Origin of the sequence: Caballeronia sp. dw_276, assembly GCF_018449635.1 — a bacterium.
In the GTDB taxonomy this organism is placed as follows: Bacteria; Pseudomonadota; Gammaproteobacteria; order Burkholderiales; family Burkholderiaceae; genus Caballeronia.
This window is the reverse complement of the sequence record NZ_JAAVUV010000007.1, coordinates 342,446-400,116: the sequence shown is the minus strand read 5'-3', so window position 1 is coordinate 400,116 and position 57,671 is coordinate 342,446. Positions and strand designations below refer to the sequence as shown.

Annotated in this window: 45 protein-coding genes (2 of these 45 running past the window's edge); 30 read left to right on the top strand and 15 right to left on the bottom strand. The window is 61.4% G+C overall.

Annotation, left to right across the window (positions count from 1 at the left end):
- Positions 1 to 1,271: the 5' portion of a sigma-54-dependent Fis family transcriptional regulator gene (locus tag HB633_RS17800; RefSeq protein WP_213779524.1), read on the bottom strand. 841 nt of this gene lie to the left of the window's left edge; 1,271 of the gene's 2,112 nt are visible here — the first part of the coding sequence; the start codon lies at positions 1,269 to 1,271; its stop codon lies beyond the left edge, outside the window.
- A 295-nt stretch (positions 1,272 to 1,566) separates the two neighbouring features.
- Here HB633_RS17800 and HB633_RS17795 point away from each other — a divergent pair, with 295 nt between their 5' ends.
- Entirely contained in the window at positions 1,567 to 2,025 is a 459-nt protein-coding gene (locus tag HB633_RS17795; protein WP_213779481.1) for a dihydroneopterin aldolase, read from the top strand.
- Positions 2,026 to 2,082: 57 nt separating this feature from the next.
- On the opposite strand, the gene HB633_RS17790 is transcribed toward HB633_RS17795, so the two are convergent.
- The 9 genes from HB633_RS17790 to HB633_RS17750 all read right to left on the bottom strand — a co-directional run bounded on the left by HB633_RS17790 (position 2,083) and on the right by HB633_RS17750 (position 9,798).
- The gene (locus HB633_RS17790) at positions 2,083 to 2,472 is read right to left on the bottom strand and encodes a hypothetical protein (protein ID WP_213779480.1); all 390 of its coding nucleotides are present in this window, start codon (positions 2,470 to 2,472) and stop codon (positions 2,083 to 2,085) included.
- 121 nt (positions 2,473 to 2,593) lie between these two features.
- Positions 2,594 to 3,103 carry a formaldehyde-activating enzyme gene (fae, locus tag HB633_RS17785; RefSeq protein ID WP_213779479.1) on the bottom strand — a complete coding sequence of 170 codons (510 nt, stop codon included), beginning with the start codon at positions 3,101 to 3,103 and terminating at the stop codon, positions 2,594 to 2,596.
- A 143-nt stretch (positions 3,104 to 3,246) separates the two neighbouring features.
- A complete protein-coding gene (locus HB633_RS17780) occupies positions 3,247 to 4,101 on the bottom strand; it encodes a triphosphoribosyl-dephospho-CoA synthase (RefSeq protein WP_213779478.1) in 855 nt (284 codons plus the stop codon).
- Positions 4,085 to 5,047, bottom strand: coding sequence for a RimK family alpha-L-glutamate ligase (locus HB633_RS17775; RefSeq protein WP_213779477.1), 963 nt, complete (start codon positions 5,045 to 5,047; stop codon positions 4,085 to 4,087). The genes HB633_RS17780 and HB633_RS17775 overlap by 17 nt, the downstream gene beginning before the upstream one ends.
- Positions 5,044 to 6,075, bottom strand: coding sequence for a methenyltetrahydromethanopterin cyclohydrolase (mch, locus tag HB633_RS17770; RefSeq protein ID WP_213779476.1), 1,032 nt, complete (start codon positions 6,073 to 6,075; stop codon positions 5,044 to 5,046). The genes HB633_RS17775 and mch overlap by 4 nt, the downstream gene beginning before the upstream one ends.
- Entirely contained in the window at positions 6,050 to 7,243 is a 1,194-nt protein-coding gene (locus tag HB633_RS17765) for an ATP-grasp domain-containing protein (protein WP_213779475.1), read from the bottom strand. The genes mch and HB633_RS17765 overlap by 26 nt, the downstream gene beginning before the upstream one ends.
- Positions 7,244 to 7,257: 14 nt before the next feature.
- Positions 7,258 to 8,190 (bottom strand): NAD(P)-dependent methylenetetrahydromethanopterin dehydrogenase, encoded by a 933-nt coding sequence (locus tag HB633_RS17760; RefSeq protein ID WP_213779474.1) that lies wholly within the window; start codon positions 8,188 to 8,190, stop codon positions 7,258 to 7,260.
- A 70-nt stretch (positions 8,191 to 8,260) separates the two neighbouring features.
- The gene (locus tag HB633_RS17755) at positions 8,261 to 9,301 is read right to left on the bottom strand and encodes a beta-ribofuranosylaminobenzene 5'-phosphate synthase family protein (protein WP_213779473.1); all 1,041 of its coding nucleotides are present in this window, start codon (positions 9,299 to 9,301) and stop codon (positions 8,261 to 8,263) included.
- A gap of 113 nt (positions 9,302 to 9,414) precedes the next feature.
- Positions 9,415 to 9,798 carry a 4a-hydroxytetrahydrobiopterin dehydratase gene (locus HB633_RS17750; protein WP_213779472.1) on the bottom strand — a complete coding sequence of 128 codons (384 nt, stop codon included), beginning with the start codon at positions 9,796 to 9,798 and terminating at the stop codon, positions 9,415 to 9,417.
- A 434-nt stretch (positions 9,799 to 10,232) separates the two neighbouring features.
- Here HB633_RS17750 and HB633_RS17745 point away from each other — a divergent pair, with 434 nt between their 5' ends.
- The 6 genes from HB633_RS17745 (at position 10,233) to HB633_RS17720 (ending at position 16,320) form a co-directional block, all read left to right on the top strand.
- Positions 10,233 to 12,041: a methanol/ethanol family PQQ-dependent dehydrogenase gene (locus HB633_RS17745; protein WP_213779471.1), complete on the top strand. Its 1,809-nt coding sequence runs from the start codon at positions 10,233 to 10,235 to the stop codon at positions 12,039 to 12,041.
- 188 nt (positions 12,042 to 12,229) lie between these two features.
- A complete protein-coding gene (locus tag HB633_RS17740) occupies positions 12,230 to 12,643 on the top strand; it encodes a c-type cytochrome (RefSeq protein ID WP_056363346.1) in 414 nt (137 codons plus the stop codon).
- A gap of 87 nt (positions 12,644 to 12,730) precedes the next feature.
- Complete coding sequence (locus tag HB633_RS17735) at positions 12,731 to 13,570, top strand: substrate-binding domain-containing protein (protein WP_255580974.1); 840 nt, start codon at positions 12,731 to 12,733, stop codon at positions 13,568 to 13,570.
- 56 nt (positions 13,571 to 13,626) lie between these two features.
- Positions 13,627 to 14,343, top strand: coding sequence for a hypothetical protein (locus tag HB633_RS17730; RefSeq protein ID WP_255580973.1), 717 nt, complete (start codon positions 13,627 to 13,629; stop codon positions 14,341 to 14,343).
- 64 nt (positions 14,344 to 14,407) lie between these two features.
- A complete protein-coding gene (locus tag HB633_RS17725; RefSeq protein WP_213779468.1) occupies positions 14,408 to 15,364 on the top strand; it encodes a LysR substrate-binding domain-containing protein in 957 nt (318 codons plus the stop codon).
- Positions 15,365 to 15,444: 80 nt separating this feature from the next.
- Positions 15,445 to 16,320, top strand: a complete 876-nt coding sequence (locus tag HB633_RS17720) for a DUF72 domain-containing protein (protein ID WP_213779467.1) — start codon at positions 15,445 to 15,447, stop codon at positions 16,318 to 16,320.
- Between the two features lie 12 nt (positions 16,321 to 16,332).
- On the opposite strand, the gene HB633_RS17715 is transcribed toward HB633_RS17720, so the two are convergent.
- Positions 16,333 to 17,145 (bottom strand): FCD domain-containing protein, encoded by an 813-nt coding sequence (locus HB633_RS17715; RefSeq protein ID WP_213779466.1) that lies wholly within the window; start codon positions 17,143 to 17,145, stop codon positions 16,333 to 16,335.
- A gap of 264 nt (positions 17,146 to 17,409) precedes the next feature.
- On the opposite strand from HB633_RS17715, the gene HB633_RS17710 reads away from it, so the two are divergent.
- The 8 genes from HB633_RS17710 to HB633_RS17675 all read left to right on the top strand — a co-directional run bounded on the left by HB633_RS17710 (position 17,410) and on the right by HB633_RS17675 (position 39,225).
- The gene (locus HB633_RS17710; protein ID WP_213779465.1) at positions 17,410 to 18,618 is read left to right on the top strand and encodes an ABC transporter substrate-binding protein; all 1,209 of its coding nucleotides are present in this window, start codon (positions 17,410 to 17,412) and stop codon (positions 18,616 to 18,618) included.
- A gap of 61 nt (positions 18,619 to 18,679) precedes the next feature.
- Entirely contained in the window at positions 18,680 to 19,540 is an 861-nt protein-coding gene (locus tag HB633_RS17705; protein ID WP_213779464.1) for a branched-chain amino acid ABC transporter permease, read from the top strand.
- Positions 19,537 to 20,559, top strand: coding sequence for a branched-chain amino acid ABC transporter permease (locus HB633_RS17700; RefSeq protein WP_213779463.1), 1,023 nt, complete (start codon positions 19,537 to 19,539; stop codon positions 20,557 to 20,559). The genes HB633_RS17705 and HB633_RS17700 overlap by 4 nt, the downstream gene beginning before the upstream one ends.
- On the top strand, positions 20,556 to 21,323 hold the full coding sequence (locus HB633_RS17695; RefSeq protein WP_213779462.1) for an ATP-binding cassette domain-containing protein: 768 nt from the start codon (positions 20,556 to 20,558) through the stop codon (positions 21,321 to 21,323). Before HB633_RS17700 ends, HB633_RS17695 begins: the two co-directional genes overlap by 4 nt.
- A 2-nt stretch (positions 21,324 to 21,325) precedes the next feature.
- Complete coding sequence (locus HB633_RS17690; protein ID WP_213779523.1) at positions 21,326 to 22,027, top strand: ABC transporter ATP-binding protein; 702 nt, start codon at positions 21,326 to 21,328, stop codon at positions 22,025 to 22,027.
- A gap of 37 nt (positions 22,028 to 22,064) precedes the next feature.
- The gene (locus tag HB633_RS17685) at positions 22,065 to 23,543 is read left to right on the top strand and encodes a M81 family metallopeptidase (protein ID WP_213779461.1); all 1,479 of its coding nucleotides are present in this window, start codon (positions 22,065 to 22,067) and stop codon (positions 23,541 to 23,543) included.
- A 750-nt stretch (positions 23,544 to 24,293) separates the two neighbouring features.
- On the top strand, positions 24,294 to 36,512 hold the full coding sequence (locus tag HB633_RS17680; protein ID WP_213779460.1) for an autotransporter-associated beta strand repeat-containing protein: 12,219 nt from the start codon (positions 24,294 to 24,296) through the stop codon (positions 36,510 to 36,512).
- A gap of 907 nt (positions 36,513 to 37,419) precedes the next feature.
- Positions 37,420 to 39,225: a DUF3857 and transglutaminase domain-containing protein gene (locus tag HB633_RS17675; RefSeq protein WP_255580972.1), complete on the top strand. Its 1,806-nt coding sequence runs from the start codon at positions 37,420 to 37,422 to the stop codon at positions 39,223 to 39,225.
- Between the two features lie 6 nt (positions 39,226 to 39,231).
- Here HB633_RS17675 and HB633_RS17670 read toward each other — a convergent pair whose 3' ends face one another.
- Positions 39,232 to 40,146, bottom strand: a complete 915-nt coding sequence (locus HB633_RS17670) for a recombination-associated protein RdgC (RefSeq protein WP_213779458.1) — start codon at positions 40,144 to 40,146, stop codon at positions 39,232 to 39,234.
- A gap of 55 nt (positions 40,147 to 40,201) precedes the next feature.
- On the opposite strand from HB633_RS17670, the gene HB633_RS17665 reads away from it, so the two are divergent.
- The gene (locus tag HB633_RS17665; RefSeq protein ID WP_255580971.1) at positions 40,202 to 40,642 is read left to right on the top strand and encodes a GNAT family N-acetyltransferase; all 441 of its coding nucleotides are present in this window, start codon (positions 40,202 to 40,204) and stop codon (positions 40,640 to 40,642) included.
- A 25-nt stretch (positions 40,643 to 40,667) separates the two neighbouring features.
- Here the strand turns inward: HB633_RS17665 and HB633_RS17660 are convergent, their stop codons facing one another.
- A complete protein-coding gene (locus HB633_RS17660; RefSeq protein WP_056363392.1) occupies positions 40,668 to 40,856 on the bottom strand; it encodes a hypothetical protein in 189 nt (62 codons plus the stop codon).
- 440 nt (positions 40,857 to 41,296) lie between these two features.
- On the bottom strand, positions 41,297 to 42,139 hold the full coding sequence (locus HB633_RS17655) for an alpha/beta hydrolase (RefSeq protein WP_255580970.1): 843 nt from the start codon (positions 42,137 to 42,139) through the stop codon (positions 41,297 to 41,299).
- Positions 42,140 to 42,580: 441 nt separating this feature from the next.
- On the opposite strand from HB633_RS17655, the gene HB633_RS31110 reads away from it, so the two are divergent.
- From HB633_RS31110 to denD, 11 genes are all read left to right on the top strand, one after another.
- Positions 42,581 to 44,179, top strand: a complete 1,599-nt coding sequence (locus HB633_RS31110) for a methyl-accepting chemotaxis protein (protein WP_213779457.1) — start codon at positions 42,581 to 42,583, stop codon at positions 44,177 to 44,179.
- Between the two features lie 166 nt (positions 44,180 to 44,345).
- Positions 44,346 to 44,627, top strand: coding sequence for a DUF4148 domain-containing protein (locus HB633_RS17645; RefSeq protein WP_213779456.1), 282 nt, complete (start codon positions 44,346 to 44,348; stop codon positions 44,625 to 44,627).
- 503 nt (positions 44,628 to 45,130) lie between these two features.
- Positions 45,131 to 45,793, top strand: coding sequence for a response regulator transcription factor (locus HB633_RS17640; protein WP_213779520.1), 663 nt, complete (start codon positions 45,131 to 45,133; stop codon positions 45,791 to 45,793).
- Entirely contained in the window at positions 45,769 to 47,145 is a 1,377-nt protein-coding gene (locus tag HB633_RS17635) for an ATP-binding protein (protein ID WP_213779455.1), read from the top strand. Before HB633_RS17640 ends, HB633_RS17635 begins: the two co-directional genes overlap by 25 nt.
- 91 nt (positions 47,146 to 47,236) lie before the next feature.
- Positions 47,237 to 47,941, top strand: a complete 705-nt coding sequence (locus HB633_RS17630) for a FadR/GntR family transcriptional regulator (protein ID WP_213779454.1) — start codon at positions 47,237 to 47,239, stop codon at positions 47,939 to 47,941.
- A 23-nt stretch (positions 47,942 to 47,964) separates the two neighbouring features.
- Entirely contained in the window at positions 47,965 to 48,867 is a 903-nt protein-coding gene (gene ltnD, locus HB633_RS17625; RefSeq protein ID WP_213779453.1) for an L-threonate dehydrogenase, read from the top strand.
- Complete coding sequence (otnK, locus tag HB633_RS17620) at positions 48,867 to 50,141, top strand: 3-oxo-tetronate kinase (RefSeq protein ID WP_213779452.1); 1,275 nt, start codon at positions 48,867 to 48,869, stop codon at positions 50,139 to 50,141. The genes ltnD and otnK overlap by 1 nt, the downstream gene beginning before the upstream one ends.
- A gap of 2 nt (positions 50,142 to 50,143) precedes the next feature.
- The gene (locus tag HB633_RS17615) at positions 50,144 to 50,797 is read left to right on the top strand and encodes an aldolase (RefSeq protein WP_213779451.1); all 654 of its coding nucleotides are present in this window, start codon (positions 50,144 to 50,146) and stop codon (positions 50,795 to 50,797) included.
- Positions 50,798 to 50,839: 42 nt separating this feature from the next.
- Positions 50,840 to 52,180, top strand: coding sequence for an MFS transporter (locus HB633_RS17610; protein WP_213779450.1), 1,341 nt, complete (start codon positions 50,840 to 50,842; stop codon positions 52,178 to 52,180).
- Positions 52,181 to 52,200: 20 nt separating this feature from the next.
- The gene (gene otnI, locus HB633_RS17605; RefSeq protein WP_213779449.1) at positions 52,201 to 52,998 is read left to right on the top strand and encodes a 2-oxo-tetronate isomerase; all 798 of its coding nucleotides are present in this window, start codon (positions 52,201 to 52,203) and stop codon (positions 52,996 to 52,998) included.
- An 8-nt stretch (positions 52,999 to 53,006) separates the two neighbouring features.
- The gene (gene denD / locus HB633_RS17600; RefSeq protein WP_213779448.1) at positions 53,007 to 53,954 is read left to right on the top strand and encodes a D-erythronate dehydrogenase; all 948 of its coding nucleotides are present in this window, start codon (positions 53,007 to 53,009) and stop codon (positions 53,952 to 53,954) included.
- A 51-nt stretch (positions 53,955 to 54,005) separates the two neighbouring features.
- Here denD and HB633_RS17595 read toward each other — a convergent pair whose 3' ends face one another.
- On the bottom strand, positions 54,006 to 54,899 hold the full coding sequence (locus tag HB633_RS17595; RefSeq protein ID WP_213779447.1) for an NAD(P)-dependent oxidoreductase: 894 nt from the start codon (positions 54,897 to 54,899) through the stop codon (positions 54,006 to 54,008).
- 210 nt (positions 54,900 to 55,109) lie between these two features.
- Between HB633_RS17595 and HB633_RS17590 the strand changes: the two genes are divergently transcribed.
- The 3 genes in view from HB633_RS17590 to HB633_RS17580 are tightly spaced (at most 58 nt apart) and all read left to right on the top strand, a layout consistent with a single transcriptional unit that may run on beyond the window.
- Positions 55,110 to 56,111, top strand: coding sequence for an ABC transporter permease (locus HB633_RS17590; protein ID WP_213779446.1), 1,002 nt, complete (start codon positions 55,110 to 55,112; stop codon positions 56,109 to 56,111).
- Between the two features lie 58 nt (positions 56,112 to 56,169).
- Positions 56,170 to 57,114, top strand: a complete 945-nt coding sequence (locus HB633_RS17585; protein ID WP_213779445.1) for a sugar-binding protein — start codon at positions 56,170 to 56,172, stop codon at positions 57,112 to 57,114.
- Positions 57,115 to 57,138: 24 nt separating this feature from the next.
- On the top strand, positions 57,139 to 57,671 hold the 5' portion of the coding sequence (locus tag HB633_RS17580; protein ID WP_213779444.1) for a sugar ABC transporter ATP-binding protein. 976 nt of this gene lie beyond the right edge of the window; only the first 533 of its 1,509 coding nucleotides appear in the window; the start codon lies at positions 57,139 to 57,141; its stop codon lies beyond the right edge, outside the window.

Sequence of the window (57,671 nt, the reverse complement as noted above, 5' to 3'; positions counted from 1 at the left end):
GGCAACGATGCGCAATTGACTGCAACGAAGCTGCCAGCGCTGTTCGGGCTGATGCTATGAAGCGCGTTCGCGAACACTTCCTTGCCGGTGCCGGTCTGGCCTCTCAGGATGATCGGGATCTTGCGCTGGATCACGCGCACGGCGAGCTGGATTTGCGACGCCATGCGCGGATCGCCGAATTCCAGATGCGCGAGTTTTTCCAGCTTGCCGTCCTGCACGGCGAGATCGCGTGTTGGCCGGACACCTTTGGCGCGCCCGATCCCAGACGGCGCAGCGGACGACGGCGCGGATACCGCGCGGCTCGACGGATCCGTCATCAGGATGCGGGTTGCGCTGGTCGCGGCGTCGCGCGGTGTTTGAGCGATCAGGAAAAAGCGGTTGTTGGCGTTCGCGCTGTAGACGGTCACCGGATGGAACGAACCGCGAATGCTGCGCGCGATCATGTCTTCCAGCGGCACGTTGAACGCTTCCTCGATGCGTTTGCCGCACAGCTCCGCATGCGAGCGGAAGTCGAGCTGAAAGAGCGCGCTGCGGCTGGCTGCGAGGACGACGCCGTCGTCGCTTACCGCGAGCTTGCCGGCGTGCAGCGTACCCACGAATTCCGGGCGGCTGTGAAAGTGGATCATGTTCGCGTGCCTGTACCGCGCATCGAGCAAACGATTTTCGATCATCTGCCGCGACATCCCGACCAGCACCAGCGAATGCTGCTGCAGCAGCTTCGAGCGGCTCGTGACATCGAGTACGCCTGCGACTTCGCCGCGATCGTTGAAGATCGGCGCCGCTGAACATGTCAGCGATGTATATCGCGGATAAAAATGTTCGTGCTGGTAAACCGCAATGCATTCGCGCTCAGCGAGGCACGTACCCATGCCGTTCGTCCCCGCTTCGCGTTCGCTCCAGAGCGCGCCCACGCGCAGGCCGTCTGCCGCAATCGCTTCGCCGAAGGGGACGGATGCGACCTGGTGGACGATCACGCCGTCTGCATCGACCAGCACGACCGCCAGTTCCGGGTCGGCGAGCTGCTGGTAGAGCGTGGTCATCTCGAGCTTCGAGCACGCGATAAGATCGCTCGCCGCTTCGCGCCGTGCAGTGAGTTCCTGCTGTGTCAGCACAGGCGGCATGACAAAGCGCGCGGGGTCGAGCCGGAATTCCTTGAGGCATCGCATCCACGACTGCGCGACGGAGTCGCTCGTGGGGCGCGTCGGCAACTGGTTGTTGACGATGTTCAGTACGTCTCGTACGTGCACGTTGTTGTCAGCAAGCGACGACATGGACATGGGGCCTGTCTCCGGGGCGTCCGCTGGTTCTTGCGACGGTTCGCAAGCGCCGCGGCGCCGTATCTAATGGTATTCCCCTGCGCGTGCGTGTCTTTGGTACGGCCCTCTGCACGCTTTCGCACCAACCGGTTAATTCTGAAGTGCTTATGAACCGGCGTCATGCGCAAAACTTTACATCCGATGACGTTACTGTTCAATAAGTAGTCGCGTCAGGGTTGGTCACTGAGCCCGGAATTTGCTTTATTGCCTCGCGGTCTTGTCCCTTCTGCTTTCCGGTGATGGAGTCTCCATGGAGCTTTTCGATGCAATCCGACCCACGCACGGTTCAGCCGGTTCGCCGGGGCCGACGCGCCGCGTCATTCCCGTCGTCCTCCCGCAAACCGTGAGCGACACGCCGATGGACATCGTCTATATCAACGGTTTCACCGCGCAAACGGTGATTGGTATAGACGCGAGCGAGTTGCACGATCCACAGCCGGTCAGGCTGGATCTCGCGATCGGCATGCCGTCCATACGCGCGTGTTTGACGGACCGGATCGAGGACACGGTCAATTATGCGGCGGTGCACGATGCGCTCGGATTGCTGATGGCTTCGCACGGAGTCCAGCTGCTTGAGCGGCTCGCCGAGAAAGTCGCACAATTGTTGATCGAGGATTTCGGCGCACGCTGGGTGCGGGTCTCTCTCGCCAAGCCCGCCAAATTCGATGACGTGGATTCGGTGGGCGTGGTGATCGAGAGAAGAGGCTAGAAAAAGCCGTTCGGCGTCGGGTCCTGCCCTGTCAGTGATCCGGTCGTGAACCGGCTTTCACTTCGCCGCGGCCTTGGTCACGCCGCATGCGCGAAACGCTTCGGTTTGTATCGAGCGGAAGTTCTTGGTCTGCGCCTTTGCCCGATCCACCCGGAATTCGTTGCCGCCTTCGCCGCCGAGCGTCGAATACTTCGAGAACGTCATCTGCTCGACGTAGTCATCGTAGGGAAGAGCCTGCGCAATGTGATCGATCGCGCACGAGCACTTGTACACGTTCGCAAAGTCGTGACCGTTGTCGTCCATGCAGCCAAGCACGTATTCCACACGTCCCTGAGTCGGATAGTCGTAGCTGTGCGTCGCGGCTTGGCCGGAATCCGCCGCAAGCGCAATCGCCGGCGCCACCGCGAGACCGGCGAGCAACAGCCGCACGCAGTATCGATAAGTCATTACAGTGCCTCTGCCAAAGCTTTATTCATACGGTTGAGTGCGCGCGCGACAGGCCGCGAATCAACTTCATTCAAGTTGAATTCGCAGCCGGTCCTTCCACTTTTGAACCCTTGATTAGGATTCAGGCCGCCGCAAACGGATGCGCAGCCGCCGCTTTCTTCGACACCACTTCTGCCGCGCTCGGCGATCCGGAAACCGCACGCTGGATTGCTTCGCGCGTCGCCTTGTAGTTGTACTCCTGGATCTTCTTGTCGTCGTCGGCTTCCCAATGGATGAACACGCCGACGCAAACAAACACGTCATCGGCTTCATCCGCCGGGATGGTGCCGTCTTCCACGCTGTCGGCAACGGCGAGCGCTACAGCGTGCTGCGCCGGGCCGAACATCTGCACAGCCTGTTTCGCGCCCTTGATCGTGACCTTGTTGAACATCACCGTGTTCGGCCGGGTGATGAGGTTCGGAGCGACAACCGCCAGCAACGACGTGAAGCCGTCCTTGTTGTTGACGAGGGCATTGCAGAACGCGGTTTCGACAGCCGAACCGCGCGGTCCAATCAGCAGGTCGATATGTGCGACCTCGTTGCCGTCGCCAATGAGCGACTCGCCTACCATGACGCGGTTGATTTTGGCCATGCTGTTCCTCCAGTGATTTTGGATACGAATGTCCCGCTTGCGGTCAGCCCGGGACACGCCGTACGGACGCCGTCACGAACTGTTTGAGAATCACCGCTGTTCCTATCATGTTCCGTGCCAATCGAAATGCTTGCGGATTGGGGTCAACGCTCACAGGCTCGTGCGACGCCCGCAACGAACAGCGTCGCAACGGTCAGATCAGCGCTTGTGCCGGGATTGATGCAGCGTGCCTTGAGTTCGGCGTCCCATGTCAGTAGGCCTTGCCACACGCGTTCATGCCCTTCACGGCGCAGTGCGTCCTGGCGGCGGCGCGCTTCGTCCGTGACACTCTGCGCCACCGCCATGCCGTGCTTGCGCACAATGTGTGAATCGGGCCAGCTGCTTAAAAAGCGCAGGAACAGATCGAGGGTTGAGGCTGCATCGATTGCCTGAACATTGCGCGCCGAATCGAATACGTCGGCGAAACCGTTCGCGTACTGCCGTGCGATGCTGTCGCGTTGCGCCGCCAGCGTCATCGCGCTGCGGAGGTCGATGGTGGGGGCGTCGTGGACGGATTGCTCCGGAGCGTCGCCCAGGCCGCCGGGATTCGCCAGCGCGATTGCAAGATATGCGTCGCGGGCATCGTCGATATTCAGCCGTGCAAGGGTCTTCTCCGTTGCGCTGCGCCATGTATCGAGCGTGAGGACGGCGTCGGGACAATCTTCGAGCGATGCTGCCATCGGCGCGACCAGCAGCACGATGCCAAGGTTGGTATTGCAGCCGGCCACATCGCGCGTGCGACGCACAGCCTCGAGGATGCGTTCGCCAACGCGCGCGCCGGGTTCGAACAATCCGTGCGCGGCGGCATCCGCGCTCGCGATGAACTGAGCCGCCGTCATGCCATGCCCCGCGAGGTCGATACTGACGTTGCCCGGTTTGATGGCCTCCACGTCGAGCCGGCAAGCGGCAAGGAAGGCCGCCAGCGCCTTCGGAAGCGGCGAGTCAGTAGCGAGTGGCATCGCCGGTCTTCAGGGGCGTAGGGACGTGCGCCGCGAGCTTGCGGTCGAGCAGATCATCGACGAGTGCGGTGGCAATATCGAACTGAGTGACCGACTGCAATCCACGCCACGCTGCAACGCCGTTGACTTCGAGCACCAGCGGACTCGCGTTTGCGCCATCCGGAATCAGATCCACGCCCGCATAGTCGAGACCGAGCGCGTGGCTTGCCTGCACGGCGATATCGGCGAGTTGCGGCTCCAGCGGCGCGGCCTCGCACGCCGCGCCCTGCGCGAAATTGTGAATCCAGCCCTTGCCGCCGACACGTTTCATTGCGGCAACCGCGCGGCCGCCGATCACCAGGACGCGCCAGTCGAAACCCGGTCGTCCGCCTTCGATGTATTCCTGCAGGTAAGCAACCTGACCCGATGCACGCAGCGACGGCAAGGGCGCAAGCGAACCGTCGCGACGATTCGTGCCGAGGCGCCGCAAGCCCTTTCCTTGCGACCCGAACAAGGGCTTGAGCACCACGCGACGGCCGCCCGCGGCCTCGCGCATCAGCACGCGCTGCGCAAACGCCGCCGATTCGCTCGCCCATGTCGGCGGTGTCGGGACGCCGTGCAGGTTGAGCAGGAAACTCGTCATGGATTTATCGACGCTGCGCTCGATCGCGCGCGCGTCGTTATAAACGGGCACGCCGCATTCGCGCAGCGCATGCAGAATGCCGAGCCGCAATGTGACCTGCTCGAAAGTACCGCCCGCGATACCGCGCACGAACACGGCGTCGGGCAGACCTTGACCGAAGCCGGGTATTGCAAGGCCGTGCGGTCGCCAGGTTGTATCGATACGGCAATCCGCCAGGTCCACGCAACGCGCTTCCACGCCGCGCGCGCGAAATGCTTTCTTCAGGCGCGAGGTGTGCCAGCCGGTTTCGTCGCTCATGATCGCAACGCGCAATCCCGTACTCATGGCTGGGCCTTTTCATTGGCGGCCAGAACGGGTGGAGCGCCGCTCCATTGCGTGTCGAGCAGGGCCATGTCGAGCGCGCCGCCGTGATACGTCACGCCGCTTTCCAGGCTGCTGACCCAGACTTCAGCCGGCGCGAACAACGCGGGATCGATCTGGTAGAAATCGTAGTTGAAGGCCTTGAAGATATCGGCGAAAGGGCGGCCGTAATCACGCGCATTCGATGACGGCAATTCCGCCGCGAGACGCTGCGCGACGCTATCTGTTTTGACGGTCAGATGCACGCGCCCGCCGTAAAGAATGGCGTCGTTGGTGCGGCCCATCGCCTGAATCGAGTCGGGAGCGGGCGGCGGCAACGGCGCCGAGCCGCTGCCCTCGATGATCTCGTTCAAGTGCACGCCGAGCACATGCGTCTTGTGCAGTGCAACTTCCACCACGCGAGCCACGACTTGCACCGTTCCCGCGACAGAGTGTGTCGGCGTGACGACGATGGTCAGCTTGTCTGGCGCGAGCGCGCAATCGCGGAGGATTTTATCGATGACGATTTGCGGCGGCAGCCGGTCCACTTCCATCACCAGCGCCCCGCAGTCGTGCCGGTCGCGGTAACCGAGTTCATCGAAGAGCGGTTCTTTTGCGGCCAGTGCGCGCGCCGGGCCCGAGCCGAGCGAGAAAAACTTTTTCCCACCGGTTTGCTCCTTCGTGGCGGAGAGACTCCAGCCCGCGTACTGGCTGCCAAGGCACGCGAGCACCGGCGACGACGTGTGCACTTCGATCATGCTGGGCCAGAGCGGGTTGGCGTCGAGGTTCGAGCGCACGGCAACGCGGCCTAGCCCACCCATGCAAAGCCGCGCGATCAGCACGCCGGCTTCAATGCCGCCGGTGGCTTCGACGCCGGCATCGACGATGACAGTGCCATCCGGCGTTCGCGAAACGGCAAGACGCAGGCGCTCGGCGTTATCGATGAGTTTGTTCGCAAGGCGCTCGCTCAGCGCGTTGACGCTCACGTCAGACGGAGAAAGGGGTGACGACATCAGCGTCCTCGCAGCAGGTTTCGATGCGTTGCAAAAGAAGTGTTTCCCGGCGTTCGAGTTCGTCCCTGACGGCGGACTCGGAGGCTTGCGTAACGACGAGCGTGCAGACCGGTTCGCCCGCGCCGATGCGCATGCCCGGATGCGGGACGTCGTGGCACGCGGAATCGGTGAAACACGCCTGGCTGAGGGTTTGGGAGACCGTGAAATCATATGGCGCGAACAGTACGCGCTGTCCGGATTTCCTCGACCCTGGCGACGCGACGGATGGCAGACTGCCGTCGAGACAGGCATCGATATGACACGCGATCAAGCCGCGCGGCCATGCGCCCGGCGAGGCGGTTTCGTAAAGCGTTATTGTCGATGACGGGCGTGCGTTGATTTCAAGCACCTCGAAGCGCTCGCGGTCGAGCATGAAGTCGATGCTGTTCAGGCCCACGAGCTGGGTTTCGGCCGTGATTGCTCCAATCGATTCGGTGATCTGGTTCTTTAGTTCGTGCGGCAGATCCACCGGTCCTATCGAACCGGTGTGAAGGTACGGGAAGTTGCCCGCCGCCATGCTGAGTTGCTCCGCGAACCCGATCACCCGCGCTTCGCCGCGCGCAGCGATAAAAAGCGCGGACATCGACCGGCCTTGGGCGCGGCGCTGGAAATACGCTTCGCCAACGGCCGAAGGATCGGATCGCGACAACACTTCTATATGCGTTCCGCCGCAACCGTTCGCGCGTTTGACGAGCCAGCCGGAGGTATCGGCGGGAGGGGTAAACGCGACTTCCGGATGGGCAATTCCAATCCGGTCGAGCAGCGCAAAAAAGCGCCGTGGTTCGCGAACGGCGGCTGTTGCCGCAGCACCGTTGCCAATGAACCGGGGCAAACGCGATGCGCTGCACAATTCCTGTATCAGCGGTTCAAGCCCGCTGCCCACTACAAACCCGAGCATCCGCGGCAAGCGCGCGGTGCGCTCGAGCGCATCGACCAGGCGCTGCCGGTCAATCGACAACCCGCCGCCGCCGATATCGAACCACAGCGGCGCCAGGCTGCGCGTGTCGCGGTCGCCGAAGATATCGAGCGCCGCGACGTTGAATCCCGCCCGATGCGCGGACTGCACGAGCATCCTCGCCGACAACCCAACGGTCGCGATAAAAGGTGCATGTGTCGAACGCGCGGACATGGCGAAGCGCCGTATCAACCGGCGCCGCCAACGCCGGTAATCGCGCGGGCTTCATCGAAGGCTTCGGGAAAACCCAGGTACACCGGCTTGCCGCCGGTGCGCATGCGCACGAACAGGCGATGTTCGACCTGATACTTCACGTTGCCTATTGCCAGCGCGCCAATACTAAGTGCGTCCTGACGCACGGCGCCGGCGAGGGGTTTGCCGTCGTCCATCACATGCACGCCCGCGATGCCTTCGGGCGGCACGGCGTTGACATCGGCGGCAACCAGCAGGTGTTTTGCGTGGGACAGATCGGCGGCGCTCATGACCTGCACGCCCGCGACTGCGGTCGCCATCACGACTTCCGCCGTGGACAACGCGCGGTGCAGATCGTCGGGCGTGCGCACGGAGACGCCTGTCGTCGCTATGTCAAAACGGCGGTTGACTTCGTCGCTGACCTGCGTCGCCCGGGCGATGTCGGAGTGACTCGCGATCAAGACCTGCGCGCCGAGCGATGCGGCCATTGCCGCCGCCACGCGGCCAACCGCGCCCGTGCCGCCCAGGATCAGGACACGTTTTCCGCCGAGATCGGCGTTGTGCCCGTCTTTCAAATGCTTTTCGACGAGCGCAACGAGCGCAGCCGCGGTCGTGTACGAGCCGCTCGGGTCGGCGAATACGGAGACTTCGAAGGGTGGCACCATCGCATGGCGGGCGGTGTCGAGCATGTCGGCGGCGAGCATCACGTCGCGCCCGCCTATGAAGATGCCCGTGCGCGATACACCTTTCGGACCGCGCGAAAAAATCGCGTCCTGCGTCAGCGTGACGACGTGTTCCGCGCCGACGTTGCAATACGGCACGATCACCTGATACCCGGCGTCGGCGGCCATGTTGACATCGAAGGGACTCATCTGGGGCGTGGCCGTCAACATATGCAGGATGTACGGCCTTTCGGTGTTTTCGGGCATGGCGGTGGGCTCGTTCAGGTTTTCAAATCGATGGCGGGCCGTGGCCCATGAAAAGATGCGCGAGAGGTCGTCAAGGGCAATCGCTTTTGCAGCGCTCTATGGCAGCTACATCGGCTGCATCGGCCATATGAATGGCGCCGCCGCGATTGGCCGCCGCAACGACCGAACACGTGATGCCGGGCGTGCCGCGGGTTGCATCGAGCGCGGCGTCGAGGCCGCGTTGCGCCTCTTGCGCGCTGCGGAAGAACGCGAAGCCCGTGGGTCCCCACGAGGTTTGTCCAATGCCCGGTGTCCTTACGGAATCGAGCGCGGCCGCGACAGCGGGACTCGAGAACACGCCGCCCTGCACGGGCGCGAAGTACTCGCCAATGGTCTGCTGCACTTCGCCGACACCTTCGGCGAAGGCATCGAAATCATGTTCGGCGACGCCAGGCAACACGCGCATCAGCACCAGATGGCAAAGGTGCGCGGCAAGTGTTTGCGGGAACGGCGCAAGCGCCGCCAGCGCGCGCCGCTCTTCGTCGCCGTGGAGACCCTCGCTGCGGGTGTCATCGATAAGCAGCACACGCCACGCGTCGGGAAACGCGTGACGGGCGAGCATGGGTGGCGGGCGTTTGTTCGTGCCGGGGCCGCCATCGACAATCAAACCGCCATGATCGAAGCCCAGCATGCCGATGCCCGACCGCGCGCCGCGTCCGAGCAGGCGCGCGAGGCCTGCGCTCGCTGGCGCTCTGCCGGCAAGCCGCGCGAACGCGGTGCCAACTGCGAGCGCGAGTTGCGTGCCGGAACCGACGCCCGAGTGCGCACGCGGCGCGTGATGCACTTTGATTGCGACGGGCTGGCCGCCATAGGCGGCACGCAGCTGACGCAGATATTGTTCGATACGCACGCGCTGCGCCTCGCTGCGCGCGCCGGTGACGCATTCTTCGTCGGCGAACTGCGCGGTGAGGCGGGTGCCGGGCGCATCGACTGCCAGGCCGATACTGCCAAACCCGCGCCCGAGCGATGCATTGGGATCGAGAAAACCGAGGTGCAGGCGCGCGGGGGCATCGATAGTGACGGCGGATAGCGGCGATAAGCGATCCGGCAAGCTATTGAGCGGCAGCTGCATCGCGTGTCCCAAGGTTCGTTGTGGTGAGCGAGATTAGGCGAAAGTGGGCGAAGGCCGTGGAGCTTCAAGGCAAGAGCCATACCAACACGCGTCGATACCCGCCGGCCCTCGCCTCAAGCGTCGTCGTACTTGATGTAGCGAAAGCGTTGATCGTCCGATGGCGTACCTTCCAGCGCTCCGCCTTCGCGTCCCGGCTGCCACTGGACCACTTCTTCTATCTTGGTCGCGAGCGCGATGTCCTTGTCCGTGATGCCCTTCGCGGAATGCGTCTTGAGCTTCACCACCACGAACGCGTACGAGACCGTGAGGTCGGGGTGATGCCACGCTGCTTCGGCAAGGTGACCGATCGTGTTGACCACCATAAGCGTGCCTTTCCATCCTTCGGTCTTGTATTTGCGGCGTAGCCAGCCATCTTCCATATACCAGTGCGTGAGCGCGCCGCTGAGGTGTTGCTGGATTTCTTCACTGGAGAGGACCTTTTCAGGTTGCTTAGTCATGGCATACCCTCGCTCGTGCCCGACAGGGCAAAGTGCAAATGAAATACTCGTGCAAGCAACGCGCCAGAAATCAAGCCGCCCGCGTATAGATGGTCGGGTCTTGTTCATGGTGCAGCGCACAGGCACCCAAGCAATAACCCTTAGCGTTCACCGGGCTGCCTGTTTCGCGGATTTGACACAGTATGTGTCGTAATCCGAATGAAGCGTATCGCGGCACCGTTCTCTGTGAGCTACCCGCGCCACGGGTGCCGCGCCCGCTACGGCGCCGCACATTGTTTCATCTCCCGGCATGGAATATGCAATTCGTCTTCGCAAACAGAAGCCCGTCATTGAACGGGCGGAGCTTAAGCTCGCTGCCTGCACCGGTGAAGGCGCGCCCGGAGCGTGGTGGTGGGGTCATCCCTAGTCGGACGGCAACACATTCTGGAGGAGACATGAAACTACGCACCCTGGTTCTTGGACTGGCGGTGGTTGCGGGTACGGCCTTTAGCTCATTTGTGGCACAGGCCGATTCGCAGCTCGACGCCTCGATCAAGAACTCATCGAACTGGGCCGCCCAAGCCGGTGATTACTCGAATCACCGTTACAGCCCGCTCAAGCAGATCAACGAAAGCAACGTCGCGAAGATGCAGGTCGCGTGGACCATGTCGACCGGCGTGTTGCGCGGTCACGAAGGTTCGCCGCTCGTGATCGGCGACACGATGTACATCCACTCGCCGTTCCCCAACAAGGTCATTGCGATCAACCTGAAGGACCAGACGTTTATCTGGCAATACGAACCGAAGCAGGACACGCAGGTGGTATCGGTGATGTGTTGCGACACGGTCAACCGCGGGCTGGCTTTCGGTGACGGCAAGATCTTCCTGCAACAGGCGGACACCAAGCTGGTCGCACTCGATGCCAAGACGGGCGACGTCAAGTGGACCGCGCAAAACGGTAATCCGAAAGCTGGCGAAACCAACACCAACGCGCCACACGTTTTTGGCGACAAGGTGGTGACGGGTATTTCCGGCGGAGAGTTCGGCGTGCGCGGCCGCCTGATCGCTTACGACATCAAGACCGGCAAGGAGGTCTGGAAGGCGTTCAGCACGGGACCCGACAACGAGATGCTGCTCGATCCCGACAAGACCATGACGTGGGTCGACGGCAAGATGGTGCCGGTGGGCGCGGACTCATCGCTGAAAACCTGGAAGGGCGACCAGTGGAAGTCAGGAGGCGGCACGACTTGGGGCTGGTATGCCTGGGACCCGAAGCTGAATCTTGTCTACTACGGCACCGGCAACCCCGGTACGTGGAACCCGACGCAACGTCCCGGCGACAACAAATGGTCGATGTCCATCTTCGCCCGCGACCTGAACACGGGTAAAGCGAAGTGGGTCTACCAGATGACGCCGCATGACGAATGGGATTACGACGGCGTGAACGAAATGATCCTCGCCGACCTGCCCATGGGAGGCAAGACCGTGCCGGCGATCGTCCATCTGGACCGGAATGGTTTCGGCTACACGCTCAATCGCGAAACGGGACAATTGCTGGTCGCCGACAAGTACGACCCGGCGGTGAACTGGGCTGATCGTGTGGATGTGAAAAGCGGCTTGCCGATTCGCAACGCAGCTTACTCCACGCAAGCGGCCGGTCCCGATCACAACGTCAAGGGCATCTGCCCGGCCGCGTTGGGATCTAAAGACCAGCAACCCGCCGCGTTCGATCCGAACACGAAGCTGTTCCTTGTTCCGACCAATCACGTCTGCATGGACTACGAGCCGTTCGAAGTGGAATACGTGTCCGGCCAGCCTTACGTTGGCGCAACCCTTTCGATGTATCCCGGCCCGAACGAGAAGGGTGCAATGGGTAACTTCATTGCCTGGGATGCAGCCAAGGGCAAGATTGCATGGTCCAAGCCGGAGAAGTTCTCGGTATGGTCCGGCGCGCTGGCGACTGCAGGCGGCATTGCGTTCTACGGCACGCTTGAAGGTTATCTGAAGGCCGTGCGCATCTCGGATGGCAAGGAGTTGTGGAAGTTCAAGACGCCTTCCGGAATCATCGGCAACGTGTTCACGTACCAGTACCAAGGCAAGCAATTCGTGGGTGTCTATTCCGGCATCGGCGGATGGGCGGGCATCGGCATGGCGGCAGGGCTCGAAAAGTCCAACGAAGGACTTGGCGCGGTCGGCGGCTATCGCGAACTGGCGAAATACACCGCGCTGGGCGGCACGCTCTTCGTGTTTGCGATCCCGAGCTAAACGCGATGGTTTCTGCTGTACCAGGCTGTAAGGCGGCGTCAGTCCGCCCGACTTGAGAGTGCAGGATGCGTGCTGGCCGGTGGTTTGCCGCACGCATCCCCCCAATCCCAACCGCGTCACCCCCACACCACCGCCGGCGTCCATTGACGCCCGGGTGCAGCACGCTCTAAACGAAGGAGACTTGAGCAATGAAAGGCCGAACACTCTTGCCGCTGGCGATAGCGCTTGTCGCGATACCCGTTTCCTACGCCCAGACCGATTCGGCGCAGCTGAAACCGGTCGCGTATCAGGTTGTCGATGGCAACAAGGTCGACAACAACACGCTACAAGGCTGGAGAACCTGGCGTGCGCTTGCGTGCGAACGCTGTCACGGAGCGCAGCAGCAAGGCATGGTGGGGCCATCGTTGATCGATGCGTTCAAGACGCTCGATACCACCGAGTTCCACAGGACGGTGTTCGGTGGACGTCTCGACAAGGGTATGCCCGACTTCAGTTCGAGCCCCATGATGCAGAAGAATTGGCAGAACCTGTTTGCGTATCTGAAGGGACGTTCCGACGGCAAGATCAAGCCGGGCGACCTGCAGGCGATCGACGCCAAGTAAGTGCACGTGGTTTTCGCTTTACCGGAGGGTTTGATGTCTGAAGGCAATACAAGGCGCGCAGTTCTGGCTTTGATAAGCATGGCATGTATGGGCGCAAGCGCTGCTCAGGCCGAGGGGCCGGCGCTGCCGCACAACGACGGGGCCGACGGTGTACTGCGCGTGTGCGCCGATCCGAACAACATGCCCTTGTCCAACAGCAAGGGCGAAGGTTTCGAAAACAAGATCGCGGAGCAAATGGCAAGCGACTTCGGCTACAAGGTCGAATACACGTTCTTTCCACAACGCATGGGGTTTATCCGCCGCACGTTGCGCGAGAAAATTCCCAACACCGACGACTACAAATGCGACCTCGTGATCGGCGTGCCGAAGGGCTACGACATGACGTCGACCACGCGCGCATGGTTGCATTCCACCTACGCGATGGTCTATCCCAATCGTCCCGAGTTCGCATCCATCACCACGCCGTCCGACCTTCTCAAGTTGCCGCCTGAGCAGTTGAGCAAGCTGCGGCTCGGCATCTTTTCGAATACGCCCGCGGTCGACTGGCTGCTCGGCAACAACCTCATTGAACAGGCTGTGTCGTACAAGGTGCAAAGTGGCGATCCCGCCGAGTTCCCAGGCGAGATGATCCAGCGCGACCTCACGGCGGGCAATGTGGATGTGGTGTTCCTGTGGGGTCCCATCGCCGGATACTTCGCAAAGCAGGCCGGCGACAAGGTCAGGCTCGTGCCATTTCCGCCTGCGCCGGGTCCGCGCTTCGACTATGAAATTTCGATGGGCGTGCGCTACGGAGAAGGCCCGTGGAAAACGAAGATCGACAACTGGATTGGCGCGAATCACGCAAAGATCGACAAGATCCTGACGAGCTACGACGTGCCGCTGCTGCCAATCAACGACGCGCCGTCTGCGCAGGCCAACGCGAAATGATGGCATCGGCCGGCCGTTATCGACGCGCATGCGGGGTTGCGGTTATGGCAACGTGCATGCTGGTCGCATTCCATCATGCGCGTGCCGCCGACGCCCCCGATCCCGCGAGCGCCGCGGCTTCGGACATTGCGCCGGCCGAGCGCCTGCTGTTTTTATCGACGCATTTGAAGGGCGTCGCGCCGCAGACCGAACTCGACTATGCGGTCGATCGATCCGGTCCGCCCGCGAAGGAAAAAGACACGGTGAAAGTGCTCGTAATGAGCGCCGACAACGCCAATAGCGACGCGCGTATCACCGATCATCACGGACCCGTTGAGATGTCGGGCGAAGGTCTGCCGTGCAATCCGGTGATCCTGTATTTCCTCGAACACGATGTCGCCGAAATGCAGCAACTCACCGGCGGCCAGCGGCGCTATTTCCAGCGCCGCGTAAGGCTCGCGCTGGCAGCGAATCCGGCCATCACGGCGGTCATGCGTGACGCCCAGGGCAAGAAGGTCAGCGCGCAGCAGATCGTCATCCAGCCGTATCTCGACGATCCAAACGGTTCGCGTTTCTCGCAATACGTGGGCAAGCGCTATACCTTTGTGATGTCCGATGCTGTGCCGGGTCAGGTGCTGCTGATTCGCACGGAAGTGCCCGGAACGAACAATGATTTCGCGCATCCGTTGCAGGTCGAGACGCTCAGTTATCAGGGTGCGCTGCGCAGCCTGTCGCCGCCGCCGGGAAAGAAAATGCCCGACAAGTCCGTGAACGCGCCGCGCGCGAGCAACTGAAATCAATGTTCGCGTTCTCGCTCGAACATGCCGCACACGCCGTCTTGCAGTACGGCTGCCTACCGTGAACTTCATTCGCTCGCTGACCTTGCGGCAGTTGCAGATCTTCGTGATCGCTTGCCGTTACCCGAGCTTCGCGCGCGCGGCGGAAGAGTTGCATCTGACGCAACCGGCCATATCGATGCAGATTCGTCAGCTCGAGGAAGCCGTCGGCCTGCCGCTTTTCGAACGCGTTGCGCGCAAGCTGACGTTGACCGAAGCGGGCGAGCGGCTGTCGCATCATGCAAGCCGGATACTTGGCGAAATAAAGGATGCCGAAGATGCAATGACGTCGCTCTCGCTGGCAGACAGCGGGTCGATTGCGGTGAGCATCGTGAGTTCGGCGACGTACTTCGCGCCCAAGTTGCTCGCCGCGTATTCGCGCCAGTATCCGCTTGTCGATGTCCGCTTTTCAGTCGGCAACCGCGAAACGCTGCTGCGCCAGCTTCAGGACAACGCCACCGATATCGCCATCATGGGCCGGCCGCCGCCCGAGCTTGGCACGACCACCGAGCCGCTTGCCTATCACCCGCATGTGCTCATCTGTCCGACCGATCATCCGTTGCGCGATGCACGCCGTTTCGACTTGCAGGAACTTGCCGGCGATACCTTCCTGTTGCGCGAACCAGGATCGGGAACGCGCGCGGTCTCCGAGCAGATGTTCAAGCAGCATCTGTTCATGCCGGCGCGCAGCGTGACGCTCGGCAGCAACGAGAGCATCAAGCAGGCCGTGATGGCGGGCATGGGCGTGAGCCTGATATCACTGCATACGCTCGCGCTCGAACTGCGATCGAACGAACTCGCATTGCTCGATGTCAACGGCACGCCGGTCGAGCGCACCTGGCAGATCGTGCATTTGCGCTCGAAGCGTTTATCGCCGACATGTATGGCGTTTCGACGTTTCCTGCTTGAACACGCCGCGCCGTTTCTCGATCGCGAATATGCCGGCTTCGCCCCGCAGCACGCAGGTTCCCCACGATGACCGATCACCGCCTGAACGACTTTGCGCCGATTCGATACACTTGAGCGCATCGATGATCGATGACATGGTGAGGAGATTTCATGGCGACGCGAAAGACGGCGGTCAAAACGCCAGCGGCTAAAAAGAGCGCTGCGGTAAAGAAAACCACAACGAAGAACGCCGGCACCATTCGTGTTGGCATTGGCGGATGGACATTCGAACCGTGGCGCGGCCTGTTCTACCCAAAGGACCTCGTACAAAAGCGCGAACTCGAATACGCGAGCCAACAACTGACTTCCATCGAAATAAACGGTACGTTCTACGGCTCGCAGAAACCGTCGACATTCGCGAAGTGGCACGATGAAACACCTGACGATTTTGTTTTCTCGCTCAAGGCGCCGCGCTTTTCGACGAACCGGCGTGTGCTCTCGGAGGCCGGCGAATCCATCGAACGGTTTCTTGCAAGTGGCGTGCTTGAACTGAAGGACAAGCTCGGCCCGATCAACTGGCAGTTCGCCACGACCAAACAATTCGATGCCGAAGACTTCGAGGGGTTTCTCAAGCTCCTGCCCGCGAAAGTCGAAGGCCATCAGATCCGTCACGCGGTGGAAGTCCGGCACGAGAGTTTTCGCGACGAAGCGTTCGTTGCGCTCGCACGCAAGTACGGCGTTGCGATCGTGATGTCGGGCGATTCGGAGTACCCACAGATCGCCGATGTCACCGCGCCCTTCGTCTATGCGCGGATCATGGGTACGACCGAAGGCGAGGTTCAGGGCTACGACAGCAAGGCGCTTGATCAATGGACCAAACGCGCCCGCGAATGGGCATCGGGCGCAACGCCGAAAGGGCTTGAAACTGTGGCGCAGGCCGTGCCCAAAGATACCCCGCGCGATGTTTATCTCTACGTGATCAGCGGCTTCAAGGCGCGCAACCCTGCGGCGGCCATGGCGCTGCTTGAACGCTTGAAAGGCAAATAAGCAAGGCTTGGCTCAAGTGTCTGGCTGCGCCTTCACACGCTTGCGAATCTCTGCGTCGAGAATCAGCCTGCCGCGCAGCTTGCCCTTCATGCGCTTCACATAACGCGGTGCCTCGGTCATGTGAACGACCATCAACTCGCGGACTTTATCGGCGTCGCGTTCGCGCGCTGCCTTCGTAATCGCCTTGTGAATCTTCACGTTGGCCTGGCCGAAGCGTTCCAGTTCGGCGGCCGGCGTGTCGTTACGGAATTCGATCAGTTGCCGGATCATTTCATTGATCAACTCGCAGCTGAAACGCAGGAACGGATTCGGATTGGCGGCCGCGAGGATATCGTGGAAATTTACATCCTCTTGCCGGCGTTTTACGATATCGCCGTCGTGATGCGCCGAGGGCGTATCGCAACAGGCGATGCTGGCCTCGAGCGCTGCAAAGTCTGCTTCGGTGAGATGCGCAACGGCGCCGGCCGCAAGCTCGGGTTCGAGCAATTTGCGCACGGTGTAGATGTCGTCGATGCTGACGTCCTTGAAGAACAGGTAATTCTGCAGCAATTGCAGCGTACGATCCAGCGGCACTTCAATGATGGTCCCGCCGCCGCCCGGACCGGTCGTTACCTTGATCAATCCCTGCACTTCGAGCGACTTCAACGCCTCGCGTATGGTGCTTTTGCTTACCGTGAACATCTGCTGCAATTCCACTTCGCGCGGCAGCTTGTCGCCCGGCTTCAGATCCCTTTCCGTGATGAGCCGCTTGATTTCCTCGGCGACCAGATCTGGGCGCTTCTGCTGCCTGATGTCGATGGTGACACCTGCTTTTCCTCGCTCCATAACCTTCTCCAAAGCTCTTGCCGACGGCTGTCGCCTCATCTTCCGATGCCCCGGAATTTTGCCTTATTGACACCCGAATTTATTGTACCTACGATCCAGATCATCCTATTTATCATGATAAATAGGCAGTGGCTAGCAACATAAAAGATTCGAGTCAAAGCTGCCGCAGAGCGCTTCGCGGCCGCCAGCAAACATTCTGTAAGAGCTTTCTAGTCGTGGTCCGCCCGTCACGCGGGTCTCGCCTTTTCTCAAGGAGCGTCAATTTTGAATCGCCGGAATGTCTTGAAGCTGGCCGCGCTGTCGGCTGTTCCCGGGGCCTTGCAAACCCTCGCCACGCGTAGCGCCTTCGCGCAAAGCGGTCCTATTCAGTTCGCCTGCCCGGTGCCCATGTCGGGTCCGTTTGCCGCGAACGGCAAATACGCCGATCTCGGCATGAAACTCGCCATCGAACAATACGGGAAGGTGCTTGGTCAGCCGCTGGCCTATACGGTCCTCGACACGGAGGGCAAGCCCGCCACCGCCGTACGCCGGGTGCAGGAAATCGCACAGCAGAAGAATGCTCGGTTCTTCGCGGGCGGTATCTTGTCGTCCGAATCGCTTGCCATGGGCAAGGAAGTCGAGAAGGCCGGCGGCATTTTCATCACGACTGCCGGCGCGGATGAGATCACCGGCAAGGACTGCAACAGCGCAACGTTCCGCTGGTCCGTGCCGACCTTCGGTGCGATCGAGCAGACCGTGCGTCCCCTGATCCAGACGCTGCCGAAAGCAAAGCGCTGGTACACCATCACGCCTCAATATGTTTTCGGCGATGGCTTGTTGTCCGCCGCGAAAGCGATCTTCCAGGAGAAGGGCATCGAGCATGTTGGAAACAGCTACCACTCGCTCAACGAGAAAGAATTCAGCGGCTATCTGACGAATGCAGTTGCAGCGAAGCCGGATGTGTTGCTGATCCTGAACTTCGGTTCGCAATCATCCGATACCCTGCGCCAGGCTGTCAGTTTCGGCATGAAGAACAATTGCACCATCCTGATGGCATGGGCTTCCGGCCTGGAGCAATTCGAAGCGCTGGGTCCGGACCTTTGCGGCGGCGTGTATTTCGGTGCGCAGTACTGGCATTCGATCGATTCGCCGCTCAATGCAGATCTCGTGAAACGCGCGAACGACGCGTTCAAGGCGAACCCGAACTACAGTCTGGCGGGCTCGTACATTTGCACGAAGATCCTGCTGGATGGCATCGTGAAAGCGGGTACGGCCGATCCGAAAAAGGTCATCGCGGCGCTCGAAGGCATGAAGTATGCAGGTCTGACAGGCGCTGAAGAGATCCGCAAGGGAGACCATCAGGTGCTGAAAAACTACTACTTGCTCAAGGGCAAATCGAAGGCGAAGATGAAGAACAAGGACGATTACGCGGACATCGTGAGTTCGGGCCAGTCGTTCCTGCCACTCGATAAAACCCAGTGCAAGATGGCTTGATCGCGTGCGGGCGAGCGCGCGGGCAAGCGCGTTCGCATCGATTCATTTCTGACGAAAAGCCATGAACGTTTATTTGTTGCAGGTCGTGAACGGCATTGGCATCGGGATGCTGTACTTCCTGCTCGCGGTGGGATTGTCGATTGTCTTCGGGCTATTGCGCTTCGTGAACTTCGCGCACGGCGCATTTTATTTGCTTGGCGCGTATTTCTGCTATCAGGCCATGCAATGGTCTATGAGTTTCTGGGTCGCGCTTGCCGTGGTACCGGTAGTCGTTGGCGTGCTTGCGTGGGTTGCCGAGAAGCTGGTCCTGCGGCACGTCTACGCGCAACAGCATGAATTCCATATCCTCGTGACCGTGGGACTTGCGCTCGTGCTGCAGGAGCTCACCATCGTCATCTGGGGTCCTATCGGCGATAACGTGCCGGTGCCGGACATCCTGAACGGCGTGGTGATCTGGGGCAGTTTCATCTACCCGAAATATCGTCTCTTCGTGATCGGCTTTACCGCGATTCTCGCGTTGCTCCTGTGGTGGCTGCTGGAAGGGACACGTCTGGGCAGCGCGGTGCGTGCGGGCAGTGAATCGACGGAAATGGTGGCGCTGCTCGGCATCAACGTGCTGCGCGTATTCAGTCTCGTATTTGCACTTGGCGCGGGAACGGCCGCGCTTGCCGGTGTGCTGGCCGCGCCCATTCGCGGCGTCGATCCGTTCATGGGAATCGAGGCGTTGAGCGTGGCGTTCGTGGTCGTCGTGATCGGCGGGATGGGGAACTTCCTCGGCGCGCTCGTAGGCGGCTTGTTGGTTGGAATTGTTCAGAGCGTCATGAGCACGCTGTGGCCTGAAGGCGCGCGTTTGATGATCTACGTCGCCATGGCGGCCGTCCTTTTACTGCGCCCGAACGGGCTACTCGGCCGGGCCACATGAACTCGAAACCACTCGATACCCGCGCCCCGCAGCGCTCGTTCAAGGAAGCGCTGCTTCACTATCGGTTCATCCTGTTCGCTGCAATCGTGGTCTGCCTGTTGCCGCTTGCGCTCAGCTCAGGATCGCTCGCGACGGAAGTGCTGGTGTACGCGCTGGCCGCGCTTGGATGCAACCTGTTGCTCGGCGCGACAGGACTGTTGTCCTTTGGGCAAGGCATATTTTTTGGTCTCGGCAGTTACAGCGCGGGTCTCGTGCTCACCAAGACGGGTCTTCAGGTCCCGTTGGCGCTAGTCGCCGCGATGCTGGTCGGCGCACTGGCCGCTGCGCTTGTCGGCTGGTTTTCGATCCGCCAGCGCGGCACGTACTTCGTGATGCTGACGCTTGCGTTCGGACAGATGTTTTACTTTCTCGCCTATACGTCGCCCGATCTCACCGGCGGTGACAACGGCCTGCTCGGCATTCCGCGTCCCGCGCTTTCTCTTTTCGGCAAGCAACTCGTGCCGCTTGCATCGCCGTGGCAATTTTATGCGTTTGTTGCGGTGGTGTTCCTGCTTGCGTTCTGGATACTCATGCGTGTTTCGCACTCGGTGTTCGGCCGTACTCTGCTTGCCATCCGCGACAACGAAGCGCGCGCCGCAGCGGTCGGTTACGACGTCAAGCGTTTCAAGCTCGCGGCGTTCGTCATATCGGGTGCGGTCACAGGACTCGCCGGCGCATTGCATGCGTTGATGACAGGCATTGCACCGCTTTCGAACATCGACTATCACACGAGCGAGATGATCCTCGTGATGACGGTGATCGGCGGCACGGGGAATCTGTTCGCCTCGGTGCTGGGCGCGGCGTTTTATGTGCTGTTTTCCGACTGGCTTTCGACCTTGTGGCCGCGCTGGCTCCTGCTGCTCGGACTGGTGCTGATCGCGGTGAGCCTGTTCATGCAGCGGGGCTTGTGGGGGCTTGGCGAGCGCATCGTGCAGCGGCTGAAGCAACGCCGCGCGCGCGGCAATACGGAGGTCTCGTGAGCGACCCTATCCTGCATGCAAAGGGCGTGACCAAACGCTATGGCAAGTTCACCGCGCTCGACGATGTCACGCTGCGCATCATGCCTCGCACGGTGCATTCGGTGATCGGTCCGAACGGCGCGGGCAAGACCACGCTGTTTCACGTCCTCACGGGAACGTTGCCGATCACGTCCGGCAACATCGTGTTCGACGGTCACGACGTCACGCGCGAAGCGGATTACCGGCGCGTGAAACGCGGCATCGCGCGATCGTTTCAGGTGACGAGCCTGTTTGCAAATCTGAGCGTGCGCGAAAATTTGCGCGTCGCGGTGCAGGGCGTCGATTCGAAGCGCGCGCTCAACGCATGGATGCCCCCGCGCGGCGCGCTCGAGCACGAGGACGTTGTCAATCCTATTCTGGAGCGTCTCGCGTTGACGCGCTTTGCGGGGACACTCGCCGGTGCGCTCTCACATGGTCAGCAACGCAGGCTCGAGGTCGGCATGGCGCTCGCGGCCCGCCCCAAAGCGATCTTCCTCGATGAGCCGACGTCGGGCATGGGTATCGACGATCTCGACGATATGAAGCAGCTCATCCGCGGCCTGCGCGACGACTATACGGTCGTGCTGATCGAGCACAACATGGGGATCGTGATGGACATCTCCGACACCATCACCGTCATGCAGCAGGGACGCGTGCTGGTTGAAGGACGACCCGACGATATCCGTGGCGACGAACGCGTGCGTCGCGCGTATCTCGGCAACATGATCACCGGAGGCCGCGCATGAGCATGATTCTCGATGTGCAGGACGTCCACGCGTTTTATGGCAAGAGCCACATCCTGCAGGGTGTATCGCTGAGTATTGGCGAAGGAGAGACGGTCACGCTTCTCGGGCGCAACGGCGCGGGCAAATCCACCACACTGAAAACCATTGCCAGCGTGGTTGCGCCGCAGCGCGGCAGCGTGAAGTTCAAGGGCGCGGATATCGGAAAATCGCCGTCGCACCGGATTGCAGCATCGGGCGTGTGCTTCGTCCCGGAGCATCGTGGCGTCTTCCGGTTGCTCAGCGTGGAAGAGAATCTGAAGCTTGGCGCGCGCCGCGATTCTCCGTGGCAACTCGCCGATATCTACCGCATTTTTCCGCGCCTGAAAGAACGCCGCACCAACGGCGGCGCGCAACTTTCCGGCGGCGAACAGCAGATGCTGGCTATTGGACGGGCGCTGATGAATCACCCGCGGCTGCTCATGCTCGATGAACCCGTGGAAGGTCTCGCGCCCGTGATAGTGGAAGAGATTGTCGCGCAACTCAAGCTGATCAAGCAGGCGGGCATCGCCATCTTGCTGGTTGAACAGAACCTCGAAGTCTGCACGCAATTGGCGGACCGTCACACCATCATCGAGCAAGGACGCATTGTCTATGAAGGCGATAACGCTGCGTTCACCCGCGACGATGCGATCAAGGACCGCTACCTCGGCGTAGGCGTTGTCTGAAAAACTTCGTGATCCGAATCATCTGACTGGAAGCCGCATGAAAATCCTTATTGCCCGCATGAATCACGAGACCAACACGTTCTCGCCGGTGGCCACGCCGCTGAAAGCGTTTGGCCGCAACGGTCCGGTTTATGGCGAAGACGCGTATCGCGAGAACAAGGGCATGCAGACCGCGATGTCCGCCTTTATCGATGCAGCCGAAAAGGCGGGCGCGCAAATCGTCACGCCGGTATCGGCATCGGCGAATCCGAGCGGTCCTGTTGCGGCCGCTGCCTACAACGCGATCTGCAACGCGATCATCGACGCGGCACAGGGCTGCGACGCCGTCATGCTCGACCTGCACGGCGCGATGGTCGCGGAGAATTCCAACGATGGCGAAGGGGATCTGCTTGAACGCGTTCGCGCCGCGCTGCCCAATGCGCCTATTGCGGTTGCGCTCGACCTGCACGCGAACGTCACGCAAAAGATGATCGATAACGCCGACGTCATGGTGAGCTTCAAGACCTATCCGCACGTGGACATGTATGAGTGCGGCGCGCACGCGGCAAGGCTTTTCTTCGATTTGCTGGAGGGGCGGTCGCGTCCCGTGATCGCCTGGTCGCAACCGCCGCTGATGACGCACACGCTGCGCAGCGCGAGCGCCGCTGGCGCGATGAAGCGCGCGGTGGAGGCCGCGCAGGAGGCAGAACGCGAGGGCATGCTGGCCGTTTCCATACTGGCGGGATTTTCTCTCGCCGATATCGCCAGGCCGTGCATCAGTGTGGTCGTGGTGGGTGACGGCGATCGCGAAGCGGCGGCGCGCGTGGCCGAGCGCATTGCCCGGCAGATCTGGGACGAGCGCGAGGAGTTTCTTTATCGCAGTCCGTCGCTGGCGGATTCCGTGGTCGAAGGCGCTGCGCTCGCCCGTAACGCCGATAAACCCGTGCTCCTGCTCGATCACGGCGACAACTGCATGTCGGGCGGCACGTGCGACACCATGGATGTCTACGAGGAAGCCGTCCGCCAGGGCATGACGGGCATCGTGATGGGGCCGCTATGCGATCCCGAGGCAGTCGCCACGCTAATTGCTGCAGGCGTGGGCGCAACCGTCACGCTGGACGTGGGGAACAAGCTAGCGGGGCGTGCCGCGCATCCGCATGCGCCGGTCGCGCTTACGGGCGTGGTACGCGCGCTCACCGACGGCGAATACGTGATCAGCGGACCGACGTACACGGGACAGCGCGCGTATATGGGCCGGGCGGCGGTGCTTGATACCGGCGTCGCGAAAATCGTCCTGACCGAGCGCACGCACGAACCATGGGATCTTGGCGTATTTGAAAGCGTGGGCATTGATCCACGCCGCGCGGCCTTTCTTATTCTTAAATCGCGGATGTATTGCCGCCCGGTATTCGTGCCCATTGCAAAAGGTCTGGTCGAGTGCGATAGCCGGGGCGTGACCAGTTCGGATTTCAGCCTGTTTGATTTCGGAAATGTACAACGGCCTGTTTATCCGCTGGATGCGAGGGTCGGCTGGTAACGATTATTCATCTCAAGTGCCGCGTGTTTACCCTGAAAGCACGCGGCATTAGTGAAACGAAGTTTCATATTCGCATAAATCCCTCTCGCAGTAGATCATGCAAATTAATCGCCGCTTCCACAACTGATTCCCGCTCTCCGATTGCACTGCAACAAACCAGTTTGAAAGATTTAATAGACCATCGGTTTTCGGTTTGATTGATGGTGTAACCCGGTTTTTCGTTACCTAGTGCTGCTCCTCTGAATATCCCGGTTTTAATCCCAAAGGCGGTTTACCCTTTTCGCGCAGCTGTTTGCAGCGTCTGAACGCTTGCGCCTTGAAACAGCGGGATCAAGTGATAACAAATATTTGTTGAAATATCTTGTAAAGCTTGTCATTCTCCAGACAAAGGCTGAAAAAGCCAAATATGAGAACGAGAGAGAACCGAGGGATTCACGCCCATGTCACAGTTAATCGCTGTTGTAAGCGCACGCCCTATCACGTCGATCGCACGAAGGTGCATTTGGCGAGCTTGATTCTGCGCGCTCGCGGAGAAATTCGCTGGCGCCGTTAAGCATCGAAAACTAATACCAGGCTTGAAATGCCACCAGCAGGCGGCTGGAAAAGCTCGCCCATATAAATCCGGACACCTCGTTGGTTTAAACCGGCGCATTCAGTGCGCGGCATTGTGTCGTCCGCGATTTATCGATAGTCAATCGGCGCTGCATTTGCAAAGGCGTCTTCCACTCTACCTAATAGAGCGAGGGAATAATGAGCAAGGTTTATCGCGTGGTCTGGAGTAAGTCCCAGGGTGCTTACGTTGTCACGTCCGAACTGGCGAAAAGCAATTGCAAAGGGCCTTCAGCGCGGGGTGTATCGATAAGCCAGTCGGGCGGATTCGGCGAATCAACTGGCGTTGGCTTTCAGAAGCCATTGGTCATGGCGCTTGCCACAGCGGCCTTGTTCCTCGCGGACAATCCTGCGGCATGGGCGGCGTGCACAGGGAGCGCGCCGACCGTGACCTGCAATGGCACCGCCAATCCCCTCGCGCCTTCGTACGCGAATTCAGCAAGTGGCCTGGCGGTCACCGTGGCGCCCGGTGCGACGGTTGGCGTGCTGCTCGGTGTTGGTGGAACGGCCATGAGCCTCACCGGAAGCGGTGTGACGCTCGATAACCAGGGAAGAATCGATCCGAGCCTGCTTGGCACGATCGGCTTGTTGTCGAGCGGCACCTTCATTGGCAACGGCGTCACATCCGGCAATGTGAGCGTGACCAACAGCGGCATCATGAACGGCACGACCGGACTGCTCGGCGTGAACCTGAGCGGCCTGACCGGCATGGCGCTCGCAGTCCAGAACATCACGGGCGGTGTTACCAACATCACCAACTCGGGAACCATCGGGGCATCGAGCATTCTGGGCGTGTCCGTGGTGCCATCGGATGCACCTGTGGTCGCGGTTTATGGCGGCGGCCAGGCGAACGTTGTCAATACGAGCACCGGGGTCATAACCGGACGCGTTGGCTTGCAGGCCTCTGCCACGCCGGGCGCAGGAAATACCTTCGTCAACGCCGGGACGATCAACGGCAGCGTCAACATGGGTGCCAACGGCACCAATACGTTCACGGCCGTGACGGACTCGTCGGTCAACGCAGCGAGCGGCATAGGTTTATCGCTCGGCGTGATCGGGGTCAACGTAGGTTTCGCGGCGACCGGTGTGGTCGATGGCGGCCTTGGCGGCAACAACACGCTCGTGCTGCAAAACGCGGTCACGGGCACGGGCGCGGGAACCAGCGGGACGGGAACGTTCGCGAGCGGGACGTATATCGACTTCCAGCATTTGAAGGTGAACAGCGGCACGTGGACATTGAACGGCCCGCTCGGCGGTCTGGTCGATACGACGCTTGCTGGCGGCATCGCCGGATTCAACGACAATGCGGCGTTCGGCAGCGGCCCGCTGACTTCGGCTGGCGGCACGATCCAGGCGAATACCGCTGGCCTGAACGTGGCCAACAACGCGACCTTGCAAACAGGCGGCCTCACGGTCCAGGGACCCAACGCCTTGACGATGTCAGGCGTATTGTCCGGCGCCGGCGGCCTTATCAAGAGCGACGCCGGCGCGCTGACGCTTACCGGCAGCAATAGCTACACGGGCGGCACGGCGCTCAATGGCGGATCGATCATCGTCGGCAATGCGCAGGCGCTCGGGGGCGGCGCGCTGAGCGTGGGCGGCGCAGCGGCGCTCGACAGTACCGCGCCGCTCACGCTGGGAAATGCGATTGGCATCGGCTCGGGCAATGCGCTGACGCTCACGGGTTCTAACAACCTGACGCTCACCGGCGCCATCAGCGGCGCGGGGAGCCTCGTCAAAACCGGCGCGGCGACGGTCACGGTGGGCACGCCCGCGACCTACACCGGCGGCACGACCATCAGCGGCGGACGCTTCGCCGTGGGCGCGGGCGGCAGTCTCGCCGCGACGGGCGCGGTGAATCTGTCGGGTCCGGGCGCGAACTTCGATATCTCGACATCGGCTGGCAATCAGACCATCGGCGCGCTTTCAGGCATAGCGGGCACATCGGTGGCGCTGGGCGCAAACACCCTGGCTTTCGGCGACGCCACCAGTCAAACGTTTGCGGGTTCTATCGGCGGGACTGGTGGGATCAGCAAGCAGGGCGCCGGCACGGAAACGCTCAGCGGCGCGAACACGTTCACGGGCGGGACGAACATCAGCTCGGGTACTGTTGCGCTCGGCGCGGGCGGAAGCCTGGCATCGACCGGTGCCGTCAATCTGAGCGGCGCGAGCACCGGATTCGATATCTCCGCGTCCGGCGCGAACCAGGCCATCGGGTCGCTGTCGGGCGTGGCCGGCAGTGCGGTATTGCTGGGCGCGAATTCGCTGACTTTCGGCGATACCCCTAATCAAACGTTTGCGGGTTCCATCGGCGGGACGGGTGGGATTGTGAAGCGCGGCGCTGGGACAGAGACACTGACGGCGGCCAATACCTTCACCGGCGGTACGACCATCAATGCCGGCACGCTCGCTTTGGGCGCGGGCGGAAGTCTCGCCGCGACGGGCGCGGTCAATACGGCAAGCGTAGGCGCAGGACTCGACATTTCCGGCGCAAGCGGAAATCAGACTATCGGTTCGCTTGGCGGGGTAACGGGAAGCACGGTCGCGCTTGGCGGCAACACGCTCACCCTGGGCGACGCCAGCAACCGGAGCTTCGGCGGCGTGATTGGCGGGACGGGCGGCATCGTCAAACAAGGCACGGGCACGGAGACGCTCTCCGGGGCGAATACCTTCTCGGGCGGCACGACGATCAACGCCGGAACGCTTGCGCTGGGAGCGGGCGGAAGCTTGTTATCGACGGGCGCAGTCAGCACGGCGGTGACGGGGTCGGGCCTGGATATATCGGGCGCGAGCGGGCCGCAAACCATCGGTTCGCTTGGTGGCGCGACAGGCAGCACGGTAACGCTCGGCGCCAACACGCTCAGCTTCGGCGATGCCACCAGTCGGACCTTCGGCGGCGCGATCGGCGGAACGGGCGGGATCGTCAAGCAGGGCACGGGCACGGAGACGCTGACGGGCGCGAACACGTTCACAGGCGGCACGACGATCAACGCCGGCGCGCTGGCTTTGAGCGCCGGCGGCAGCCTGGCATCGGCAGGCTCCGTGAACACCGCGGCGGCCGGCACGGCCTTCGATATCTCCGGCGCGGCGGGTCCTCAATCCATTGGCGGGTTATCGGGTGCGGCGGGCAGCGCGGTATCGCTCGGCGGCAATTCCCTGACATTGGGCGACGCAGCGAATCACGTGTTCAGCGGCGTGGTGAATGGGACGGGCGGCATCGTCAAACAGGGCGCGGGCACGGAGACGTTCACCGCCGCGAACGCCTTCACCGGCGGCGCGACCATCAATGCAGGGACGCTGGCGTTGGGCGCGGGCGGCAGCCTTGCATCCACGAGTGCGGTGAACACGGCGGGCGCCGGCGCGGGCTTCGACATCTCGGGCGCGAGCGGTCCGCAAACCATCGGTTCACTGGCCGGCTTATCGGGCAGCACGGTCACGTTGGGTACTAACTCGTTGACCCTCGGCGATGCCACCAATCGAACGTTCGGTGGCGCGATCGGCGGGACGGGCGGGATCGTCAAACAGGGCAGCGGAACCGAAACGCTGACGGGCGCCAACACCTTTACCGGCGGCACGACAATCAACGCCGGAACCCTCGCGCTGGGTACGGGCGGCAGTTTGCTGTCCACGAGCGCGGTGAACGTGGCCGGGGCTGGCGCGGCACTGGACATAGGCGCGGGCGGAGCGCAAACCATTGGTTCGTTGGCGGGATCGGCGGGAAGCACGGTGGCGCTCGGCGCGAACCCGCTGACCTTCGGCGATGCGACCAATCAAACCTTCGGCGGCGCGATCACGGGCACGGGCGGCTTGATTAAACAGGGCGCGGGAACCGAGACGCTCACGGGCGCAAACACCTTCTCGGGTGCAGTCACCATCAATGCCGGAACCCTGGCGATAGGCGCCGGCGGCAGCGTGGCCGCGACAAGTCTCGTGAACGTCGCAGGTCCGGGTGCAGCATTCGATATATCCACGGCCGGCAGTAACCAAATCATCGGCGCATTGGCCGGGACGGCGGGCAGCACGGTCGCGCTGGGCGGCAATTCCCTGACACTTGGCGATACCACCAATCGGACCTTTGGCGGCACGATCGGCGGAACGGGCGGCATCGTAAAGCTTGGTACTGGAACGGAGACGCTTACCGGCGCGAATACTTTCACGGGCGGCGCGACCATCAACGCCGGAACACTTGCACTCGGCGCGGGCGGCAGCCTTGCATCGACGAGCGCGGTGAATACGGCCGATGTTGGCGCCCGGTTCGATATCTCGGGCGCGAGCGGTCCGCAAACCATCGGTTCATTGGCGGGATCGACAGGCAGCACGGTTGCGCTGGGGGCGAACTCGCTGACACTGGGCGATGCAACCAACCAGACGTTCGGCGGCGTGATCGGCGGCTCGGGCGGGTTGATCAAACAAGGCGCGGGCACGGAAATCCTGACGAGCGCAAACACGTTTTCGGGCGGCACGACGATCAACGCCGGAACTTTGGCTTTGGGCGCTGGCGGCGGTTTGTTATCGACGGGCGCGGTGAATGTGGCCGGCGTGAACGCTGCACTGGACATCAGCGCGGGTGGAGCGCAAATCATCGGCTCGCTGGCGGGTTCGGCGGGAAGCGCGGTTGCGCTTGGCGGCAATTCCCTGACCTTCGGCGATGCCACGAATCGAACGTTTGGCGGAGCGATCGCAGGCACGGGCGGGTTGATCAAACTGGGCGCGGGAACGGAGACCCTCACGGGCGCAAACAGCTTCACCGGCGGCACGGCCATCAACGCCGGAACCCTGGCGTTGGGCGCAGGCGGCAGCCTCGCGTCATCCGGAACCGTCAACACGGCTGCGGCCGGAACAGCATTCGATATCTCCGCCGCGAGCGGTCCGCAAACCATCGGCGGGCTGGCAGGCGCAGCGGGCAGCACGGTCACGCTCGGCGCGAACTCGATGACGTTCGGCGATACCGCCAACCATGCGTTCAATGGCGTGATCGGTGGGACGGGCGGTATCGTCAAGCAGGGCAGCGGCGCGGAAACCTTGACCGCCGCCCAGACCTTCACCGGCGGCACGACGATCGGCGCCGGCAGGCTTACCCTGGGCGCGGGCGGCAGCCTGGCATCGACGGGCGCGGTGAACACGGCCAGCGTAGGCTCGGTCTTCGATATCTCCACGGCAGCCGGCAATCAAACCATCGGCTCTTTGGCGGGCGTATCGGGTAGCGCGATTGCGTTGGGCGCCAACTCGCTGACTTTCGGCGATGCAACCAGCCAGACCTTCGGCGGCGCAATCGATGGAACCGGCGCGCTGATCAAGCAAGGCACGGGCACGCAAACGCTGACGGGCACCAACACCTACACGGGCGGCACGACCATCAACGCCGGCACGCTGGCGCTGGGCGCAGGCGGAAGCCTGTTGGCCACGGGCGCGGTCAACGTGGCGGGCGCCGGCTCGAGCCTCGATATTTCCGCAGCCACGGGCGATCAAACCATCGGTTCATTATCAGGCGTAACAGGCAGCTCCGTCGCGCTGGGCGGCAATTCGCTGACCTTCGGAAATGCCACGAACCAAACGTTCGGCGGCTCGATCGGCGGTGCGGGCGGCTTGATCAAACAAGGCGCGGGCACGCAAACGCTCACGGGCGCCAACACCTTCACGGGCGGCACGGCCATCGGCGCGGGGAGTCTCGTGCTGGGCGCGGGCGGGACGCTGGCATCGACGGGCGCCGTCGACCTGAGCGGCGTCGGCGCCGGCCTCGACATCTCCGCGAGCGGCAACCAGACCATCGGATCGCTTGCAGGCGTGTCGGGCAGCACGGTCGCGCTGGGCGGCAGCACGCTCACTTTCGGCGATGCCACCGATCAAACCTTTGCCGGCTCGATCAGCGGGACAGGCGGCGTGGTGAAGCAAGGCAGCGGCGCGGAGACGTTCACCGGCGTCAACACCTACACGGGCGATACCGATATCAACGCCGGCACGCTGGTCGTGGGCATTGGCGGGAGTTTGTCGCAGGCGGGCACCGTAAATGTGGGCGCGGGCGCCGGGCTCGATATCTCGGCGGGCGGCACGCAAACCATTGGTTCATTGCAAGGCGCGGCGGGCAGCACGATCACGCTCGGTTCCAATACGCTGACGCTTGGCGACGCCACCGATCAAACCTTCAGCGGCGCCATAGGCGGTGCGGGCGGCCTTATCAAACAGGGGACGGGGAAGGAGACGCTCACAGGTGCGAACACCTTCACCGGCGGCACCACGATCAACGCCGGAACGCTGGCTTTGGGCGCGGGAGGAAGCCTTGCATCGACGGGCGCGGTGAACGTCGCATCGGCCGGCGCTGCCTTCGATCTCTCTGGCGCGAGCGGCGACCAGACCATCGGTTCGCTGGCAGGCGTGACGGGCAGCACCGTAGCGCTCGGCGGCCACTCGCTTACTTTCGGCGATGCCACCAATCAAGTATTCGGTGGCGCGATCGGTGGAACGGGCGGCATCGTCAAGCAGGGCACCGGGACGGAAACGCTGACCGGCGCCAACACGTTCTCGGGCGGAACCACGATCAACGCCGGAACGTTGGCATTGAGCGCCGGCGGAAGCTTGTCGTCCGCGGGCGCTGTCAACGTGGCGGGCGCCGGTGCGGCCCTCGATATCGCCAACGCGACGGGTCCGCAGACCATCGGTTCGCTTGGCGGAGCGGCAGGCAGCACAGTTGCGCTGGGCGCGAACACGCTCACATTAGGCGATGCCACGAACCAGACGTTCGGCGGCGCGATCGGCGGGACGGGCGGCATCGTGAAACAAGGTTCGGGCACCGAAACGTTGACCGGTGCAAACACGTTTACTGGCGGTACGACCATCAACGCGGGCACGCTTGCCGTAGGCGCAGGCGGGAGTTTGTCGTCCACCGGCGCCGTGAACGTGGCGGGCGTTGGCGCGGCCCTTGATATTGCCGCTGGCGGCAATCAAACGATCGGTTCGCTGGCGGGCGTTGCGGGCAGCACGGTCGCGTTGGGCGCCAACACGCTGACATTAGGCGATACCACGAACCAGACGTTTGCAGGCGCGTTAGGCGGGACGGGCGGCATCGTCAAGCAGGGAACGGGCACCGAAACGCTGACCGGCGCCAATACCTACACCGGCGGCACGACCATCAACGCAGGAACGCTCGCCGTGGGTGCGGGCGGCAGCCTTGCATCGACGGGCGCCGTCGATGTCGCCGGCGTCGGCTCGACGCTCGATCTGAGCGCGGCGGGCAACCAGACCATCGGATCGCTTTCGGGTATCGGCGGAAGCACGCTGGCGCTGGGTGGCAATACGCTGACCTTCGGCGACAGCACCGACACCACTTTTGCGGGTGTGATCAGCGGCGCGGGCGGCGTGGTGAAGGAAGGCACGGGCACCGCGACGTTCACGGGCGCGAACACCTATACCGGCGACACCGATATCAACGCCGGCACGCTGGTCGTGGGCGCGGGCGGCAGCCTGTCGCAAGCGGGAACGGTGAACGTGGGCGCGAACGCGGGACTCGATATCTCGGCGGGCGGCGCGCAAAGCATCGGTTCGTTGCATGGCGCGGCGGGCAGCACGATCACGCTCGGCGCCAACAACCTGACGCTCGGCGACGCCACCAACCAGACCTTCGATGGCGCCATCGGCGGAACGGGTGGACTGATCAAGCAAGGGACAGGAACGGAGACGCTGACGGGGGTGAACACCTTCACCGGCGCCACGACCATCAACGCCGGAACCCTGGCGTTAAGCGGGGCCGGGAACCTCGCGCCGACGGGTGCGGTGGACGTGGCGGCAGCAGGCGCTTCCTTCGATATCTCCGGTGCAAACGGCGGCCGGACCATCGGCTCGCTTGCTGGCGTGACGGGCAGTACGGTCGCGTTGGGCGCCAACACGCTGACTTTCGGCAACGGCGCGAACCTGACGTTCGGCGGGGTGATCGGGGGAACGGGCGGCATTGTGAAGCAAGGCGCGGGCACGGAAACGCTGACGGCCGTACAGACCTTCACCGGCGGCACGACGATCAACGCAGGGACATTGGCGCTTGGCGCGGGCGGCAGCCTGGCATCGACGGGCGCGGTGAATACCGCCTCACTCGGCGCAGGCTTCGATATCTCGGGCGCGAGCGGCAACCAGACCATCGGATCGCTTGGCGGGGCGGCGGGAAGCACGGTTACGCTCGGCGCCAATTCGCTGACCCTCGGCGATGCCACCGATCAAACCTTCGGCGGCGCAATCAACGGGACGGGAGGGATCGTCAAACAAGGTACGGGCACCGAAACGCTGACGGGCGCAAACACGTTCACTGGCGGCACGACCATTAACGCGGGCACATTGGCATTGGGCGCGGGAGGCAGCTTGTCATCGACGGGCGCGGTCAATACGGCGGCTTCCGGCACGAGCTTTGATATTGCGGCAGCGGGTAATCAGACCATCGGCTCTCTTGCGGGTGCGACGGGCAGCGCGGTCGCATTGGGCGCCAACACGCTCACTTTCGGCGATACCACCAGCCAGACCTTCGGCGGCGTGATCGGCGGAACGGGCGGTATCGTGAAGCAAGGTTCGGGAACCGAAACGCTCGGCGCCGTCAACACCTACACCGGCGATACCACCATCAACGCGGGCGCCCTCGCGCTGGGTGCGGGCGGCAGCATTGCGGCGAGCGGCACGGTCAACGTTGCGGGCGCGAGCGCAGGTCTCGACATCTCGGCCGCCGGCAACCAGTCGATAGGCTCACTCGCCGGCGTCACAGGCAGCACGGTCTCGCTCGGCGGCAACACGCTCACGCTCGGCGCCGCGAGCGACCAGACCTTCGGCGGGGTGATTGGCGGCACGGGCGGCATCGTGAAGCAAGGCACGGGGACGGAAATCCTCACGGGCACGAACACCTACACGGGTGGCACCACGATCAACGCCGGCACCCTCCAGCTCGGCAACGGCGGCACGAGCGGCAGCGTGATTGGCAACATCACGAACAACGGGACGCTTGGCATCGACTATTCGAACGACCTGAATACCGCGATTGTCGTGAGCGGTACGGGCGGGCTGGTGAAGGATGGCGCGGGCACGCTGACGCTGACGGGCACGAACACGTTCACCGGCGGCACGACGATCAAGGACGGTACGCTCGCATTAGGCGCGGGCGGCAGCTTGTCCACGACCGGCGCGGTGAATACGGCGGCGTCGGGAGCAGGCTTTGACATTTCAGCGGCCGGCAACCAGACCGTCGGATCGCTGGCAGGCGCGGCCGGAAGCACCGTGACGTTGGGCGGCAATTCGTTGACGCTTGGAGACGCTACCAATCAGACGTTCGGCGGCGCGATCAATGGAACAGGCGGCATCGTCAAACAAGGCACCGGCACCGAGACGCTGACGGGCGCGAACACCTTCACCGGCAGCACGACGATCAACGCTGGCACATTGGCCTTGGGCGCGGGCGGAAGCTTGTCAGCGACGGGCGCGGTGAACACGGCAGCCGCGGGCGCGGGACTCGATATCTCCGGCGCAAGCGGCAACCAGGCCATCGGATCGCTCTCGGGCGCGACGGGCAGCACGGTCACCCTCGGCGGCAACACGCTGAATTTCGGCGATGCCACCAATCAAACCTTCGGCGGCGTGATCGGCGGAGCGGGTGGCATCGTGAAGCAGGGCACGGGCACCCAAACGCTGACGGCAGGCAACACCTTCACCGGCGGCACGACGATCAACGCCGGCACCCTGGCGCTGGGTGCGGGCGGCAGCTTGTCCGCAACGGGCGTGGTGAATACGGCGGCGTCCGGCGCCGGTTTTGATATTGCTGCAGCCGGGAATCAAACCATTGGATCGCTTAGTGGCGCGACGGGCAGCACGGTCACGCTCGGCGGCAATACGCTGACCCTCGGCGACGCAAGCAGCCAGACCTTCAGCGGCAGCATCGGCGGAACCGGCAGGATCGTGAAGCAAGGCAGCGGCAACGAAACCCTCGCCGGCGCCAACACGTTCTCCGGCGGCGCCGTTCTCAACGCAGGCACGCTGACGCTTGGCAACGGCGCGGCGCTGGGCACGGGTGCCTTGACCGTCACCGGCCCGGCCACGCTCGATAACACCACGGCCATCACCGTCGGCAACGCGGTCAATCTCGGTACGGGCGTGACGATTGGCGGGACGGCGGATCTGACCTTGAGCGGTGCGGTATCGGGCGCGGGAGGCTTGACGAAGGACGGCGGGTCCAACCTGACACTGGGAGGATCGAATACCTATAGCGGCGGTACGACACTCAACGACGGCACCATCACCCTCGCCAGCAGCACGGCGCTCGGCACAGGACCGCTCACGTTGAACAGCGGCACGCTGAACACGAACGGCAACGGACTGACGCTGGGTTCGCTCAACGGCAACAGCAGCGGCGGTTCGCTCGATCTCGGCGCGGGCGCGCTGACGGTCAACGGCGGCGGCAACTACGCCGGCGCGATCACCGGCTCCGGCTCACTCATCAAGGGTGGCACGGACACGCTGACACTGACTGGCGACAACACATTCTCGGGCGGCACGACGGTCAACGCCGGCATCTTGCAGCTCGGCAACGGCGGCACGACGGGCAGCGTGAGCGGGAACATCATCAACAACGGCACAGTAGCGTTCAATCACTCTGCCGCCATCACGTACGGCGGCGTGATCAGCGGCACGGGCGGCGTGGTCAAGGACGGATCGGGACAACTCAATCTCAACGGGACGAGCACGTATTCCGGGCCGACATCGGTGAACGGCGGGACGCTGGCGGTGAATGGTTCCATTGGAAATTCGACGGTCACCGTGAACAGCGGCGGCACCCTCGGCGGGACCGGCAAGGTCGGCGGGCTGATCGTGAACACAGGCGGCACTGCGGCGCCCGGCTCCGCGAACACGACGCTCAACGTGGGCGGCAACGTCAGCTTCGCGCCGGGCTCCACGTACCAGGTGCAGGTCAACCCGCAACCACAGGGCAACCTGATCGAAGCAAGCGGCGCCGCGACACTTGGCGGCGGCACGGTGCAAGTGAAGCCGTCGACGGGGACCTATGCGCCGAACACGACCTACACCATCCTCACCGCAGGCGGCGGCGTCACTGGCACGTTCACCGATACCGTATCGAGTCTCGCGTTCCTTACGCCGACGCTCGGCTATGGTCCGAACAGCGTCTTCCTCACGCTCAAGCCGAATGGCAATTCGTTCGCAGATGTCGCCACGACGCAGAACCAGCGCGCGGCAGGCACGGCGCTCACGGCGATGGGTCCGGGCACGCCCATCTACGACGCGCTGATCACGCAGGACAAACCCACGGCGCGCATTGCGCTGAACAACATGTCGGGGGAGATCCACGCGAGCGCGAAAAGCGTATTGCTCGACGATAGCCATTACATCCGCGACGCCGTCTCCGACCGGATGCGCCAGGCGCTGTCGCCGTCGGAGGGAGCGCTGGCGGCGCTGGCATCGGGACCGGCTTCGTGCCTCGACGACGCCAGCGATGGCATCGATAAACCCGTCGCCGACACCACGTCACGAGGCGCATGCAACCTCAAGCCGCGTCTGTCGCCTGTAGCCTGGGGCCAGGCATTCGGTTCGCAGGGGCGGCTTGGCGGCGATGGCAACGCGGCGAGCGTCGATCGCAGCAGCACGGGTTTCGTGATCGGCGCCGACACCGCCATCAACGACACCTGGCGCGTGGGCGCGGCTGGCGGCGTGGGCCACACATCGTTCGATACGAGTGCGCAGAACGCGTCGAGTTCCATCGACAGTTACCACCTCGCGCTCTATGGCGGCGCCCAGTTCGGCGCACTTGCCGTGCGCGTCGGCTCGGCGTACACATGGAACCACGTGCGTGTGGACCGCAACGCGGGCTTCGCCGGTTTCTCCGATAACCCTTCGTCGAGCTATAACGCCGGGACCGCGCAGGTCTTTGGCGAGACCGGTTACGCGATACCCGTTGGCAACGTCGCGCTTGAACCGTTCGCCGGACTGGCCTACGTGAATCTGCATACCGATGGATTTACTGAGAATGGCGGCGCGGCGGCATTGCAAAGCGGCAACGATACGCAGAACCTCGTGTATTCGACGTTGGGCGTGCGGGCGGCGACGCGTCTTGACTTGAGCGGTTCGACGGCTGTGACGCCGCGGGCGATGGTCGGATGGCGGCATGCGTTTGGCGATGTCACGCCGACGTCACGGCTCGCTTTTAGTGGAAGTTCGACGACGTTCTCGGTGGCAGGGGTGCCGATCGCGCATGACACGGCGGTCGTTGAGGTGGGGCTCGATGTGAATGTGGGGAAGAGCGCTACGCTGGGGATTTCGTATTCTGGTCAGTACGGTGGCGGGTATCGTGATAATGCGATTCAGGGGAATTTGATGTGGAGGTTTTGAGGTGGGGGTCGCTGGCGCTTGGTCGGGGTTGGGGTTGGGGTTGGGTTGTTGCTGCTTAGGCCCTCGCGCGTTTGGTGTTAGCTGATTTCTTTAGCACTATTAGCCACTGTGCGTGGCGGCACTTCATTTCTTTGTCCAACGGCGACAAAGAAACGAAGCAAAGAAAACGCCTTTCAACCGCTAATTCTTAAGTGTCCACAGCGTGCAGTGACAACTGTTTGGTACCCCAAAAGCACGCTCAGCGCATAACCCCGGACAGTTGAAACCCTCCCCCTCCGTCAACGGCAACCCACACGCTTCGCCACCAGTGTGGGAATCCATTAACCAGGCCTCCGCGCTGCGCGCGCTGACGCCCAAAGCGAAGGTTCGGCTGCGCCGGTGGCGAGGCTTTGGGTTCAAGATGCTTGAACCCGTTATGGGCTATTTTGTTGTTATGCGTGGGCCAGGTTTCCGTATTAACGGATTCCGACGCTGGTGGCGAAGCGTGTGGGTATCCGTGTTCGGAGAGGGAGGGTTTCAAGTGTTCGTTGCTATGCGTCGAGCGTACTTTTGGGGTACCAAAACGTTGTCACTGCACGCTGGGGACACTTATGAGCCGATTGTGGAGAGGCGTTTTCTTTGCTTCGTTTCTTTGTCGCCGTTGGACAAAGAAATGAAGTCCCGCCACGGACAGTGGCTAACAGTGCTAAAGAAATCAGCTAACAAGGAACGCGCGAAAGCCTAAACAGCAGCAACCCAGCACCACCCCCGACCAAGCGCCAGCAAAACCTCCTGTACGATTACCACCTCGACCACCGAGGCAGAGCGCTGCAATCCCATGAACCCGCAACGATCCCGTACCCGCAGGTCCTTGCTGCTAGCAGCATCCCTCGCAACCATTCTGCACCCGGCATTCTCCGCCGACCTCATGGAAACCGCACAACCATCGACCACGATCAGCGACGTCCACGTCTTCGTCGTCGCGAACGACGGCTCCCTCACCGAAGACGATGAAACCACGCTAAAGGCAAATACATCGGCAGGCATCGGCGATATCGCGCAACGCTACATCTGGTTCGACAAATCCACATCCACGCTCCAGGTCACCGACGCGTATTCCGTCAGCGCCGACGGCACCCGCCACGACGTTGCGCCCGACCAGATCCGCGAGATCCAGGAACCGCGCTCGGCCGGCGCCCCAACCTTCGCCGATGGCCGCCTCAAAGCCGTGATCTTCACCGCCGTCGACGCCGGATCGACCGTGCATCTAAGCTTTCACAAGACGGTGTCCAAATCCGTCATCCCCGGTCAGTTCGATTATTTCGTGGAGCCGAGCCGCGGCCCCGTCCAAAGCCAGACGCTCGTCTTCGATCTGCCCGAAGGCAAGCCGCTTTACGCCGATACCCGCGGTTACAAAGCCGCGCCGCCCGTCACGCGCAACGGCCGTACGCGCTACGAGTTTGCCTACAGCACGCTGCATTACGACCGCGTGGAAACCGGCGCGGTCGGTTACGTGCAATACGGCGATCGACTGATGGTGTCGACGTTTCCCGATTACAAAAGCTTCGCGGCAAGTTATCGCGATGCCGCCATCGATCCAACTGCAAACGATCCCGCCATTCGCAATCTGGCGGAATCTCTGACACGCAACGACGCCGGTCCGCGCGAAAAAGCTGCAACGCTCTACGACTGGGTTCGTCACAATATTCGCTACGTATCGCTTTATCTGGGGCAAAGCGCCGCAGTTCCGCACAAGGCGGCGCAGATTCTGGCGAACCGGTATGGCGACTGCAAGGATTACGTCGCGCTGTACGGCGCGTTGTTATCGGCAGTTGGAATCGAGAACGAACCGGCGTTGATCGCGCTCGGATCGGTGTACACGTTGCCATCGGTGCCGGGCTACGGCGTGGCCGCGATCAATCACATCATCACGTGGCTGCCGGGCTTGAACATGTATGCCGATGCCACTGCTTCGTCCGTCGAGTTCGGTTATCTGCCGCTTGCGGAAATGGATCGTCCGGCGCTGCTTGTCGACGACGGCACGCTGACACGCACGCCATCAACGCAGCCTTTATCGCGCGATGTGCGTTTGCAGATCGCGGTCGCGACGGATGGGTCGGCGGCGTTTTCATCGCAAGTCGAAGATGGAGGATGGAGCGCAGGCCCCGAGCGCGCGATCTTGCGACATGCGGCGCCTCAACGCCGCCAACAGATCGCCGATGTCCGTCTGCGTGCAACAGGCCTGCGCGGTACCGCAAGCTTGACGGCGAGCGACCTGGAAGCAACCGGAACGCCTGTCACGACCACGTTGCGCGGCACGATCGATGACGTCGTATGGCCAACCGGAACCACGGCTTTGCCGGCGTTGACGAGCTTGTCAGGCGGCATTGCAACACAAGTCGAGAGCTTGCTCGCCGAGCGCGTGCGTACGCAACCGTTCGTGTGCACGGGCGGTAACTTTAACGAGGTCGCGCAGCTCAGCTTGCCGAAGAGTGTGCGCGTAACCGACCTTCCTGCTGATTTGAAGCTGGCCGATGCGTTCTTCACATACTCATCGCGCTATGTCTTCGATCCCGCGACGAACACGCTCCAGGCCGAACGTCACTTGCAGGCGAACTTCGGCAAGCAAGTGTGCTCGCCCGCCGAGTTCGCCGCCATGCAGCCGGTATTGAAACGCATTGAACGGGATACGAAGTCGCAGATCGTCGTCAGGTCGATTGCGATGGCGAACTGAAAGACGTCAGGCAGCAGCCTTGGAAAAGTCCTGTTCGCCGCCAAGCGCATCGACGATATCCGCCAGCATCTTCGCCAGCTCGCCCGTCATCAGCGTGAAGTCGGAATCGAAGACTTCGTCGTCACCGTGCGCGGTGGGATCGGCTGCGTCCTTGATGACATCGAGCGGCGCGACGCGCTTGATGGTCAACGACGGCGTCAGCACGAACGAGACTCTGTCCTGCCACGTCATCGCGAGACGCATGCATTGCTTGCCCGCTTCAATATGCCGCCGCATGTCATCGATCTCGAGCGCATGGCCGACGTAACGCACAGTGGCGTTGCCTTCGCCGCTGGAACGCAATTCCGTGTCCTGATCGAGCGAAAAGCCGCCGGGACCTTCGCCCGACAGCAGCCAGTCCGTCATGGCAGCGACGGGGGCCATTGCCACACGCACGCTCGCGAGCGGCAATTGGTCGATCGATTTCACAAGCAGACCGAGGACGTCATCGGCGAGTGTGGGCGATGCTGCATCGATCACAAGCCAGCCGTTCACCGTATCGATCCATACGCGTGTATCGCGGCGGATGCTGAAGGCGCGTGGCAGGAGTTCGTCGGTGACTTGCTCCTTGAGTTCGCGCATCTGCTTGCGGCCAGGCTTGAATCCCTGTTGTTCTTCCAGTTCAGCGGCGCGTACCTTGACGAACTGCGTCACCACCGATGCCGGCAGCAATTTCTTTTCCGCGCGCGCGACGAGCAGCATCTGGCGATTGTTGGCATAGACGAGCGATCCGTCATCACGCGGCGACGCCCAGCCGTGGCTCTGCATCTCCACGCCGCCGCCAGGCGCGAAAGCATGCGGCGCGAGCCATTTTTCGATTTGTTCAGGAGTGACGGCCCAGGGGGCCGGAAGACGATGAAGCTGAAGGTTCTTGAACCACATAGGCATCTGCGCAAAACGCACTATTCTATAGGACCGTGATTATGTCTCTGCACAAATGACTCTCTACACGCGGCACGCTGGTTCGGCGGATTCGGAATGGTTGTACGAGACCTACCGGGAAACGATGATCGATTTCGTCACGCGCGCGACCGGCTGGGACGAACCCGCCCAACGAAACGGTTTTGCGAAAAGCCTTCGCCAGGGTTCGTGCCGGATCGCGATGCGAGGCAGCGAACGTTGCGGGTTCGTGCACTGGGAAGTCGAACCGGATCTGGTCTGGTTGCGAATGCTGTGCGTCGTTCCTGCGATGCAGCGGCAATCCGTCGGCCGGGAGATGCTTCGCTACATGACGTTGTTGGCTGACAGCTTGAACAAGCCGCTTTACCTGCACGTCTTTCGATGCAACAGGATCGCGTACGAGTGGTATGAGCGGACGGGGTTTGTCGAGACGGACAGTGGTGAAACGATCGCAACGTTGATGTTGAGCGGCGAATAAACCGCCCAACCCAAGCGCGCGTGTTCTAAAGCTCGGCGATCTGCGTGGTCAATTCCCTGATCATGCCGCCGAGATACATCGCTGTTTCTCTTCCCGATTTCTCCGGGTTGTTGAAGCTGCATGCCACGATTTCTTTGAGCAACCCCGCTTCGAGCGCTGCCTGCACCATTTCGACTGCCTTCCTTGCTGCCTCGTCCCTGGCGTACACGGTCATGGTCGTCTCCTCGATTGCCGATATCGGCACGATCGATTCTACGCGCGTGTTTGCGCCGTGCCGCTTCATGTCAGGGTGTTTTATTTGGTGCGGGAAGTGGCTGAACGATTCGCGAAATGACGGCTCGACCATGCAGCCATCACACGAAGGAATTTGGAGCGGGGCTGCAAGCTCGCTTGCTGCCCCTGGCTCGCAGAAAATGTTTGGCAACAACTTTCGTGGAGAACGCGAGTTGCTTTTAATTTAGCTCAAAAACGCCAGTAGCTCAACGCCAATTACGTTTGTCTGACGGACCCGCGTCGCGCTCCGCCGCGTGGCATCGAGAAATCGCCGAAAACGGCAATTCAGTTTTGCGGTTTTATCCGCCAAATATTGGAAGACCAGAGGACACGCGACGCCAACATGAAACGAGCTTGCATTGCGTGCCCAGGTCCAGACGATCAGCCTTGGTCTTGCGCGTGCTGCGCGGCCTGTTCGATCAACGCCGCCACTTCCTTCGGATGCGATTCATAAACGGAATGGCTGGCGCCCGGGATCTCGACGGTATGGCTGTGGGCGCGCGCAGCGTACATGCGTTCAAGATCCGGGTTGATGATCTTGTCCGACTTCGCGACCATGTACCAGCTCGGTTTCGTCTTCCACGCCGGGTCGGGAATCTCGCCGCTGAATACCGATGCCGCCGTCGGCATTTGTGCATTCGCTTCGAACTGGGCCTGCTTGAGCGGCAGGTCGGCGGCGAAGTCAGCCGGATAATCGGCCGGATTCAAAAACAGGAAACCGTCCGGCGTCTTCACGACAGCCTTTGTGGAGTTCGGATACTTCTTGCCGTTGCTCACTTCCGTTTCGCCCACATCGAGTGCATGCGCCGCGATATAAACCAGGGCTTTGACATGCGGATCGTTGCCGGCTTCCGTGATGATCGCACCGCCATAGCTGTGCCCCACGAGTACGACCGGGCCATCTTCACGATCCAGAACGCGCTTGGTCGCCGTCACGTCTTCGCCAAACGACGTCAACGGCTCTTGCACCAGCTTCACGTTGTATCCGTCCTTCGTCAGGATATCGTAGACGGGCCGCCATCCTGCGCCACCCACGAATGCGCCGTGTACCAGAACGATGTTCTTGATCGGGCCATGCGCCGAAGACGTCGCGGTCATGGCGACGGGCGCGTCCTGCTGGTCTTGCGCCGGTTTCATTTGCATCTGCATTTGCTGCGCAAATGCGCCGGTCGATACCAATGCGCTTGCGATAAGCGACAAAGCCAACTTTGCGTGAACCTTCATTTTCAACTCCAGGATGTAAGTGGTGTGTGTAGGGGCGAACACCGCCATGTCCCGGCTATTCCATTCGATCGAAAAAAATTTTGCTTTTGAATGTCACGTTAAAGATTGGCGTTCGTGTGCCGTTAATCAGCCTTGGAGTTTCGAGGCGATGTTGCGTCGAGCTCGGGCTGGATCGCAATTTTCTTCTGCGCGTTCCGGTCATCCAACAGAGGGATGCGCGTCGCGTTGCAAAGAGCGCGAGCCGATTTCCCCGCGTGTCTCATGACTTCGAAATTGACGTCATGACAGAGAGACGGCACACCCAAGCCTTCATCGCGATGGCTTACAGCATGGAAAGCTACGGGCGCGGCGTGATCATTTCGGAAACCTTGCAGAATGATTAATCTGCCGCTCGGCCATGTGCATTCGTACCTCTCAAACTCAAATAACAAGGTCATGTTGATGAATCAGTTCAAAGTTGTGACGCGCCTCTCGGTCGCTTTTGGTGCATTGCTGGTGTTGCTCGGCGTGGTGGCATTCGTCGGTCTGTTCGGGATGTCGAGGATCAACGACACGCTGACAAACATCGTCGATCGCAGCACGCAAGAGATGACGCTGGCGCAGACCATGCGTTCTTCGCTCGACCAGCGTTCGATCGCAATACGCGACATGCTTTTGTTCGAAGACGAAAAAGAGGTCAAGGCCAACGTCGACAAAATCAAACACGAGGAAGGCATCTACGACGATGCATCGCGAGCGCTCGCCGAGACGTTTGCATCGAGTGGACAGATCAGTGACACCGAGCAGACGCTCCTGAGCAAGCTCAAGTCGGACGAAGCGACCACGATGCCGCTGATGGCACGCACGGCACAGCAGATCTTGTCGAACGATAAAACGTCCGCTAACCAATCGCTGATACAAGAGGTGCGCCCGAAGCAGATCGAATGGCGCGGGACGTTGCGCTCGCTGATCGAACTCGAAAAGAAAACCATGTTCGACGATGCCAGCCGCGCCCATGCCAGCTATGCGCGCCTTCGCGTGGTGACGCTCGGCGCGACGTTGGCCGCGTTGATCGTCGGTGTCGTGGCCGCGATGGTAATCACGCGCAGCATCTTGAAGCAACTCGGCGCGGAACCCGGCGAAGCGCAGCGTGTGGCAAGCGAGATTGCGAGTGGCAATCTGACCGTGCCCGTCGTTCTTGATCGCGATGATGACCGTAGCCTGATGGCATCGCTTGAAGCAATGCGTGCGCAGTTGAGCGCGATCGTCAGCGGCATCAAGACGTCGGCGGATTCGATTGCAGTAGCGGCGAACGAGATGGCGCAGGGCAACCTGGACCTGTCGCAGCGCACGGAGGAGCAGGCAGCGTCGCTGCAGGAGACGGCGTCGAGCATGGAAGAACTGACATCCACCGTCAAGCAGAATACCGATAACGCCAAACAAGCCAACATGCTTGCCAAGAGCGCCTCCGAAGCGGCGGCCGCCGGCGGTCATGTTGTCGAGAGCGTGGTCAGCAAGATGCAGGAGATTTCCGCGAGTTCATCGAAGGTCGGCGAGATCATCACGCTGATCGAAGGCATCGCTTTCCAGACGAATATTCTTGCGTTGAACGCTGCCGTGGAAGCGGCGCGTGCGGGCGAACAAGGCAGGGGATTTGCAGTGGTCGCGGGCGAAGTGCGCACGCTCGCGCAACGCTGCGCAAGCGCTGCCAAGCAAGTGAAGGATCAGATCGGCGAGTCGCTCGGGCACGTGGATACGGGCTCGAGCCTTGCCGCCGATGCGGGCCGCAGCATGAACGAGTTGTTGACATCGGTGAGGCATGTGACCGACATCATGGGCGAAATATCGGCGGCTTCTTCGGAACAGAGCACGGGTATCGAACAAGTGAATGTTGCGGTCAGCCAGATGGACGAAGTGACGCAACAGAATGCGGCGCTCGTCGAGCAAGCCACCGCCGCCGCGCAAGCCATGGCGGATCAGGCGAACAGCCTGCGTGAAGCGGTTGGTGTGTTCAGGGTGGCGGGCGGTGGTGATGGTCGGACGCGCATGCTTGCGGCATGAGGTATGAGCGTGCGCATGCTGCCCGGGCGTCGGGCAGGCGAATATGACGCGCTTGTAATCCTGGCGTCAGGCTGGAGCCATGGTCGGGTGAGCAGAATGATGGTCAGGCATGGCTCAATGAAAGCGATGCCGCACTGAAGCTCACTCACACCAAAAGGCAACCATCATGAAAGCATCGATATGCGCAACCATCGCCGCCGCGGTCATCGCGATTCCATCCTTCGCGTTCGCCCAGGCCGACACCTCGAACAATGGCCCAATCACCCGCGCCCAGGTCCGGGCCGATTTGATCAGTGTCGAGAAGGCGGGCTATGACCCGGCCGGCAGCGACATCAACTATCCGGCGGACATTCAAGCGGCCGAAGCGCGCGTGGCCGCCAGCCACGCTTACGGAGGCGCGTCGAATGATTCGGCCAACGGGACCGCGACGCAAAATTCAGGTAACTGATGCAACCCTGGCGTCGCGCGTTGTGCGGCTGTACCTCGCGCGACACCTGGTTGGAATACCTCCGCTTAAATCTCACTGAGGCCTGCGGGTCCAGGTTTCCAGCTCCATATAGGCCGTGCATCAGAGCCTTGTGTAAGCCGCTGCTAATTGTCGTTTCGCGTTCTGCACCTATGATGAGGTGCGGGTTGGCTCTGAAATCGGGGAGACCAACAAATGAATACAACCCAGACCGTTCGGGCGATGCCCGGCCAATCCGCACCTACGGCGCTCATGCGTCTTGCCAAGACGCGTCGATAACGCACGTTGTTTCCATGAGGTGAGGATAGGGTGTCATGTTCAACAGTTGGATGGGCGGAGCAGGCACGCTCGCCGGGATTTTGCTTGGATTCGCCATCCCTGCGCAGGAAGCGATGCGTGCGCGCAGGGCGATCCATGCGCTGTTGGCCGAGCGTCGGCGGCAGAGCGCGAGCGCCTTCGACGCGCGAGAAATCCTGGAACCTCCGATGAGAGTCCTGTTGGTGGAAGACGACTGGATGATCGGCGAGGTGGTCAGGGACGCGCTCAAAGATGCGTCGTGCGCGGTGGATTGGGTGCGCGACGGACAACAGGCGCTGAGCGCAGTCAGGGTTCATTCATATGAAGCCGTCCTGCTCGATCTAGGCTTGCCGAAGGTGGACGGCATGAATGTCCTGAATGCCATTCGCGCCAGCAACAACACCATTCCCGTTCTCATCATCACGGCGCGCGATGCCGTCGCCGACCGCATTCGCGGCCTTGACGGCGGCGCCGACGACTACGTTCTCAAGCCGTTTGAAATGACCGAAGTGCTGGCGCGCCTGCGGGCGATCGTGCGGCGCCGTGCGGGCATCGCCGCACCGGTGCTGACGAATGGGATCATATCGCTGGACCCCGCAACGCACGAGGCGCACTCTCCGGAAGCGTCATTAAGGCTTTCCGCGCGTGAATTTGCGTTGCTGCATGCGTTGATGATCCGTCCCGGCGCAATCCTGTCGCGCACGGAACTCGAAGACCGCATCTACGGCTGGAACGAAGAGGTCGAAAGCAACGCGGTCGAATTCCTGATTTACTCGCTGCGGCGCAAGCTCGGCAGCGATACGATCAAAAACGTCAGGGGTGTCGGATGGATGGTGTCGAAAGGCGGGTAGGGCAGTCGCTCCAGTTGCGGCTGTCCAAGTGGCTCGCAATTGCCGTTCTTCTGAGTGCCGTCGCGGCGGGAATTTTTTCGTTCAAGGCCGCGTTTCACGAAGCCAATGAAATCCAGGACCTGCAGCTCAAGGAAGTGGCCGCGCTCGTCACGGCGGACAATCTGGTGTTCATCGAAGAAGGCTCGTTGCATTATGTGCCGGACTTCGAGCGGGAAGCGAAAGTGATCGTGCAGAGGCTTGGCAATCACTCTGCGCAGCGCCCGCTCGACTTGCCGTCCACGCTCACTGATGGCATTCAGACTCTCAGGCTCGATAAGCACGAATGGCGCGTCGTCGTCCGCACGCTCGCGCCAGGAGTTCGCGTGGCCGTTGGCCAGCAGACTTCCGACAGAAATGAAATCGCCCGCAACAGTGCCGTCGCAACATTGATTCCTTTTGTCGTGCTGGCGCCGGTTCTGGTCGGCGTTGTGTTCCTCCTGGTCAGGCACATGTTCAGGCCGCTCACGCGGCTCGCCGCCGAACTCGATGCACGCCCGGACCACGATTTATCGGAGATACGTGTGGGTGGAGGCGCGCAACTTCCCGCGGAGATCGTCCCGTTCCTTGTCGCCAACAACCGCTTGCTTGCGCGCGTCGCTCAGTCCGTTGCGTTGCAACGGCGATTCGTCGCCGACGCCGCGCACGAGCTACGCTCCCCGCTCACCGTGCTGATGTTGCAGGCCGAGCGGCTTGATCTGTCTGAGATGTCCGCGCAGGCGCGCGAGCGGTTCACGGCTTTGCGAAACGGTCTCATGCGCGCCCGTGCTTTGGTCGAGCAGTTGTTGACGCTTGCGCATGTGCAGGAAGCGAATGGCATCGAAGCCAGCCATACTCCGGTCGCGCCGGCGTTCCGGCGCGTGCTGGAAGACTTGATCCCGCTTGCGCAGGCGCGGCAGATCGATATTGGTGTGACCGGCGACGCTGATACGTGGGTACCGGCAAGTGAAGCAGACCTCGGCACCGTGCTGAAAAATCTCGTCGATAACGCCATTCGCTACACGCCTGAAGGGGGCCGCGTGGATTTGTCGGTGCATGCCGGTGCCGGTCAAACGTCGATCGTTGTCGAGGACACAGGTCCTGGAATCCCCGCCGATGAGCGCGAACGTGTATTTGACCGGTTCTATCGCGTACTTGGGACGGGCGAGAGCGGCTCAGGGCTGGGCTTGTCCATTGTGCAGACGATTGCGACGAGGATTGGAGCGAGTATCGCGCTCGGCGATGCAACATGGGCAGACGGCCGCGGAGGCCTTCGCGTCATGCTGACGTTTCCTGTGAGCAGCGAAATGCCAGTAATTGTCGAGGCGGTTGTATAGATGGAGGTGATTAGGGTTATCGCCAGTATCTTGAATTCTTAGAAAATTTGTATGATGACCACATCACCCAACAAATTTAGATGCTGCGCACATGTTCGAAAAAATCCCCGCACGGGCGTTGAGCGACTCCGTTGCTCAACAACTCTTGCATCAAATTGAGAAGGGTGGCTTCGCGAGTACCGGAAAATTACCGACCGAAGCGGTGCTGGCGCAGGAGTTCGGCGTCAGCCGGACCGTTGTGCGGGAAGCCATATCCCGGCTCAAGAACGAGGGCATGGTCGAGCCGCGGCAAGGTAGCGGCGTTTTTATCGTCGAGCGGGCGGGTATCCGGCCGCTGCGCATCGACTACGCGCAGGCAGTCGAGCCGGGCGCGGTCGTGCAGATCCTGGCGCTGCGCCGGGCCATCGAAGCCGAAGTCGCGGCGGAAGCCGCCATGCGCCGGACCGACGAACAGATGGACATCATCGAAGCCAAGCTGTCCCAAATCGATGTTGCCGTGGCGCAAGGCGACGATGGCGTCACCGAGGACGTGGAGTTTCACCGCGCCATTGCAAGCGCCACGGGCAACCCTTATTTCCTCGCGACGCTCGCTTTTCTGAATCAGTATCTGGAAGCGGGAACGCTGGTTACGCGACGCAATGAAGCGTTGCGCGAAGACTTTTCAAGGCAAGTGCGCGAGGAGCATGCGCGCATTGCAGCGGCCATTCGCGCGCGCGATCCGCTGGCCGCGCGCAATGCAGCCCAAACCCATTTGTACAACGCCGCTCGCCGCCTGGCGGAAGCCGGCATCTGCTGAAAATAAATCAGAAGGATTACGAAATGTCCAGAAACGTAGGCGTAATCGGTTTGGGTGCAATGGGTCTGGGCGTCGCGCGCTCGCTGTTGCGTGCAGGCTTCAAGGTACATGCATGCGACGTACGTGCACAAGTGCTCGAAGCGTTTGCTGCCGAAGGCGGAATCGCGTGCGCCACGCCGGCAGAACTCGGCAGCCAATGCGAGGTTGTCGTGACGGTTGTCGTCAACGCGGCGCAGACCGAGACGGTGCTATTCGGCACCGACGCTCAACCGGGCGCGGTTCCATCGATGAAACCCGGCGGCGTGGTGCTCGCATGCGCGACGGTGTCGCCCGCGTTCGCCATCGAACTGGGCAAACGCGTGGAAGCAGCCGGTCTCCAGATGCTGGATGCGCCTTTGTCGGGGGGCGCTGCACGCGCGGCTTCGGGCGAGATGACCATGATGACATCCGGTCCCGCCGCCGCGTACGCCGCATGCGAAGACGTGCTCGCCGCGATCGCCGGCAAGGTGTACAGGCTGGGAGACACCCACGGCAAAGGATCGAAGGTCAAGATCATCAACCAGTTGCTTGCCGGCGTGCATATCGCCGCGGCCGCTGAAGCCATGGCGCTCGGTTTGCGCGAAGGCGTGGACCCCGACGCGCTCTACGATGTCATCACGCATAGCGCCGGTAACTCGTGGATGTTCGAGAATCGCGTGCCGCATATTCTCGCGGGCGATTACACGCCGCTTTCCGCCGTCGATATCTTCGTGAAGGACCTCGGCCTCGTTCTCGATACCGCCCGTGCGTCCAAATTCCCGCTGCCGTTATCGGCTGCCGCGCACCAGATGTTCATGATGGCTTCGACAGCCGGGCATGGCGGCGAGGACGACTCGGCGGTCATCAAGATCTTCCCGGGCATCGATGTACCGAAGGGAGCGAAGTGATGACAAAAGCCTTGCTTGGCTGCATAGCCGACGACTTCACCGGCGCGACCGATCTCGCCAACATGCTTGTGCGCAGCGGCATGCGTGCGGTGCAGACCATCGGCATTCCTGCATCGAATACTGAAATTGAGGCCGACGCGCTGATCGTTGCGTTGAAGTCGCGCACTATCCCGGCAGCGGATGCCATCGCGCAGTCGCTGGCCGCACTGGAATGGCTGCGCGCGCAAGGGTGCCAGCAGTTCTTGTTCAAATACTGCTCGACCTTCGATTCCACCGATGAAGGCAACATAGGTCCTGTTGCGGATGCCTTGCTCGATGCGCTCGGCGACGATTTCACCATTGCGTGTCCCGCGTTTCCGGAGAATGGGCGCACGATCTATCGCGGGTATTTGTTTGTCGGCGATGTCTTGTTGAGCGAGTCGGGCATGCAGAACCATCCGCTTACGCCCATGACTGATCCGAACCTCGTGCGCGTGTTGCAGCGGCAGACGAAATCAAAGGTTGGATTGATCGCGTACAACGTGATCGCGAAAGGCGCACAGGCCGTGCGCGAGAAGATCGCGGCGCTGAAAAGCGAGGGCGTGCGGCTTGCCATCGCCGATGCCATTTCCGATGCCGATCTTTATGTGCTCGGCGAGGCGTGTGCGGAACTGAAGTTGATCACGGGAGGGTCAGGCATCGCGCTCGGCTTGCCACACAACTTCCGTGCTTCGAACTTGTTGGCTGAAGCCAGGCATGCGTCGGAGTTGCCGAAGATCGAAGGCAGATCGGTCGTGCTTGCGGGCAGTGCATCGAAGGCAACCAATGAACAAGTCGCGGAGTGGCGCGAGACCAAACCCGGCTTTCGCATCGATCCGCTGGCGTTGTCTCGCGGCGAACCCGTGGTCGAACAGGCGCTTGCATTCGCAGCAGAACATTCGGCGCAACCCGTGCTGATCTACGCCACCTCCACGCCCGACGAAGTGAAGGCCGTTCAAAAAGAACTCGGCGTCGATAAAGCGGGGCATCTGGTCGAACAGGCGCTGGCATCGATTGCGTCAAAGCTACGCGATGCCGGTGTGCGCAAGTTCGTGGTCGCCGGTGGTGAAACTTCGGGCGCCGTGGTCCAGGCCCTTGGCGTGAAGTCGTTGCGCATTGGCGCACAGATCGATCCGGGTGTTCCGGCGACCCAGTCCATTGGCGATCAACCCATCGGTCTCGCATTGAAGTCCGGCAATTTCGGCACGAAGGATTTCTTCGTGAAGGCGCTGAAGGCTCTGGACGGAGCGGCCTGATCATGACCAACACTGAAACACGTATTCGCGAGGAAATCTGCGAGACGGGCGCGAGTCTCTACGAACGCCGATACACCGTTGGCAGCGCAGGCAATATCAGCGCGCGCCTCGACGACGGCTGGCTCATTACGCCAACCGACGCATGCCTCGGCCGGCTCGATCCCGCCGACATAGCCAAGGTCGATACCGCCGGCAATCACGTCTCGGGCGGCAAGCCTTCCAAGACGCTCGCCCTGCACAGAAAGATCTACGAAAACAATCGCGATGCGCATGGCGTTGTCCACACGCATTCCACGCATCTCGTTGCGTTGACGCTTGGCGGCGTCTGGCGCAAGGACGACGTGCTGCCGCCCATCACGCCGTACTACGTGATGAAAGTCGGGCACGTGCCGCTAATTGAATATCGGCGACCCGGCGATCCCGCCGTTGCAGAAGAGGTCGCGGCGCTGGCGTCGAAAGTGCGCGCCGTGCTGCTGGAACGTCTTGGACCGGTCGTATGGGAAAAGTCGGTGAGCCATGCGTCCTACGCGCTGGAGGAACTCGAGGAAACCGCGCGGCTGTGGATGCTGGCTCTTTCAACCAATGCACCCCTTCCTGAGCCGCTCGAAGAAGCGGCCATCGATGACTTACGCAAGACCTTCAACGCGCGATGGTAGCGCAGCGGGTCTGATCGCCCAACTTGAATCCTGGAGACAAGCATGACACCTGAACAAGCCGTGCCGCCGGGCGGTACGCGCGCGCCCGCAGCCGCCCGTTACGACGACAAAGAACTCGCGCGTACTTACAAGAAGGTCTTCTGGCGCATCGTGCCGTTCCTGATGCTCTGTTATGTGGTCGCTTATCTGGATCGCGTGAATGTTGGTTTTGCCAAGCTTCAGATGTCGCAGGATCTCGGGTTTAGCGAGACGGTATTCGGCCTTGGTGCAGGCGTATTTTTCCTAGGCTATTTTCTGTTCGAACTGCCAAGCAATATCCTGATGCACAAGATCGGCGCGCGCATCTGGATTGCGCGGATCATGATTACGTGGGGCATACTTTCCGCGCTCTTCGTATTCGTCAAGACGCCGACGCAATTCTATGTGTTGCGATTTCTTCTGGGTCTGGCCGAAGCCGGTTTCTATCCTGGCGTGATCCTGTACCTGACTTACTGGTTTCCATCGCACCGGCGCGCAAAGATTGTCGCGGTCTTCATGTCGGCGATTCCGGTTGCGGGTATCTTCGGTAATCCCCTGTCTGGCTGGATCGTGCAGACCTTTTCGGACAGCCGCCACTTCGAAGGCTGGCAATGGATGTTTCTTATCGAAGCGGTTCCGGCACTGCTCATCGGTATTGCGACCATTCTTTATCTCGACAACAACATTCGCAGCGCGAAGTGGCTGACCGAACCAGAAAAGCGTTTGCTGGAACATGAAATCAGCACGCAACCGCAACACGAAGGCGACAGTACGAAGCATTCGCTGCGCGCGCTTTTCGCCGACGGTCGCATGTGGTGGATGTCGCTGATCTATTTCGCATTCGTGACCGGGCAATACGGCCTGACGTTCTGGATGCCGACTTTCATCAAGTCGACGGGCGTGACCGGCGCATTCAACATCGGCTTGTTGAGCGCGATCCCGTTCCTGGTTGCGATTGTCGTGATGAACATTCTGGGTCATAGCGCCGACAAACATCGCGAACGCCGCTGGCATCTGATCCTGCCCTCGCTTGCAGCAGCAATTGGTTTCTCGGTTGCGGCATCGTTTGCGGGCAACACCGTGGTATCAATCATTGCGTTGTCCGTGGCCGCCGCCGGCGTGCTGACCTGCGCACCGCTCTTCTGGTCACTGCCCACGGCGTTCATGTCGGGCGCGGCTGCAGCAGCGGGTATCGCGGTGATCAACTCGATTGGCAACCTCGCCGGCTTTGCGAGCCCGTACATGATCGGGTATCTCAAGGACCTTACGCATAGCACCGCGAGCGGCATGTATGTGCTTGCAGGAATGCTCGTGATTGGGGCCATTGCCACGTGGCTCGTGCCGCCCAAGCTCGTGAATCGCTGAACTGAAAAGGAGTTAATGTCATGCCCCGTTTTGCCGCCAATCTCACGATGATGTACACCGAGCACGACTTCCTCGACCGCTTCGCCGCCGCGGCGAAGGACGGCTTCAAGGCTGTGGAGTTCCTGTTTCCGTACGACTTCGCCGCTGCAGATATCAAGGCGCGTCTCGATGCAAACGGTCTTACGCAAGCCTTGTTCAATGCGCCCCCGGGCGACTGGGCGGCAGGTGAACGCGGGATTGCATCGCTGCCGGGACGCGAGGAAGAGTTCGCCCGTTCGCTCGATAAAGCGCTTGAATACACCGCCGTGCTCGGCAACAAGACGCTGCACGTGATGGCCGGTCTGATCAAGCCCGAGCAGTCGCGCGAGGAGCATCGTGCGGTTTATCTGAAGAATCTCGAACGAGCTGCGAGCGCGGCGCTTTCTGCGGGTATCAAGGTGGTTATCGAACCAATCAATACGCGCGATATCCCGGGCTTCTTTCTCAATCGTCAGGACGATGCTCAGGCGATCTGCGCCGAAGTCGGCTCGCCGAATCTTCAGGTGCAGTTCGATTGCTACCACTGCCAGATAGTTGAAGGCGACCTTGCCGTCAAGCTCAAGCGCGACATGAAACGTGCGAACGCGGGCATCGGACATATCCAGATTGCAGGCGTGCCGGATCGTAACGAGCCTGACGTCGGCGAACTGAATTATCCGTACCTTTTCGATCTCATCGATTCGCTGGGCTATGACGGCTGGATTGGCTGCGAATACAGGCCGAAAGCGGCGACATCGGATGGTCTCGGCTGGATCAAACCCTATCTGCAACATGCGTGAGTGACGTCATGAACATTCTCATTACCGGCGGCGCCGGATTTCTCGGCCAGCGGCTCGCACGCGGCCTGCTTGAACGCGGCACGCTGATGGGCAAGCCGATCACGGGCCTTACATTGCTCGACGTGGTACGCCCCCCCGATTTCGACGACAAACGTGTTCGTGCCGAGACCGGCGACATCGCGGATAGAAGCGTGCTCGAGCGATGCATCAGCACGGAGACGCATGCGATCTTCCATCTTGCGGCGATCGTGAGCGGTCAGGCGGAAGCGGATTTCGAACTGGGCATGCGCATCAACCTGGATGCATCGCGTCTCTTGCTCGATGTATGCCGTACGCTCGGCCATGCGCCGCGCGTATTGTTCACGAGCTCGGTCGCGGTTTATGGCGGCGCGTTTCCCGACGTCGTTCGCGACAATACCGCGCTGAATCCGCAATCATCGTACGGCACGCAGAAAGCGATTGCGGAGTTGCTGCTGTGCGATTATTCGCGGCGTGGCTTTGTCGATGGACGCGTGCTACGTTTGCCTACAATCAGCGTGCGTCCGGGGCGGCCGAATGCAGCAGCCTCTTCGTTTGCGAGCGGCATCATTCGCGAGCCTTTGAACGGTGAACGCGCCGTATGCCCGGTGATTGGCGACACACGTTTATGGCTTTTGTCGCCGCAAAAAGCAATTGAATCGTTGATCGCCGGTTGCGAGCTCGATCAAGCCGCGCTGGGTTTGTGGCCGGTGGTCAATCTGCCTGGGTTGTCAGTCAGCGTGACGGAAATGGTCGATGCGCTGAAGGACGTCGCTGGCGATGAGGTTGCTGCGTTGATCGACTGGAAGCCGGACCCGAAGATCGAAAAGATCGTTGGAAGCTGGCCGGGCGCGTGGGACGTGTCACGCGGTCAGCAACTGGGTTTAAGCGCGGACAACAATTTCGCCGATGTAATCCGCGCTTTCCGGAAAGGTTGATAGCAGGATACCGGGGATCGCGTCTTAACGCCGCCATCCCCGGACAGCAGCTTAAAGCGCTACTTGTTCACGCCATTTGTATTGCTGCTGCCAGCCAAGCAAGCGCTTCAACTTCTCGTTGCTTAGGAGCGTCTCGAACTCTCCCAACTGCTTCTTCACCGGCACGCCCGGGTAGAACTCCTTGAGCAAATCCGCGGTCGGCCGATCCGACGATACATCGTCAGCCGCCACGTTCATCACTTCAAAGCCGAGCCCGTCTTTTTCGATGCCAAGCCGGCACGCGGTCGCCAGATCGCGGCCATCGATATAACTCCACGCAATGCGCTTGCGCAGGCCGGGGTCTTTGAGCCACGTCGGGAATTTCTGATAATCGATCGGGTCCAGTACGTTGCCGATCCGGAAGCAATAAATATCCGCACCCGTGCGCGCATGGAATGCCTTGGCGGTGACCTCGTTGATCACCTTGGACATGGCGTAGCTGTCCATGGGATCGACCGGATATTCTTCGTCGAGCGGAAAGTATTCCGGATTGCGATGCCGGTGCGCGAACACCACGCCATACGTGGTCTCGCTCGACGCGACGATCACTTTCTTGATGCCGAGCTTAGACGCTGCATCGAGCACGTTATAAGTCGCCATCACGTTGATGCGGAAGACTTCGTTATCTGGCGTGATTAGGATTCGCGGAATCGCGGCGAAGTGAACGATTGCATCGATAGGCTTGGGTTCGATGTCATCTTCGAACTCCTTGAGTACAGTCGTCGATGCCAGCGCGTTGAACACCTGTCCTGCATCGGTCAGGTCAGTGATCAACGTCCGTGCGATGGGCTTCGCCATCGGCACGCGGTCGAGGTTCAACACTTCGTAGCCGTGCGCAACAAGATCCTCAACGACCCATTTGCCGGCCAGCCCGCTGCCGCCGGTCACTATTACTCGCTTCGTCATGTCTCGTGCTCCTGATCTGGTTTTGTAAGGGCGTCACCTTGAGACGCATGTTACAGACGCGCGGGTGCGGGTTCTGTGACGAACTTCATAGTCACGCAATGCAGCGCATCAGGGACAACCCCGATGCACATGTATGACGCTCGTCACAGACTCGCCTGGCCCCTGCCGCCTACGATCCTTCTAAACCAGAATCAGATCAAGGAGACATCGGTGGCTGCAATATCGTCCAAAGAAGATCCGCACCGGCAATCGACGGGATTCACGTCGACATTGCGCGGCTTGCTCAAGATCCGCGAGTTGAACATCTTCTCGGTATTGCTGCTGGTCGGAATCCTGATCAGCATCTTTTCCCCGTATTTCCTTACTACCAACAACCTGATGGGCGTCTTCAGGTCGTTCTCGCTGATCGCCATTATGGCCATTGGCATGATGCTCGTGATCATCACGGGCGGCATCGATTTGTCAGTGGGATCGGTGATGGGGCTTTCGTCGCTCGTGACCGCGCTGGCGTTTCAGCATGGCGCAGGTCCCGTTGTCGCGGTCATCGCGGGACTGGTGGTGGGGCTTGCGGTTGGATGCTTCAACGGCTTGCTGATCACATGGATCCAGTTGCCGCCGTTCATCGCCACGTTGGGCACGTTGAGCATAGGGCGCGGGTTGATGTACATGATCACGAAGGGCGTTCCAGTGACACCCGATGTACCCGACAGCTTTACGTTCATCGGTCAGGGATATGTTGGTTTCGTGCCATTCCCGGTGATCATCATGATCGTCATGACCATCTGCTTTTCCGTGCTGATGCGGCAAACGCGTTTCGGCCGGCACGTCTACGCCACCGGCGGTAACGAAATGGCGGCGCGTCTTAGCGGCGTACGTACCTTTCGAGTCAAGTTCATCGTCTATGCGTTGTCGGGTCTCATCGCTTCCATTGCCGGCATTGTCAGTTTCTCGCGGTTTGTGTCGGCGGAACCGGCATCGGGTTTCGGCGCTGAGCTGGATGTGATCGCCGCGGCGGCGATTGGCGGCGCGAGTCTTTCAGGCGGCGCGGGCAGTGTGGAAGGCGCGATCATTGGCGCGGCGCTCGCAGGGATCATCACGAATGGCGTGGTGCTTTTGAACATCGATACCTACGCGCAGCAGGCCATTACGGGCTGCGTCATCCTGCTTGCAGTCAGCATCGATATCTGGCGCGTGCGCCGAAAGGGACGTTGAGGTTCTCGATTCCCTAACTCTGTTTCACCACTAAAAAATAGACCTCTTGGAGACGAAAATGGATAAAGCATTTCGCAGCGTAATGAGCATTGCCGTGGCTACAGTCGCGCTTTCAATAGGTGCATCAGCCCACGCCAAGGACGCAAAGGATATCTCCGTTGCAGTGGTCCCAAAGGTGGCCGTTCCCTTCTTCGATGATTGCAACAAGGGCGCGCAGACATCCGCCGACAAGCTCGGCGTGAAGTATCAATGGGTCGTGCCGCAAAACACGCAAGGCTCCACGCAGGTCAAGATCATTGAGGATCTGATTTCAAAACATGTTGACGGCATCGCCATTTCCGTCAATGAGCCGAAGTCTGTCGAAAGCGTGATGAAACGCGCTCAGCAAAGCGGCATCAAGGTACTGACGTTCGATTCGGATTCGCCGAAGAGCGGGCGCTCGATGTACATAGGCACGAATAACGAATCGGCCGGCGCGACGATGGCAGAGACAATGGGCAAGGCGCTCGGCGGCAATGGCGAAGTTGCGATCATTACCGGGCAACTCGGCGCGGTGAATTTGAATGAACGCATTGCGGGCATCAAGAAAGGCTTGGCGAAATATCCCGGCATCAAGATCGTTGAAACGCAGGGAACGGACGATGACCTTGCGAAAGGCGTCTCGGTTGTGGAGACCACGTTGCGCGCGCATCCGCAGCTGAAAGGGATTTTTGGCGTGAGTCAGGTTGGCGGGCCGGCGGTATCGAAGGTGCTCAACACCAAGGAATTCGGCGCAATGAAGGGCAAGCTCGAAGTCCTTGCATTCGACGACCTTCCCGACACGCTGAAGGCGCTCAAGGACGGTTCCATTCAAGGGATCATGGTCCAGCGCCCGGTCACCATGGGCTCGCTTGCCGTTGATAACCTGGTTTCGCAGATTCAGGGTAAAGGCGAAGCGCCCAAAGACATCGATACAGGCGTGACGGTGGTGACCAAAGAAAATATCGGCAGCTATACGAAGTAAGCAACGCAATTTTAAGGGAACGTCATGGCAACGCCATTCCTGGAAATGCGCGCTATTTCCAAAACCTTTCCCGGCGTGAAGGCGCTCGATGGCGTGAACCTTCAAATCCGGCAAGGCGAAGTGCTCGCGCTTGCCGGAGAGAACGGGGCAGGCAAAAGCACGCTCATGAAGATCCTGACGGGGATCTATGCGCCTGACCCTGGCGGCAAGATCCTGATAGAGGGCAACGAGGTCGAGATGCGCGATGGCAATCATGCGCGCGCGCTTGGTATCGGCATCATTTATCAGGAGTTGTCGGTCGTCGAGAACCTGAGCGTGGCGGAGAATCTTTTTCTCGCGCGCGAACCGCTTAATCGCCTGGGTTTGCTCGATCGGCCACGCATGGAGCGCGAAGCCAGGACGATGCTTGAAACCATCGAACTGGATGTCGATCCTGGAACGAGGGTAAGTGAATTGAGCGTCGGGCAGCAACAGATGGTCGAGATCGCGAAGGCGCTTGCGCATCAGTCGAAGGTCATCATCATGGATGAACCAACGGCGTCGCTCAGCCATCACGA

Excerpts from the sequence above, each read along its gene's own strand:
- HB633_RS17715 (WP_213779466.1), bottom strand. The coding sequence starts at position 17,145 with ATGGAGCGAGGAAAAGCAGGTGTCACCATCGACATCAGGCAGCAGAAG.
- HB633_RS17680 (WP_213779460.1), top strand. The coding sequence starts at position 24,294 with ATGAGCAAGGTTTATCGCGTGGTCTGGAGTAAGTCCCAGGGTGCTTAC.
- HB633_RS17635 (WP_213779455.1), top strand. The coding sequence starts at position 45,769 with ATGGATGGTGTCGAAAGGCGGGTAGGGCAGTCGCTCCAGTTGCGGCTG.
- HB633_RS17645 (WP_213779456.1), top strand. The coding sequence starts at position 44,346 with ATGAAAGCATCGATATGCGCAACCATCGCCGCCGCGGTCATCGCGATT.
- HB633_RS17745 (WP_213779471.1), top strand. The coding sequence starts at position 10,233 with ATGAAACTACGCACCCTGGTTCTTGGACTGGCGGTGGTTGCGGGTACG.
- mch (WP_213779476.1), bottom strand. The coding sequence starts at position 6,075 with ATGTCGTCACCCCTTTCTCCGTCTGACGTGAGCGTCAACGCGCTGAGC.
- HB633_RS17780 (WP_213779478.1), bottom strand. The coding sequence starts at position 4,101 with ATGCCACTCGCTACTGACTCGCCGCTTCCGAAGGCGCTGGCGGCCTTC.
- HB633_RS17735 (WP_255580974.1), top strand. The coding sequence starts at position 12,731 with ATGGGCGCAAGCGCTGCTCAGGCCGAGGGGCCGGCGCTGCCGCACAAC.
- HB633_RS17795 (WP_213779481.1), top strand. The coding sequence starts at position 1,567 with ATGGAGCTTTTCGATGCAATCCGACCCACGCACGGTTCAGCCGGTTCG.
- HB633_RS17790 (WP_213779480.1), bottom strand. The coding sequence starts at position 2,472 with ATGACTTATCGATACTGCGTGCGGCTGTTGCTCGCCGGTCTCGCGGTG.
- HB633_RS17760 (WP_213779474.1), bottom strand. The coding sequence starts at position 8,190 with ATGCCCGAAAACACCGAAAGGCCGTACATCCTGCATATGTTGACGGCC.
- HB633_RS17675 (WP_255580972.1), top strand. The coding sequence starts at position 37,420 with ATGGAAACCGCACAACCATCGACCACGATCAGCGACGTCCACGTCTTC.
- ltnD (WP_213779453.1), top strand. The coding sequence starts at position 47,965 with ATGTCCAGAAACGTAGGCGTAATCGGTTTGGGTGCAATGGGTCTGGGC.
- HB633_RS17610 (WP_213779450.1), top strand. The coding sequence starts at position 50,840 with ATGACACCTGAACAAGCCGTGCCGCCGGGCGGTACGCGCGCGCCCGCA.
- HB633_RS31110 (WP_213779457.1), top strand. The coding sequence starts at position 42,581 with ATGAATCAGTTCAAAGTTGTGACGCGCCTCTCGGTCGCTTTTGGTGCA.
- HB633_RS17615 (WP_213779451.1), top strand. The coding sequence starts at position 50,144 with ATGACCAACACTGAAACACGTATTCGCGAGGAAATCTGCGAGACGGGC.
- HB633_RS17765 (WP_213779475.1), bottom strand. The coding sequence starts at position 7,243 with ATGTCCGCGCGTTCGACACATGCACCTTTTATCGCGACCGTTGGGTTG.
- HB633_RS17775 (WP_213779477.1), bottom strand. The coding sequence starts at position 5,047 with ATGAGTACGGGATTGCGCGTTGCGATCATGAGCGACGAAACCGGCTGG.
- otnK (WP_213779452.1), top strand. The coding sequence starts at position 48,867 with ATGACAAAAGCCTTGCTTGGCTGCATAGCCGACGACTTCACCGGCGCG.
- HB633_RS17595 (WP_213779447.1), bottom strand. The coding sequence starts at position 54,899 with ATGACGAAGCGAGTAATAGTGACCGGCGGCAGCGGGCTGGCCGGCAAA.
- HB633_RS17730 (WP_255580973.1), top strand. The coding sequence starts at position 13,627 with ATGCTGGTCGCATTCCATCATGCGCGTGCCGCCGACGCCCCCGATCCC.
- fae (WP_213779479.1), bottom strand. The coding sequence starts at position 3,103 with ATGGCCAAAATCAACCGCGTCATGGTAGGCGAGTCGCTCATTGGCGAC.
- HB633_RS17750 (WP_213779472.1), bottom strand. The coding sequence starts at position 9,798 with ATGACTAAGCAACCTGAAAAGGTCCTCTCCAGTGAAGAAATCCAGCAA.
- HB633_RS17670 (WP_213779458.1), bottom strand. The coding sequence starts at position 40,146 with ATGTGGTTCAAGAACCTTCAGCTTCATCGTCTTCCGGCCCCCTGGGCC.
- HB633_RS17660 (WP_056363392.1), bottom strand. The coding sequence starts at position 40,856 with ATGACCGTGTACGCCAGGGACGAGGCAGCAAGGAAGGCAGTCGAAATG.
- HB633_RS17740 (WP_056363346.1), top strand. The coding sequence starts at position 12,230 with ATGAAAGGCCGAACACTCTTGCCGCTGGCGATAGCGCTTGTCGCGATA.
- HB633_RS17630 (WP_213779454.1), top strand. The coding sequence starts at position 47,237 with ATGTTCGAAAAAATCCCCGCACGGGCGTTGAGCGACTCCGTTGCTCAA.
- HB633_RS17585 (WP_213779445.1), top strand. The coding sequence starts at position 56,170 with ATGGATAAAGCATTTCGCAGCGTAATGAGCATTGCCGTGGCTACAGTC.
- otnI (WP_213779449.1), top strand. The coding sequence starts at position 52,201 with ATGCCCCGTTTTGCCGCCAATCTCACGATGATGTACACCGAGCACGAC.
- HB633_RS17655 (WP_255580970.1), bottom strand. The coding sequence starts at position 42,139 with ATGAAGGTTCACGCAAAGTTGGCTTTGTCGCTTATCGCAAGCGCATTG.
- HB633_RS17720 (WP_213779467.1), top strand. The coding sequence starts at position 15,445 with ATGGCGACGCGAAAGACGGCGGTCAAAACGCCAGCGGCTAAAAAGAGC.
- HB633_RS17700 (WP_213779463.1), top strand. The coding sequence starts at position 19,537 with ATGAACTCGAAACCACTCGATACCCGCGCCCCGCAGCGCTCGTTCAAG.
- HB633_RS17690 (WP_213779523.1), top strand. The coding sequence starts at position 21,326 with ATGATTCTCGATGTGCAGGACGTCCACGCGTTTTATGGCAAGAGCCAC.
- HB633_RS17665 (WP_255580971.1), top strand. The coding sequence starts at position 40,202 with ATGACTCTCTACACGCGGCACGCTGGTTCGGCGGATTCGGAATGGTTG.
- denD (WP_213779448.1), top strand. The coding sequence starts at position 53,007 with ATGAACATTCTCATTACCGGCGGCGCCGGATTTCTCGGCCAGCGGCTC.
- HB633_RS17755 (WP_213779473.1), bottom strand. The coding sequence starts at position 9,301 with ATGCAGCTGCCGCTCAATAGCTTGCCGGATCGCTTATCGCCGCTATCC.
- HB633_RS17640 (WP_213779520.1), top strand. The coding sequence starts at position 45,131 with ATGAGAGTCCTGTTGGTGGAAGACGACTGGATGATCGGCGAGGTGGTC.
- HB633_RS17705 (WP_213779464.1), top strand. The coding sequence starts at position 18,680 with ATGAACGTTTATTTGTTGCAGGTCGTGAACGGCATTGGCATCGGGATG.
- HB633_RS17685 (WP_213779461.1), top strand. The coding sequence starts at position 22,065 with ATGAAAATCCTTATTGCCCGCATGAATCACGAGACCAACACGTTCTCG.